At 23.7% G+C, this 57,671-nt stretch carries 24 protein-coding genes and 1 tRNA gene; 15 read left to right on the top strand and 10 right to left on the bottom strand.

All coding sequences use genetic code 11. The features are described from left to right. Positions 1-3,083 precede the first annotated feature (3,083 nt). Together lipB and lipA are read left to right on the top strand one after the other, a co-directional pair. On the top strand, positions 3,084-3,743 hold the full coding sequence (lipB, locus tag K0T98_RS00125; RefSeq protein ID WP_225639404.1) for a lipoyl(octanoyl) transferase LipB: 660 nt from the start codon (positions 3,084-3,086) through the stop codon (positions 3,741-3,743). An 8-nt stretch (positions 3,744-3,751) separates the two neighbouring features. Further along, positions 3,752-4,702 (top strand): lipoyl synthase, encoded by a 951-nt coding sequence (gene lipA / locus K0T98_RS00120; RefSeq protein WP_225639403.1) that lies wholly within the window; start codon positions 3,752-3,754, stop codon positions 4,700-4,702. A gap of 977 nt (positions 4,703-5,679) precedes the next feature. Here lipA and cycA read toward each other — a convergent pair. Both cycA and metG read right to left on the bottom strand, forming a co-directional pair. Further along, the gene (gene cycA, locus K0T98_RS00115; protein ID WP_225639402.1) at positions 5,680-7,068 is read right to left on the bottom strand and encodes a D-serine/D-alanine/glycine transporter; all 1,389 of its coding nucleotides are present in this window, start codon (positions 7,066-7,068) and stop codon (positions 5,680-5,682) included. Between the two features lie 846 nt (positions 7,069-7,914). Then, a complete protein-coding gene (gene metG / locus K0T98_RS00110; RefSeq protein WP_225639401.1) occupies positions 7,915-9,975 on the bottom strand; it encodes a methionine--tRNA ligase in 2,061 nt (686 codons plus the stop codon). A 3,726-nt stretch (positions 9,976-13,701) separates the two neighbouring features. Here metG and dinF point away from each other — a divergent pair. Then, the gene (dinF, locus tag K0T98_RS00105) at positions 13,702-15,042 is read left to right on the top strand and encodes an MATE family efflux transporter DinF (RefSeq protein ID WP_225639400.1); all 1,341 of its coding nucleotides are present in this window, start codon (positions 13,702-13,704) and stop codon (positions 15,040-15,042) included. 1,407 nt (positions 15,043-16,449) lie between these two features. On the opposite strand, the gene dnaB is transcribed toward dinF, so the two are convergent. Continuing rightward, complete coding sequence (dnaB, locus tag K0T98_RS00100; protein WP_225639399.1) at positions 16,450-17,862, bottom strand: replicative DNA helicase; 1,413 nt, start codon at positions 17,860-17,862, stop codon at positions 16,450-16,452. Positions 17,863-18,532: 670 nt separating this feature from the next. On the opposite strand from dnaB, the gene ung reads away from it, so the two are divergent. Then, complete coding sequence (gene ung / locus K0T98_RS00095; protein WP_225639398.1) at positions 18,533-19,216, top strand: uracil-DNA glycosylase; 684 nt, start codon at positions 18,533-18,535, stop codon at positions 19,214-19,216. A 47-nt stretch (positions 19,217-19,263) separates the two neighbouring features. Here the strand turns inward: ung and grpE are convergent, their stop codons facing one another. Next, complete coding sequence (gene grpE / locus K0T98_RS00090) at positions 19,264-19,881, bottom strand: nucleotide exchange factor GrpE (RefSeq protein ID WP_225639397.1); 618 nt, start codon at positions 19,879-19,881, stop codon at positions 19,264-19,266. A 125-nt stretch (positions 19,882-20,006) separates the two neighbouring features. Between grpE and nadK the strand changes: the two genes are divergently transcribed. The 4 genes from nadK to tldD all read left to right on the top strand — a co-directional run bounded on the left by nadK (position 20,007) and on the right by tldD (position 32,095). Further along, a complete protein-coding gene (gene nadK, locus K0T98_RS00085; protein WP_225639396.1) occupies positions 20,007-20,885 on the top strand; it encodes an NAD(+) kinase in 879 nt (292 codons plus the stop codon). Between the two features lie 2,627 nt (positions 20,886-23,512). Beyond that, a complete protein-coding gene (gene bamE / locus K0T98_RS00080; protein ID WP_225639395.1) occupies positions 23,513-23,833 on the top strand; it encodes an outer membrane protein assembly factor BamE in 321 nt (106 codons plus the stop codon). A gap of 2,481 nt (positions 23,834-26,314) precedes the next feature. Beyond that, on the top strand, positions 26,315-30,136 hold the full coding sequence (locus K0T98_RS00075; RefSeq protein ID WP_225639394.1) for a YhdP family protein: 3,822 nt from the start codon (positions 26,315-26,317) through the stop codon (positions 30,134-30,136). Positions 30,137-30,637: 501 nt separating this feature from the next. Next, positions 30,638-32,095 (top strand): metalloprotease TldD, encoded by a 1,458-nt coding sequence (gene tldD / locus K0T98_RS00070; protein ID WP_225639393.1) that lies wholly within the window; start codon positions 30,638-30,640, stop codon positions 32,093-32,095. A 167-nt stretch (positions 32,096-32,262) separates the two neighbouring features. On the opposite strand, the gene rplS is transcribed toward tldD, so the two are convergent. The 5 genes from rplS to ffh all read right to left on the bottom strand — a co-directional run bounded on the left by rplS (position 32,263) and on the right by ffh (position 35,800). Beyond that, complete coding sequence (gene rplS, locus K0T98_RS00065) at positions 32,263-32,628, bottom strand: 50S ribosomal protein L19 (protein ID WP_225639392.1); 366 nt, start codon at positions 32,626-32,628, stop codon at positions 32,263-32,265. Positions 32,629-32,718: 90 nt separating this feature from the next. Then, positions 32,719-33,462, bottom strand: coding sequence for a tRNA (guanosine(37)-N1)-methyltransferase TrmD (gene trmD, locus K0T98_RS00060; RefSeq protein WP_225639391.1), 744 nt, complete (start codon positions 33,460-33,462; stop codon positions 32,719-32,721). Between the two features lie 68 nt (positions 33,463-33,530). Beyond that, complete coding sequence (rimM, locus tag K0T98_RS00055; RefSeq protein WP_225639390.1) at positions 33,531-34,064, bottom strand: ribosome maturation factor RimM; 534 nt, start codon at positions 34,062-34,064, stop codon at positions 33,531-33,533. After that, a complete protein-coding gene (gene rpsP, locus K0T98_RS00050; RefSeq protein ID WP_225639389.1) occupies positions 34,057-34,323 on the bottom strand; it encodes a 30S ribosomal protein S16 in 267 nt (88 codons plus the stop codon). The genes rimM and rpsP overlap by 8 nt, the downstream gene beginning before the upstream one ends. Before the next feature lie 118 nt (positions 34,324-34,441). Next, positions 34,442-35,800: a signal recognition particle protein gene (gene ffh / locus K0T98_RS00045; protein ID WP_225639388.1), complete on the bottom strand. Its 1,359-nt coding sequence runs from the start codon at positions 35,798-35,800 to the stop codon at positions 34,442-34,444. Positions 35,801-40,444: 4,644 nt separating this feature from the next. Here ffh and K0T98_RS00040 point away from each other — a divergent pair. From K0T98_RS00040 to K0T98_RS00020, 5 genes are all read left to right on the top strand, one after another. Further along, on the top strand, positions 40,445-41,491 hold the full coding sequence (locus tag K0T98_RS00040) for a rod shape-determining protein (RefSeq protein ID WP_225639387.1): 1,047 nt from the start codon (positions 40,445-40,447) through the stop codon (positions 41,489-41,491). Between the two features lie 111 nt (positions 41,492-41,602). Continuing rightward, on the top strand, positions 41,603-42,499 hold the full coding sequence (mreC, locus tag K0T98_RS00035; protein ID WP_225639386.1) for a rod shape-determining protein MreC: 897 nt from the start codon (positions 41,603-41,605) through the stop codon (positions 42,497-42,499). Positions 42,500-42,655: 156 nt separating this feature from the next. Then, positions 42,656-43,141 carry a rod shape-determining protein MreD gene (mreD, locus tag K0T98_RS00030; protein WP_225639385.1) on the top strand — a complete coding sequence of 162 codons (486 nt, stop codon included), beginning with the start codon at positions 42,656-42,658 and terminating at the stop codon, positions 43,139-43,141. A gap of 1,678 nt (positions 43,142-44,819) precedes the next feature. Then, the gene (gene cadB, locus K0T98_RS00025) at positions 44,820-46,115 is read left to right on the top strand and encodes a cadaverine/lysine antiporter (RefSeq protein WP_225639384.1); all 1,296 of its coding nucleotides are present in this window, start codon (positions 44,820-44,822) and stop codon (positions 46,113-46,115) included. A gap of 1,219 nt (positions 46,116-47,334) precedes the next feature. Continuing rightward, positions 47,335-47,407, top strand: a tRNA-Ala gene (locus K0T98_RS00020). A gap of 760 nt (positions 47,408-48,167) precedes the next feature. On the opposite strand, the gene cysS is transcribed toward K0T98_RS00020, so the two are convergent. Beyond that, positions 48,168-49,556 (bottom strand): cysteine--tRNA ligase, encoded by a 1,389-nt coding sequence (cysS, locus tag K0T98_RS00015; protein ID WP_225639383.1) that lies wholly within the window; start codon positions 49,554-49,556, stop codon positions 48,168-48,170. Between the two features lie 4,953 nt (positions 49,557-54,509). On the opposite strand from cysS, the gene prfB reads away from it, so the two are divergent. Further along, a protein-coding gene (gene prfB, locus K0T98_RS00010) for a peptide chain release factor 2 (RefSeq protein ID WP_225639382.1) occupies positions 54,510-55,608 on the top strand; the annotation gives its coding sequence in 2 pieces (ribosomal slippage) (positions 54,510-54,575 and positions 54,577-55,608; 1,098 coding nt in all). A gap of 9 nt (positions 55,609-55,617) precedes the next feature. Next, positions 55,618-57,135, top strand: coding sequence for a lysine--tRNA ligase (gene lysS, locus K0T98_RS00005; protein ID WP_225639381.1), 1,518 nt, complete (start codon positions 55,618-55,620; stop codon positions 57,133-57,135). Positions 57,136-57,671: the final 536 nt, after the last annotated feature.

Raw genomic sequence — 57,671 nt, 5'->3', positions numbered from 1 at the left:
AAGATTATTTTTATGTGTATAAAATAAATAAAATAATTATTTATACTAACATTTTGATTAGTTTTATATATGAATCAATTATTAATTATAATATTATTAATATTTTTAATATTATTATAATTACTTATAGAATTTTTTAATTCTATATCAGACAACAAGATTTGTATATTTTATAATACTATAAATATTAATGATATTTGCAATAATAAAAATTAATTAAGTATGTGTACACTAATTTTTAATACATTCAATACTAGATATTAGGTAGTACATATAAAATATAAATAATTAAAAAACATGTAATATAAATCACTTGTTTTATTTATAGTATATTAAAATATATATTTATATGTATATATACCTACTAAGGAGTATTATTTAGTTTATTTATAAAATAGATTAAATATTATATAAGTAATGTATATCAGGTATTAAACCTAACTATTACTAATAGATAATCAGTATAAATTAATACTATTAATTTTTATGTAGTTATTAGATCTACTAAATTATATCTATTGCAATATTTTAATAAGTTTATTATATAATATGTATTATTAATTATATAATGACTAATTACAGGTTTATTACACTATTAGTCTATTATCTCGATATAATCCATAAGCTACTTTAAAATATTTACTATAGTTGCTTATTCTTATTACTATTATAACTATTTTGAATAAATATTCAAGTATAGGTATAATATGTAAGGTATATAATGTTTAATAAGTAATCTATTAATAATTAGATTTAATAATATTTAAAAAGTTTTCAGAATACTTTGTATTACTAATATACTTAGTATAGTATTAATAATTATAGAAGTGTATATGAAAGACATATAAAATATAATAAATATATTGTTTATAAAAGTATATAATTTTATTAAATCATTAATTAATTTAATAGAATTAAATATTCTTTAGTAATAACAGATGCATAAACTACTATAAAATTAATAGAATTCTATAAAATATCTTATAAGAGTATTACTATTTAAATAATATATCTACAGATTACATCTATGGTTTTTTTATATGAGGTTATTTGTGATAATTTCTAGAAAAAATTAGATAGCTTAATGCTTTTTAAAATATTTAGGATTTAATTGGGTTAATAATTTTAGCAAAATTAAGAGATATATTTTAATATAATACATTAATTAAGATAGGTATCTTATAAATAAAAAGACTTAAGATATAGATTATAAATCTATTATATTATAATATGCAATTTAAGTACTGTAATGGTATGTAACTATTTTGTTATATTTAATGATATTAACTAAATACTGAAAAATATAATTTAATGAGTATAGTACTTATAATGAAACTAATAAGATATATATAAAATATATACGTATGATTATAGTATAATCATACGTATTACAACAGTATTAATATTAGGGAAAATATACGGACTATACTTAATAAGTAATTGTTAAAATTTTCATGTTTTTTAACTTATTTAATATTAAGTTTCAGTTTAATATAAATTATTAAGTCAGGTATTGGAAGTATTTCAGAGAAATGTTCTAATATATTATTAACTAAAACATAAAACAGAGTATTCAGGGTATTTATTTTTTATAGCTATTACGTGATCTAGGCTACTAGTATTAAACAGGTAGAAACACTATACGAACAATGAAGCCGTAGTATATACATTGTTCGTATAGTGTTGTATTACAATGTAATAATACATTTAATCACACTTAAAAATCATGCAGATAGTAACTAGATCTATAATAATAAAGTTATTAGATTATTTATCTTGTTTTAGTTACTTAAAGATTAATTATAATTTAGTAATTCTAATTAAGTAAATTATTTATAGTGATATTAAAAACTTAAGTTATATAGCTACTTATTATTAAGTAATATATTTATATATATAGTATACCTCATAAATTTATATTTAATTTAATAAATTTTATTTTATTAGAAAATATAGCAAGAATTGATGTATAGCTTTAATTCTCAATTAACTTTTGATATACAAGAGATAGTTAAGAACTATATTTTTATATTTAACTAATTATAAATAGTTAGTATTAAGTGTACTTTTAAATAAGTATTAAACAATATATAAGTATATATCAGTAGAATTATCTTATAATTTTAATTATAAATTACTGTTAATCATAGTTATTATTAGTGTAAGTTTCTTATTAATTAAATAATTTAATAGTAGATGTAATTTTTAATTATGATATTAAAATAAATATAAAATATATTAATAAAAAAATAAATTGAACATTAATTACCTACTATATTTAAAAGGGTAAGCAATAAATAGATATTGTTTTATAAAATGGTAATATAATATTATATTACAGTAAAAATTTTTATTATATAAATAATATAATAGCATTAATAAATATTAATATACATAGATTAATCTTTATAATTAATAATTAACGGTTTAGTCTTAATAGAATTATACCGGCTCATTAAATATTATAATTTATTAAATATATTTTATATAGTAAATATTTTTGTATCTATATTAAGGAATAATAAATATGTTATATTTCTTACATATTATAGATACTTATATAATATTAGATATGTACAAATATATAAAATAATTGAGAAGTAATTAGTACATAATTTAATAATTATCTAAATTATAAATAGATTATTTATCTCTAAAATTTATCTATTGTTGATTTTTTATAAAAAATTGTAGTATAAAGAATTAAATAATATTAGAAATTACCTTAGTTTTATTAGGAGATATTAATATTGTTTATAAATAACTATTTTTAAATTAAATAGAAAGTTTAGTTACATTTTCATTACTATAAATTTCTATAATAATAGAAGATATACTATAGATTATTCACAATCATTTCAGTTAATATATAAGTTACTTTATATTTAGTTAATGTAATCCACATTTTAATACCATAACTAAAGATTAGTTTTAATATACTGACTATTGTATAGATAAGAGATCATATATAGAATCATACCTAAAATAAAATATTTATAATAATCATAAAATAAGTTTGTATTCCTATAAGAGTATTTATAATAATATTATATTCATTTGTATTAATTTATAAGGGGTATGTTTTGCAACAAGAAAAAATCTTATTGCGTCAATTATCATTACAAGAATATATTCCTGTCTCACAGGCAATGTATAAGTTTACGGATAGACGTACAGATAATACTCTTGATGAGATTTGGTTAGTTCAACATTACCCTATATTTACTCAGGGTTATTCAGGTAAACAGGAGAATATATTAGTCAAAGGAAATATACCCATTATACGTAGCGATCGTGGAGGCCAAATTACATACCATGGACCTGGACAGCAAATTATGTACGTGCTTATCGATTTAAAACGTCATAAGTTTAGCGCTCGTCAATTAATTTGTTATATAGAGCAAACTGTTATAAATACTCTTAGTAAATTTTTTATTAAAGGTTATACTAGATCTTACGCTCCTGGTGTTTATGTAGATGGACAAAAAATTTGTTCTTTAGGTCTACGTATTCATAAAGGTTGTGTATTCCATGGAATGGCGTTAAATATTTCCATGGATTTAAGTCCTTTTAGTTATATTAACCCTTGTGGTTATTCTGGTATTAAAATGACACAGATTAGTGCAATAAATCCAGATATTAAACCTGAAAAAGTACGGTCGGTACTAGTAGTGCAATTAATGAAGATATTAAAATATAAAGAATTAGAATTATGTAATTGGAATCCTCAGGATTATGAGTAAAATATTTTATGAAATACGATAAAAAATATTATTCTACAGATTTGATAGATCAAATACCTCTTAAAATTATAGATATAAAAAAAGAACAACTACTATCTAAACCTAAATGGATAAGAATTAAATTACCAAGAGATGATCGTTGTATTAAAGATATTAAGGCAGTAATGCGTAAGAATAATCTAAATTCTATTTGTGAACAAGCATCTTGTCCTAATTTAGTTAAATGTTTTAATCGGGGTACCGCTACTTTTATGATTTTAGGTACTATTTGTACTCGTAAATGTCCATTTTGTAATGTAGCACATGGTCGTCCGATTGCTCCAGCAGATATTAATGAACCAAGAAAACTAGCAAAAACAATTATTGATATGAAGCTGAATTATGTAGTTATTACTTCTGTTGATCGTGATGATCTACATGATGGTGGTGCTCAGCATTTTGCTAATTGCATTAGTGCAATACGTGCAAAAAAAACAAATATATGTATTGAAATTTTAGTACCAGATTTTCGAGGTTGTATAGAACATGCTCTAGATATTTTAACGAAAACACCACCAGATGTATTTAATCACAACCTCGAGAACGTTCCGCGTATGTATAGTAAAATCCGTCCGGGTTCTAATTATTACTTGTCATTAAAATTACTAAAAAAATTTAAAGATGCCAATCCAAATATTCCTACAAAATCTGGCTTGATGGTAGGTTTAGGTGAAACTAATGTAGAAATTATATCAGTGATTCGTGATCTACGAGATCATGGTGTTAGTATGTTAACGCTTGGACAATATTTACAACCAAGTAGTTATCATCTTCCAGTACAGCGTTATATGAGTCCTAATGAATTTAAAGAAATTAAGGCAGAAGCTATATCTATGGGCTTCCATTATGTTGCTGCTGGATCTTTTATCCGTTCTTCTTACCATGCTGATTTACAAGCCCAGGGAATTGAAGTAAAATAAGATTTATTTTGTTTTAAAACATTTTATTAAAGTTTAAGATTAAATAGTATTTAATAAATTAAAAAACTAAACTATAACTTTTTTAGTATTCTATATAAATATCGTATAATAAATATATGTAATATAATTAATATAAATATATTTGAATTTTATTTTTAATTATTGTTATTATTGGTAGAATTATAAAGTTTATTATCTATGTTATAGATATAGATATAGATATAGATATAGATATAGATATGCAGTTTTATAGGTTAACATCTTATATAAAAAATATCTTTCTATATGTACTATATTATAAATATTAAAATTCTTTATTACAGTTAATATATATTGTTAGTATTTTATCTATTCTTATTTACTTAAAATATTCTTACTTATATAATATTTAATTATTTAATCTTTAAGATATTACTTAATTATAATATATGTTATTAAACAGAATATGTAAGTAATATGATTAAAAGATAATTTATTTATCGTGATATGATAATAGGTATATTTTACTTTTTTATTAAAATATTGACTTTTGAAAGTATAATTTAGTTTGTAATGTCATTACAACTAATTCATAAGGGCAATATATAATATTGCATTATCCAACTTGTTAATAATACTAAAATAAGTATTTTTATTGAAATAAATTTTTTAGTATACATAATTAATAATTAAGTAAATATAATAAATGTTCATATAATATTATAATATTTAAAAGTAAGTAAAAATATAGACTATGTATTTTATCTAAATGATTGTTTTTTTATGTATATTACTTTTAATAAATATTTTATTATTTATGGAAATAAAATTCGTATTCTGATATTCTAATTAGATAGTTGTTACTAGTATATTTTATTTATAATAATTCTTAAAACTTTTTTATTATTAGTTATAATGTTTAATTTATATTAATAATATGATTAATAATAAGTAAATGAATTATTATAATGTATATATATTATAAGTTATGCACTTCTCTATTTATGGATCAATATCCAACCTAATCCTAAAATTATAAACCATATAGGTGTAAAAAATAGCGCTGTACAAGTATCTGTTTTTAGAGTTAGTAATATAAGTATAAAAACAAAAAAAGCTAAACATATTAAGCACATAGTTTGTCCAAATGGCATTTTGTAGATAGATATCTTATGTAAGTAAGGGCGCTGCTTGCGGTAAGCAATATAAGAACATAGAATCATAGACCAGATAAACATGAATAAAATTGCTGAAATTGTGGTAATTATAGTAAATACGGTTAATATATTAGGAATGATATAGATCATTACTGTGCCAGTGATAAGACAAATACAGGAAAAAGTTAAACCTGAAAATGGAATAGCACGTTTAGATAGTAATACAAAAATCTTTGGTGCTAACCTATTTTGAGCCAAACTATAAAGTATGCGACTAGTTGAAAATAATCCGCTGTTCGCTGATGATGCTGCAGAAGTAAGTACTACAAAATTAATAATACTTGCTGCTTCAGGTAATCCAGCTAGAGTAAATAATTCAACAAAAGGACTTTTATCTGGGGTTATAGTAACCCATGGTGTTACTGACATAATCATAATTAATGAGAAGACATAGAAAATAATTATTCTAATCTGCATTGAATTAATTGCTTTGGGTAGAGATTTTTTGGGATCTTTAGTTTCTGCAGTAGTAGCTCCTATTAATTCTATCCCTACAAAAGCAAATACTGCATTCTGAAAACCAGCAAAGAATCCACTAATACCTTTAGGAAACCAACCACCATAGTTCCATAAGTTACTAAATGAAGCTATATTACCGTTTGGTAATTCATAGTGTATAAATACCATACCTAAACCTATAAAAATTAATGTTAAAATAGCTACAACCTTAATCATAGAAAACCAAAATTCTATTTCACCAAATATCTTTACTGTTATAAGATTTAATCCTAGTAAAAATATAATTATAGTAAGAGATATAATCCATTTAGATACGCCAGGAAACCAAAATTGCGTATAGGATGTTATTGCAATAACATCAGCAATACCAGTAATTATCCAGCAAAACCAGTATGTCCAACTAGTCATATACCCTGCACACGGTCCTAGTAAGTCAGAAGCAAAATCACTAAATGATGTGTATTCTGTATTAGATAAAAACAATTCACCCATTGCACGCATAACAAAAAATAATATAAAACCAATAATTATATATACTAAAATAATAGACGGACCTGTTAAACTTATTGTTTTTCCTGATCCCATAAATAATCCCGTACCGACAGCACCTCCTATAGCAATAAACTGAATATGACGATTTGTAAGATTACGACGTAGATGCTCTTTATGTTTTATAGGGCTCAAAGATTCTATCTTTATCTTATCTATCATTAGTATCGATTCCTTATTATATAGTGCATTTATGTAATTTTAATGATATAATTATATGAAATCTTCAATGTATTTTATAATCAAAATAATCTCTAAATATAAAATAAAAAATCTAAATATTTTACAGAGAAATTTAAGTAATTTTGTAATATTAAATTACAGATATATACTTAAGGATCAATAAAATATAATTAAAAATTATTAAATGTATAATTTAACTAACAAAGTATTAATTAACACTTTTAATACAATAATAATGAATATTAATATTGTATTAAAAGTGAAGTTTCTTGTTTTTTTGAAGTAATTTTATTAATTAGACTCGTAGAAAGAGGTAAATATAATATAAAATTATAAGTGATATTAAAGTTTGATAAAAGTTTTTTAGTTGATAGTGATATTAAAGTAAAGGGATAAATAAATTAATAATTTGAGTGGTTATTCGCATAAACTTTAACGGTATCTAGATATCAATTTCTTTAGATATGATATGATGTGATCATAATATAATATTTTAATGTTGTTAAAAAATTTTATTTTGACGAACTTTTAATTTTTAATAAAACATTAAAAGATCTTATCTTAAGATAAATAATTATTTATATTGATAATATCATATACTAAATAAAACATAATTTATCAGTATATTAAGTATAATTTTAATAGTATAGGATGTACTTCCTTTATATAAAATACATCTATAAATTATACAATAATCAAAAATAACTTTTCTTATATATTCTATAAAAAATTATATTAATAAGGTTATTAATATAATTTTTTATAGAATATTACTTTCTAGGTAATATCTTATTTATCTGATAATATATTAAATATTTTAGCAAATTATTTTACCTGATTACCGCTTTGTGCACCATAATCAGGACTTAGTAAGAATATATCTTTTTCATTCAAACCCATTGCAGTGATCATCATACCTTCAGAAATACCAAATCTCATCTTACGCGGAGCTAAGTTTACTATTATTACAGTTAAACGACCAATTAATAAATTTGGTTCCGGATATGCAGAACGAATTCTTGAGAATATTTGACGAGTTTCATTACCTAAATCTACTGTTAATCTCAATAGATTATCAGAACCTTCTACAAACTCTACATTCTTTATTTCAGCGATGCGTATGTCGAGTTTAATAAAATCATCAAATATGATAGTATCTTTGATGGGAATATTTACTGTAGGATTAGTATCTAATTTTAAAGTAGGAGATTTAGTAATTTTAGTAAATGATTTACTATCTTCAATCATTTCTATGACTGTAGATAATTTAATACGATTAAATAATATTTCAAAATTGTTTATTTGCTTTCCCAGTAAATTATGAGAAATATTATTCCAAGTTAGCTTAGTATTTAAAAAGTATTCAGCACGTTTACTTAATAAAGGCATGACTGGTTTAAGATAAGTCATCAGTACGCGAAATAAATTAATTCCCATTGAGCAAATTGCTTGTAAATTATTATACCGGTCTTTATTTTTTACTAAAATCCATGGTGCTTGTTCATTAATGTATTTGTTTGCTAGATTTGCTAATGCCATAATTTCACGCATTGCTCTTCCAGATTCACGGGTTTCGTATGCATGAGCTATTTTATCCGAAGAATTAATAAATGTTTGATATAAGACGGGGTTAGCTAGATCCTTAGAAAGTGTATTATTAAAATATTTACTTATAAAACCGACAGTACGAGAAGCAATATTAACTACTTTATTTACGATATCAGAATTTACTCTATGCACAAAATCTTTGATATTAATATCAATATCGTCTATATTAGACGATAATTTAGCCGCATAATAGTAACGTAAACATTCTGGATCTAAATACTTTAAATAAGTACTAGCTTTTACAAATGTACCCTGAGATTTAGACATTTTCTTACCATTTATAGTTATATGTCCATGTACAAAGATGTTACTAGGTTTACGAAAATTACTACATTCTAGTATAGCTGGCCAAAATAAACTATGGAAATATGTAATATCTTTACCTATAAAATGATATAAACTTGTAGAAGAATTTTTTTTCCAGAATTCGTCAAAATTTAGATCTTTGCGTTTATTACATAAATTCTGAAAAGTACTCATATAACCAATAGGAGCATCCATCCATACATAAAAATATTTACCTGGAGTGTTAGGAATTTCGAAACCAAAATATGGTGCATCTCTTGTGATGTCCCACTCTTTTAAGCCAGATTTAAACCATTCTTGCATTTTATTTGCAACTTGTTTATTTAGTACACCAGAATAAGTCCAAGCTTGAAGCATTTCATTACATGAAGGTAGGTCAAAAAAGAAATGTTTTGATTTACGCATTACGGGTTTAGCTCCAGATAATACTGATTTAGGATTAAGTAATTCACTTGATTTATAGGTTGCACCACATAATTCACAGTTATCACCGTATTGAGCAGGTGATTTACATACTGGGCATATACCTATAATAAACCTATCTGGTAGAAATATATTTTTTTCTATATCGTAAGGCTGAGAAATAGTGTGTTGTTTTATGAAGAAATTCTTTTTGAGGCGGTTATAAATTAAATTAGATAGTATACGATTTTCCTCGCTATGTGTAGTGTAATAATTATCGTAACTAATATAAAATTTAGAGAAATCGTTTTTATGTTCCTGATTTATAGTTCTGATCATATCTTCAGGCTTAAGACCTAATTGTTGTGCTTTTAGCATAACCGGGGTGCCATGTGCATCATCTGCACAGATAAAGTATACCTCGTTTCCTAGCATGCGTTGAAAACGGACCCATATATCTGCCTGGATATGTTCAAGCATATGCCCAAGATGTATTGGCCCATTGGCATAAGGAAGTGCACATGTTACTAAAATTCTTTTTGCTATTTTTAATGATCTTACTGAAGACATATTGTATTTGTGATCTCTCAAAAAATATTTAAAATTATAATAATATATTTACCTGATTAGACTGGTTACCCTAAGATCTGTTTATAATTAACAATTATATATAATGATAGTTAGAATAATAAACTAAAAAAATATTTTTTATAGTTTACAAAAACCTATAAGTGATATTATAACGCTCTGTAAGCTACAATATATTTAATGATATTACATAAATATTTTTAGATAACTAATCCGTCGTTTCGTTTATAAAGTTCAGTTTTATTGTGGAATAAACGTATAGTACTTAACTATTAGTATTCAAAATGAATACTTAAAGTATTATACTTTTTGTTTTTCTAGTATGCAAGATTTGTATTAAATATACTTTTCAAAAACATCAAATATTATTATGTATATTCTATAGTTCAGGATATTAATTACTTAATGTAATTGTTAGTTTAATATTATATAATACAATTAAGTTCTAATACCTTAGAATAAGGTATTAATTAATTATAATTATCTATTTATGTATTAAGTGTTTATCCAATCACTGATTCTATCATATTTATTCACAATGAAATATTTCTATAGAAAGGTGATCAATAGTAATTTTTCTTAAAAAGAAATTGTTCTTTTAATGAAGATAATTAGCAATAGTTTTGTACTAATTCATATATTTTATATAATATTATGATATATAGAATTCTAATAAATACTTTTTAAGTTGTATTATTAAATATAATCATCCCAATATTTACAGAATTTAATAAAATTAATACTCTTTCTTTGTATAATAAAGATACCTGATTATATCTATAATGTTATTAAAAATAATTATATGATATTTTATCTCATTCTAATTTATTTATAAAATTTTAATAAAAGTCATATATTATTTAATAATTAATTTATTAGTAATGGTAGATGTATCCATAAAAATAATTATAAATTATTAGTATTAGAATACTGTAAATTTAGTTTTATTAAACAGACACTAAATTAAACATTGTTTATAATAAGTAAATAATATTTAATTAAATAGGATGTTTTTATTTCTAATTAAAGAGAATATAATTCATATCATGTTAATAATATAAATTTTTTTATAAATTCAGATTTTATAACTTTACTTTATCTACAATCTAATATATTCAGGTAGAATGTATTTTTTTTTGTAGAAAAAATAAGTACAAATAGTACAAATATAATATATTTTATAGATAACCTCTAAAAATAAAAATTATTGTTCAGCTAAATAATATATTATTTTATATAATTTTATTATACCTATTATATAACTAATTAAGGATGTTAAATATCTTAATGTTATTAATATACTTTTAAAATAAAAAGTATATTAATTTAGTAAATCAACAGAATATTTTTTACTATTCTTTTATAAAAAAGGGGTCATTGACTGATATAGTCAATATAATATCAAATTATTGAATATTTTATAGATACAAATTCTATATATTAGTTATTAAACTAATGGTATTGTAATCTAGTATATCAAATGGCACTTAATTGTTTTATATTTTTATAATAAAAAATATTTTTCAATACTATATCACTATTTATATGATGATTAATTTTTCGTAACTCTTAAAAGAGTATAATTATTAGGGGTATATATTAATATTATTAAAATTTTTTAGTATATATCTAAAGATAACATGTCTTTTTAGTGAAAAATATAAAAAATTTTATACTAATCAAAGTCACTATTTGCAGAAAAATATAATATATAATTAATTGCTTTAAGTATATATAAAAGTTAATAGTAATAATATTGATATTTATAAGTGTTCTAACTTATTATTATGATATAACTATAGAATAACCTTCTATACTTGATATGTTATTAGTCTATTTAGAGGTATAGCTTACTCTTATACTTTTATAAGGAGGTTATTGAATTAAAATATAAAATAAAAGTATTACTGCTAGAATATAAGATAGTTTTAAATAGTAAAGTAACATACTAACCTTGGTATGCATCATAACTTATTTTTTAATTAAATATTTAATATGAGATTATTAATCTTCTTTTAGTTTTTTTATATAAAAAAGAATAAATAACATTTGCAATCCTATAAAATTAAATATTTTATTAATTAATTATTAATATTATATTATTTCCTATAGTTATTTTATAATACACAGTAGCAACAATTTTATTTTTCTAAATTTATTATATTACTTATATTTTAAATTAATTTTTTTATTTGCATTAAGATCTAAAAAACTTTAAATAAATTGAAAATACAGTATCAATATTTTTCTAATGATTGAATAAAAATTTATTTACTTTAAATAAATACTGAATTTGATTGTAAATAATGTGTATATAATTCTTTATAAAGAATATTTTAGTCTTAAATATCTATTAGTTTATAAACTATATCTTGAACTATAATATTGTAATTATAGAGTAAATATTTTATACCTTATTACTATAATATCAATGTCTATTTAATTGAAGATTAGCTTTAAGATTAATTACCATAGCGTTATTTTTATGCATTTATTTTATCTTTTGTAGTTCATTAAGTTAATTAATTAATCTTTACTTATATTAAAATATAACTTTATTTTCCAGTTCTATATTAATCTTACATCCTAACTAATATTTAAGAAATAATTCTAAACATTTTTAGTATTCGTTATCCTTAAAATTCAATTAACGTAAGCACAATATATAATATTATATATTGATAAGATATAAAGTATCTAATTAATTGTATTTAATTTAGTTTGTGTATAAATCTAGTAATTAGTTATTTTAAATTAATTTTTAGGTAATCCACACAAGATTATATATTCATTATATAAGGGTAAATAAATATTACTAATATAAATAGTATTGCTTTCTCCTAGAGAAAGCAATACTATAATTTAAAGTGTTTTTACTTAGTAAGTGTATATTACTTTAAGTATTCCACTATATAGCTATAAGTATAGTAATTATTAAATAAAATATTATCTAGTTTTAAATAATTTTATACTAAATTAGTATTGTAGTAGTTAAGACTATTGGTCTTAGTAAGAATAAACTATATATCTTATTTATATTATATATTTATAAAGAATTATTGCTAGGGATAAACTAACTTCATTTAATATTAAACTTATATGTTATATAAAGATTAGTGATGTAATATATTATCAATAAATTCTTTCTTTTTAAATAAAACAATATATTTTAGGTAAATTTTATTAAACAAAATATTTTTTAGGTATCTAAAACTTATTTAAACTTTTACTTTATATGTATATAAACCTTAGAGATTACATGATTATTTAATTATTATGTACAATATTACATATATTTTACAAGAAATTTTATTTTATAATTGATAGTAAGATATAATAGCAATATTAGTTTAGCTGTAATTACTATATGAGATAGTATAATAATACTATTATTAAGTTATATTATTTATATATAGAATATTTTGGATAAGCAAAATTATAACATAACATTTGAATATGAAATATATATATTACATTATATACCACTACTATCGTATATAATGTAATATTAAATCATAAGATTTAAGAATCTTATAATTTAATATTTAAAGATCAAATTCTTGGAATTTATACTGCATTAATCAATAAATTTATAGCTAAAATATTTTATTGTTTATTGGCAATATTTATAGTGGAATTATTAGGTAATAAACTCCTGATTTAGTACTTAATAAGTTAGTAGTCAGTATATTAGAGACTAGATTAAATATGAAATTATTTAGACAGACTGATAAAGAAATATGGAGCTTAGCATTACCTATCATACTTTCTAATATTTCTGTTGTATTATTAGGTTTAGTTGATACAGCAGTTATTGGTCATCTAGACAGTAATATGTATTTAGGTGGTGTAGCTATAGGAACTATGGCTACTTCTTTTTTGTTTATGTCACTAATTTTTTTTCGCATGAGTACTACCGGATTAACTGTTAAAGCATTTGCAGTATTAGATAATAATGCTCTATCTCGTGCATTAGTACAACCTATGTTATTAGCTATAGCTACAGGTATAATAATAATTATTATGCGTGAACCACTTATAAAGTGTATACTAAGTATTATTGGTGAACATAATGATGTACTAGAACAAGCTTGTATATTTATGCGTATACGTTTACTTGGTACACCGGCAGCTTTAGCTAACCTAGTAATTTTAGGATGGTTACTTGGTGTTCAATATGTTCGTGCTCCCGTTATTTTACTAGTCTTCAGTAATATTATTAATATAATATTAAATTTATGGTTTGTAAGGGGATTATATTGGCAAGTGGTTGGTACTGCCAGTGCTACAACTATTGCTGATTATATAACTTTTTTTTTAGGAATAGGATTTTTATTTCATGCGATAAAAGTTCGTGGTCTATACTGGAGATTTTTCCATAATGCATGGTACGGTAATTGGTATAGATTACTATCTTTTAATCGTGATATCATGTTACGTTCTGTATTGCTACAACTATGTCCTTTATCTTTAACCATTCTAGGTGCACGCATGGGTCATACAGTAGTAGCAGTTAATGCAGTACTTATGAATTTATTATCCTGTACTTCTTATGTTTTAGATGGTTTGGCATACTCAGTAGAGGTATTTTCAGGGCAGGCTTGTAGTGTACGCGATATCCTAAGAATACAAAATATATGGTATGCAGCATGTAGACAGGCTGGAATTATAGCTATTTTTTTTTCTCTATTTTATGCTATATGTGGTAGATATATAATTACAATACTAACTTCTCTTTCGGATATACAAGAGTTAGCTAATTATTATCTACCATGGCAGATTATCTTGCCGTTTTTAGGAGTATGGTGCTATTTATTAGACGGTATGTTTATTGGTGCTACACGTGGAGGAGATATGCGTAATAGTATGGCTATATCGGTCACTGGTTATGGTCTTACACTCCTTACCTTACCGTGGCTAGGTAATAATGGTTTATGGTTAGCATTAGCAGTATTTTTATCATTACGAGGGTTATCTCTTTGGATATTTTGGCAATATCATTGGTTTCATGGTACATGGTTTAAGAAAAGTGATAATCATATATATTAATATGATTAAGTATCATGTTTATATTTTAGTAAAATAATTAAAATTTAAATATACCCGTTATTGATAAAAACATAATAATTTTCTTAAAATGCCTTAATGAATCTTATAAAAAAGATCTTAGTAAAATTATATTATATAATAATTCTAATTTTAAATTTAAATCAAGCTTAATAATTTAAAATTATAAAATATCTAGTTTAAATCTAATAATTTAAGAAATAATATTAATTAACTTTAATATATAATTAATTCATTATATATTGGCTACTCTTAAATATTTAAATTATATATATCTATAAATTATTTTTATGTTATAGATAATAATACCCCCCTAAAGTTAGTAGATAGTTAATATTACTTTATATGCATTTAGATTATTTATTAGTTAATATAGCGAATAAATAACGTATAAGAAATAGCAATATTTGTTATAATAGCCCTTTAGATAAATACATTAAAAATGTAATTAGTTTAAAAAAAATAATATTTTTCACTACAAATATAGTACATAGATATAACTTTTTATATTTTAATAAATTATTATCAATACATATAATTATCCCTATTATCTATTAGTATAAATGCTTATATTATATAAATATCACTTATATCTAGATATAATATCTAAACCTCTATTAAAATAATAATAGTTTATTTTTATTAGAAATGTATACGATCAATCTATAATTAACAAAATATAATTAGTACGGTAGTTAGGAAAAACTAAACGAGAATAATATATTTTAATAGACAAAGAAGAAAATAATATGAGTAGATAGGTATCTTATTACCTATATTAAAATAAAACTACAATTAGTTTTAGTAAAAAACTAATGTAATATAAATATTGCATAATTGAAAAAAATAATTATTTTGTAATATCTTAATTCTAAGACAACTACTGAAGTTTATTTTAACAAAAAACATACTAAAAGATAAAATAAATTATATTACATGTATTTATATATTTAATAGCATCTCCACAATAAATAACTATTTTATTTATAATACTGACTAGTAATTAATTATTTTATCAATAAATAAAACTTAACTTTTATAGAAGGGTATAATTTTTTTAAATATAACTAAAGAATAGTCTTATTCTAGTAAAATAGAATAAGTTTATTAAAATAATCATATATTTCAGTAATACTTATATAATTTAATTTAGGTATCTCCTTCAAATTTTTAAAAGATTTATAACATATATGGATAACAAATTAGAATTATTAGTCATATTGCTTAATTTTTCTAAAATATTAATATAATTATCATGATTAATGCATCTTATTAATATTAATTTTATCTTCTTATGAAGAAATATACCCTCCCTCCTCTTCTTAAAACTTTATTTAGATTACTAAGGGGATCCAAGTTATCCAGATTAGATAATCTGGATAACTTGGATTATTTTTTATGATTATACCTAGGTCCCGTATAGTTATCAAAACGTGAAAACTGACTGTTAAAAGTCAGTAATATTGTGCCTATAGGTCCATTACGTTGCTTTCCTAAAATAATTTCCGCCATACCTTTCATATCACTATTTTCATGGTAAATTTCATCACGATAGATAAATATAATTAAGTCAGCGTCTTGTTCTATAGAACCAGATTCACGCAAATCAGAGTTTACTGGACGTTTATCAGCACGTTGCTCTAGAGATCTGTTAAGTTGTGATAACGCCACAACTGAAACTTGAAGATCTTTTGCTAATGCCTTAAGAGAACGTGATATTTCTGCTATCTCTAATGTACGATTATTTAATAAAGAGGGTACACGCATTAATTGTAGATAATCAATCATTATAAGGCTCAGTCCATTATGATCGCTAAAAATACGGCGTGCACGAGAACGTATCTCCGTAGGAGTTAGTCCTGGTGAATCATCAATATATATATTGCGTTTTTCTAGAAGAATACCCATAGTACTTGAAATACGCGCCCAATCCTCATCATCTAGCTGACCTGTACGAATTTTAGTTTGATCCACCCGTGCTAATGAAGATAACATACGCATCATAATTTGTTCGGCTGGCATCTCTAAACTAAAAATAAGCACTGGTTTGACTTGAGTCATAGCAGCATTCTCGCATATATTCATAGCGAATGTTGTTTTTCCCATTGATGGTCTGGCTGCTATAATAATAAGGTCTGATTTCTGTAGGCCAGCGGTTTTCTTGTTGAGTTCTTGATAGCCAGTATCAATACCGGTTACACCGCAGTATGGTGTTTGATAAAGCTGCTCAATACGCGCAACAGTTTGTTCTAAAATACGATCTATACTTTTGGGTCCTTCATCTTTATTAGCGCGGTTTTCTGCAATTTGAAATACTCTTGATTCTGCAAAATCTAATAGATCTTCGCTACTACGTCCTTGAGGTTTATAACCGGCGTCAGCTATTTCATTAGCAACTAATATCATTTCACGTACCACTGCACGTTCACGTACAATATCTGCATAGGCATCAATATTAGATGCACTAGGTGTATTTTTTGAAAGTTCTGCTAGATAGGCAAATCCACCAACAGATTCTAAGTCATCACACTGCTCTAATGATTCAGCTAGTGTGATCAAATCTATTGGTCTATTCATTTCTAATAGACGCTTCATTTCATTAAATATTCTACGATGTGGATGACTATAAAAATCTTTAGCAACTATATAATTAGCTACATTATCCCAACGTGTATTATCTAACATCAATCCACCTAATACAGATTGTTCTGCTTCTATTGCATGTGGTGGTATTTTTAGTCTATCCATTTGCATATCATATGTTATTTTATTATTTTTACTAGTGGCTTTATTTTTTAACATATAAGAATATTTAACCTGTAATATAAAATACTTAGTATTATTAAAATGATATAATTTTATTAGAAAAATAATATTGAGATATATTAGGACGTATAATAAAAATTATATAATTTAATATTCCTATTAAAATTATTATTTGATCTATAATTGTAAAATACCTTATTTATTCTATAAATTATTACCTATACTAATTTCGTAGTATTATCTTAAATAAGCGGTTTTTTATATATTTTATAATTATTATTACTTTAATTATGTGAGTATTAATATTTTATTATTAAATATATTCTTCATATTATACATGTATATACCTACTATATCTTAGTATATTTTTATAATGTTTATAAACCGTACAAGTTATTTTATTAAGTATCATTGCAATGATACTATATATTTTAGGTATATTATAAATTAATCAATTACATAGAAGTTGGAGTAATATTAATAATTCAAATATAAGTGCATAGATATTTATTAATTTTAATATTAATCTTACATTATCATGCTAATGTAAGATTATTACAATAATCTTACTTATATTTAATTAAAACTACTATGTATTAATAGTTTAATGACTTATAGTAGTTGAAATTAACCCTACTACTATACTTATTAAGTATACTGTAATTACCTACATATTAATAATTTTAAAATTAAAAAGGTATTAATCATGACTTTACCATTAAACTGGCACGATGTTATTGGTATTGAGAAAAAACAGTATTATTTTAATAAAATTTTGAATTTCGTTACTCTTGAGCGTCAATCTGGTAAAATTATTTATCCATTGCAGAAAGATATATTTAATGCTTTTCGATTTACCGCTTTTCATGATGTTAAAGTAGTCATTCTAGGGCAGGACCCTTACCATGGGCTAAATCAAGCCCATGGATTATCCTTTTCTGTGCTTCCAGGTACTCCTGTACCTGCTTCTCTCATAAATATATATAAAGAACTTTATAATGATATTGAAGGATTTAAAATACCTAAGCATGGTTATCTTAAAAGTTGGGCTGATCAAGGTGTATTACTTCTTAATACCATATTAACCGTTGAGTGCGGTAAACCGTATTCACATGCTAAATTAGGATGGGAGACTTTTACTAATAAGGTGTTATTGTCTCTGAATGAATACCGTTCAGGGATTATATTTCTTCTTTGGGGTGTACAGGCCCAAAAAAAAAGTAATATTATTAATAGTCATCTTCATCAAATTTTACAAACGTCCCATCCATCTCCAATGTCAGCATATCGCGGTTTTTTAGGTTGTCATCATTTTTCACAGACTAATCATTTTCTATTAGAACAAAATAAAAAACCTATTAATTGGCAACCCTTTTTACCGGAAAAATAGTATTAAGAGACTATTTTAAATTAAACATTATTAAGTTAATAATTTTTTTATTGTTTTGGTTCCTCATCAGATTTAACTTTAGATACTGTAACCATAGCTGGACGTATTAAACGACCATTAAGAGTGTATCCTTTCTGCATAACCATCATAACATGATTTGGTTCATGTTGATCTGATTCAATTAGAGTCATAGCCTGATGTATTTCTGGATTAAACGGAACGTTTACTGTATTAATTTGTTCTACACCAAATTTACGTATAGCTTCTAGCATAGATTTTAGGGTTAATTCAAGACCCTCGATCATGGTTACTATATTAAGGTTAGAACTTCCAGTTAGTTCAACTGACCGTTCTAAATTATCGATAACTGGTAAGAGTTCATTAGTAAATTTTTCTAAGGCAAATTTATGTACTTTTTCAAGATCTTGCGCGGTACGACGGCGAATATTATCTATTTCTGCGCGAGAACGAAGAAAATAGTCACGTTCACGTTGAGATGATTCTTGTAACTTTTTTTCTAATTCAGTAATAAGTTTATTATGCTCGTCTAATGCTGATACTGTGTTTACAGCATTAGGTTGAGATATTACTTGTTGTTGACCCTGTCCGTTTTCTATTTTTTGTGAGTCTTGTATATGCGATATATTATGTTCTTTATTGCTCATAAAATTCTCCACGGTTTAGTATTTATCTCTATACTTAATTTATTATTATGGGGATAAAATTTTACGATGCAAGAGAAGTATGTATTAGTAGAATTATTAAATTATATTTAGTAAGGATATATTATATGAATAAAAAAATTAAATGTATAGGTTTGATTGGTTATCCTCGACATCCATCAGCGATGGATGTGCACGAGATGCTATTTTACTGGCTTATAGGTCAGGGTTATTCTGTTATTTTAGAAGAACAAATTATACATCATCTTAAATTAGTAAATGTAGTTACAGGTAGTTTAGCAGATATTGGTAAACAGGCCGATCTTGCTATTGTGGTCGGTGGTGATGGTAATATGTTAGGTGCTGCAAGAATTTTAGCGGGATACGATATTAAAGTTATTGGTGTAAATAAAGGTAACTTGGGATTTCTCACTGATCTTAACCCCGATAATGTTAAAAAACAGCTGTTAGATGTTCTGAGAGGGGAATATATTAGTGAACATCGTTTTTTGCTTGAAGTACAATTGCGTAGAGAAAATATATCAAAATATACTTGTACTGCAATAAATGAAGTAGTTTTACATCCTGGAAGAGTAGCTCATATGATTGAATTTGAGGTATATATTAATGAAAATTTTGCTTTTTCACAGCGATCAGATGGTTTGATTATCTCGACGCCAACTGGATCTACAGCATATTCTTTATCTGCCGATGGACCAATATTAACTCCTATGCTAAATGCTATAGCTTTAGTACCAATGTTTCCGCATACACTTTCATCAAGACCTTTAGTAATAGATGGTAATAGCCAAATAAATCTACGTTTTAATAATTTTAGTAACGATCTTGCAATTAATTGCGATGGTCAAATTTTTTTATCGATCAAGCCAGGTGAAGATGTATTAATTCAGCGTAGTGAGTTTTACTTGGAGCTAATACATCCTAAAGACTATAACTATTTTAATATATTAAGTACTAAATTGGGGTGGTCTAAAAAACTTTTCTAATAAAAATAAAATTCCCATAACTAGTAATTATTTATAAAAAATATTTATTTTATTTATTAAAAATAAGACTACTATATCACCACTTAGTGTTTCAATAGAATTGATATTATAATTAGAATCTTTTATATTCTATATATTTAGATATCTTAATGCTATCATAAAATAATTAAAGGGTGATTGTTATTATTTAAGATTTATAAAGTATATTTATATATCTTAACTATATGGATAGTTTATATAATAATATAACTATATTAATTATAATCAAAGATTAGTATGTTATTGTGATAACAACTTAACTGTTTTCATAAATAAATATTTTTAAATTAATCATTAGAAATATTATTTATATTTATTTTGTTTAGAACATATATAATATTGGGTGTGGCATAGTTATTACAATATTAGTTTATATGTATTATTTTTAATGATTTTATATTATTATGTATCTATATTTTGTATTATTTATCTAAATAAATGTTTTATGTAGTTTTTATAACTTTATTTATTACATATTAAATATTAAAATTTATATAAAACAAAGTATTTTAACTGTTTATGTATTTATTTTAATAAAAATTACCTTAAAACACTATAAATCACAATATTATAAATCCAATAAATAAGCATTTTTTATGATATATTGATTATTACAATAATATATACTTATTAGTATTATTTAATAATCTAAGTAGCCTTTATTATTATCTTATGTAATTATTATAAGTAAACCTAATAATATAAAATATTCTTTTAATTAGTATCTTTTTAATTACTCATAACGTTTTCTTAATATTTTTTATATAAAAATTTTATACAAGCTTTAGTCTACTATATTATAAAACTTTGTTTTAAGTCTAATTATTTCTTTTATATATTAAAGACTATTTAATTTAATTAAATTATCATAAAATACTACCACACTCAAGTATATATCCTTTTTATGAAATTTAATGTGACATAATTTATAAAATTAAATTATTATATATTGTCAATTTTGCCTACTTTTATACTAAAGAAAATGAATAATAATAATATTATTATTAAATAACTATAGATGATCTATCTTATATATAAAAATATATGTAGTACTTGTATTCTAATTGTAACATTTGGTAGTTTTAAATAAAACTTACATATATATTTATATTAAAATAATAAGATACAACTATTTATTGTATCATTCAGCAAAATTATATATTTTATATACTTCACGTGTACTAAATAATTTAATATTTATGATGCTCGTGATTATCATAGTATAAATACTTTAAGTAAGAGTGTTATTGCATATGATTATATTATAAAATCTAGTTTGGTACTATTAGTTAACTAACTAATGAATATAAAAATTTTTTAAAAAACTTGAATTTTAAAAGATAATTACTATACTACTAGTATAGTTGTGAATATTATTAAAAGCAAAATTATTCTATATAATTTTAATATAAAATTATATAGAATAATTTATATTAAAATCTAAATATATTATATTTTATAATATTAAAAATTTGATAATATAATTTATATTTGCATATATTATTTATATTTAACATATTAACTATATATGTAGTATTGATATTTATCAATAAGCAATATTTAGGTTATTACATTGCAAGATGTGTAGTAATTTAACTATGATATTAATCATCACAACAAATAAGATGCATCGCAAGATTCTATAGATAGTTTATTATTCTATATTTAGGTTTATTGCAGTTTATATAGAAACATATTTCTATATTGTCTATAAATTTTATTAGTACTAATATACTATTTACTTATAGATTTAAAAATATATTACTGATTTTTTGTTTACATTAAATGGATATTATAAATAGCTACAATATAAATATACTATTAATATAAAAAAGATATTTATTATGAATGTATAATTAATTTGATATATTAAATCATTACTGTGCTTAGAAAAAATAAATAACTCCACATATATATCCGATCTTATTATTACTAAAATTAATATATTTTTAAGTATAAATATATGATAAATATCATTATTATCTTAATGAATGATATTGAAGATTATTTTTTAAAAATTTTATATGTCTATAGTTACTATCTTAAAATATTTACTACTATTCTAAGTATATAACTACTCAAAAATTGTGTTTTATTAAATAAAGTATTTGTATACACTAATATCTTAATTTTATTCATAAAAAGAAATTTAATTAATATTACCCTTAGACTTGTAATAATTATACATACCAGTGAAATTAAATATTATTGATTGAATACCTTATATGCCTTTTATTTTCTCTAGTTATGTAAGATTGATGATAATATTATTAATATCTATTAAAATAAGTATGTATATAAATATTTGAATAATTGTCACACTATAGTAATTAATTCTAACTAGCAAAAAATTACTGTTATTAATAATAAGATCTATAATTTTCATTAGCTTTAGCATTATAGAAAAAAGATATAAGTATATATTTATTGTTACTATAAAATTGGCAAGTTTTTATTAAGTAATAATATATTTTTATTTTAATTAAAAGAATAAACTAAAATGTATTAGTAAGCAATATTAGGTGCTTTATATATTTATAATATAAACCACAGTGATTCACTAAATATTATAAAGGTATTAAATTACCATGTATTTAAAAATACTTATATCAACTACCATAATAATACTTATTATAGGATGTTCAACTTTTAAACAGTTAGTATATTATTCTAATATCAACCAAGGAAACTATATTACTAAGACTGACATGGACAAAATTTACATAGGAATGACACAGGAACAAGTTATATATACTTTAGGTACCCCTATAATACAAGATCCATTTGGTAGTAGTACATGGTTTTATGTATTTCGTCAGCAGTTAGGTCATGCAGTTATGTCTCAACGCATATTAACTATAACTTTTGATAATAAAGGTTTTTTAGTTAAAATAAAAAAAGATTATTAAGATTCATAAATTTAGTACAAATAATTTACTATTTAGTTTTTCTGAGACTACTCTTGCCAGAGTAATACTTTACTTTATTACAATTTTATGTTTTTACAATAATATTAGGGATAAAATTCTTAATTTAATATGTTAAAATTATATTATAGATATAATCTATAGTATTTAACTTATACTACAGTAGTGATATTTACTTTAATATTCATTAATAAATTAAACTTATATCAGGTAATTTCAATAGATTATCCTACCTTATTATTTTCTTGGGTTTATAGAAGTTTTTTAAAATACAAAAAGATCATAAATAATTATTATATTTACTACGTATAATGAATTAGGTATAAAAAGAGCAAGGTTATTGAGTGATTTAACTGATATAGTAACGTACTAAATATTATTCTAGTTAAATACTATTTTATATAAGTTTAGTTAAATAAAAGTTACTTAATAATCAAAAAATTATACTGTTTATAATTAATTAAGGTATTAAATATCGTTAATAAATCATCTTTCTTTTTAAGGACGTATTTTATTTACTTGTGTTTATAATATATTATATGATATACTTAAGTCGACGCATAAGTTATATAATTTTTTTATAAATTTATATTTAAAATACAATTACTATGTAAAAGTATATTGATATATTTTTTATAGTACATTGATATTTTGTTTTTAAAATTTATAAAAAAGATATTTAAAGGTATTAATTAAAGAAACAGGCTCAACTTAAAATATACGATTTTACGAAAGCATAAAAACATTATTATCTTGTATTAGTGTTTATAAATTATAGTATTCTTGAATTATACAAATTATTATTTACGATATATAAAATCAAATTAGATAACAAAAAATTATATATTTGATATTAGTAAAATACTAATTTAAATGATTTAGAACTTTTGTAGTTAATAAGAATTATAAATAATAACATGTTAACTTTATTAATATTCATATTATAACATCTCTACGCATAATATATTTATAAATATCATTGGTGTAATAAAAAACATCATATCAACTTAATTGTGAATTCAATTGAGATAATTTTTAATTATTCTTAATATAAATGATTTTCAAATCATATATTTATTACTATATTAAATTTAATATTATTGTAAAATATTCAAAAAATTTCTTAGTTGAAATTACTAAAAATTAAAATAACTCTATAAATATTTAATAATATAAAATAAATTCAAAAAAAAATAATAAGATCTTATCATCACCGTATATTTAGTATCATTATTGTAACTTTAAAATATTTTATAAAATTATAGAATAAGTTATTTAGATATAAAATAATTGTATTATTTAAGTAATTAAAGTTATTAAAAAGTAAAAAAATATCTTATGATAATATAAGGAAGTAATTACTTTCAATGGCATTGATAAAATCTATCCAATGTTTACGAAAAAGTTATTGGTTATATTATTACATCAAAGTTAAGCATATGTTAAAATATATTTTCTAAATACTAGAATTAGTAATAAAATTGTATACGGATCAGAATACTGAATTGTTAATAATTTAACATTAACTTAAAGTACTATAATTTAAAATTATATAGTCAAAATCTTATATAAAATTTATAATAAAGTCAAATTTAATCTTTCTAAGGATATTAATACTAGGAATATCTTAAATTATATTATTTAAGTAATATTAGATCGTATTTTATATACATCATGGTGATGTAATATAGTTTATTAAATTTTTCTATGAAGATATTCTAGTTATACTATTAAAGACTTTTATTATAGTTTGAATAAGTATTTTCTTTTACATGGAGTACTATTATTTATTATTGATCTTAATTGATTATAAAATATAATTTCACCTTTCCTTTTTTATCATTAATTAAATAGAAATGCTTATATTAAATAGTAGATTATTTATTTCATATTGTAATTGGGATGATATAATTTATGGATGAGTTTTAAAAATTTTAGGATACTAATAAATGATTGTTAATATTCTAAATAAGAAATAGTATAATTATTATTAATATTACTAATATAAGTATTTAGATATTTTTCAAAATATACTATATATAATACATCAAAAACATATTTAAAAGCAAAGATTAAAATATATATATAAGTTTTTCAATTTTAGATAAATTAATATGTATTAAAAAATAATTAGTTAAAAGATTATAAAATATATGCCGTATAGATATTTAAATTTACGATGATAGTAAAATACCTAAAAATATCGAAACCTTTTACTATAAAAATTATTTAAAATACTACTATTTGATTATGATGATCGCAGTGAGTGCTATTTAGCACATGTATTATGTTTTTATTAGTTAGACATAAAAATGATAAAATATAATGTAACTGTTATTTTAGATTTATTCGTAAATGAATCAAAAGTACAGAGTAATCTAATTTTAACGTTAATAGTTAATTTTACTGGGCAATAATATAATATTACGCTCAACTTATTATAATGAGTTTAAGGAGAAGAGCGTGAAGCGAATATCTATATACTTTTTGCTAACATTCGTTATATTAACTGCATGTATATTTATTGCTTTACAATTATCTTTACTCTATGTTAATTATTTTCGTCCACAAATAATTGAAAAGATCGAATGTTATTCTGGTATACCAATAAAAATTGGGGACTTAGATATTAGTTGGCAATTCTCTGGACCTGTATTAGAAGTACATGATATTTCTTTAGTTCAACCTATTATAGGTAATGTTAGTGTTAATAGCATGACTATAGCATTAGATATATGGCAATCTTTGTTACACTGGTGTTGGCATATACATTATTTAAATTGTGATCATTTAGAGGCTAAGAGTTATAACACTTTTAATCTTTCCTTATTATGTTCTAAGCAACTAAAGAATTATACGTTAGTTAAGATGTTTCAATATAATATTGATAATATTATTATTCATGATAGCAAAATAGTATTCTTTAGCCCATTTAGTAGAAGCATGCAGATATATATTCCTAATTTTATATATTTAAAAACTGTCAAAAGTATTCGTGCTGAAGGGCAAGTTATGTGTTCTACTTATAAAAATAATAATGGCAATATACAGATTCATATTGATCTTCATGATAAAAAAGGGAAATTAACTGATGGTCAGGTTTACTTACAAGCAGATAAACTTGAGCTGCATCCTTGGGTAAAATACTGGATACAATCTAATACTAGTCTATGCAGTGAAACTGTCAGTTTTGACTCGTGGATAAAAATTATTAACGGTGATATTCAAGGTAGTTATATAGTAATTAAAAAAGGTACTATTAACTTAAGTACAGCGGGTAAGCACCATGATCTAACAATAAATAATATGTATGTACAGTTAGATCGAGTTACTAATGGATGGAATGTTCATATCCCCCAAATAAAACTAGCTACTGATAATATTCAATGGCCAAAAGGATCATTAAGTGTAATGTTTAGTCCTAAAAATACTAAATTTATTAGGGAAAAAAGATCAACAGAGTTAAGTTTACGAGCAACAAATTTACAATTAGAATTAATTATACCTGTTTTAACTGTTATATCTTTTTTCACTCCTAATCTCATTACATTTTGGAATAAAGTAAATCTAAAGGGATATATTAATTACATAGGTCTTGATATACCTTTACGGTATCCTAAAAGTTCGAGATTTACCGCTGCATGGAAAGATTTAAGTTGGAAGCCATATAATTTTTTTCCTGGTATAAACCACTTTAATGGTAGTATATCGGGTAGTATAATGAATACAGGATTAATATTTTCCTTAAAAAATAGCGTTTTATGTTATAGTAAAGAGCTATATCAATTACCTGTAAAAATTATTCATGCTAGTGGTTTTGTCTCTTTTGGTAAAAATAATAGAGTATTGTTTCTTACAGGTGATCATCTTAGTGTAAAGACAGATGCCTTATGGGCTACTGGAGATTTTAAATATCAAAAACCTAAATATGGGAATCCTTGGCTAAGTATTTTATCTGGTATTCGCTTATATAACGCCTCGCAGGCTTTTCATTATTTTCCTAAAATTCTTATAGGAACATGGTTATCAAACTATCTAACTAACTCTGTGAGTGGAGGTCAGGTAGATAATGCTACTTTAGTATATGTAGGTAATCCGCATGATTTTTTACATGTACATAATATAGATAAATTTCAGATTTTTTTACCATTACATAATATAAGTTTTCGATTCCACCCTAACTGGATATCACTAGATAATTTAGATGTGGATTTACATTTTTTACATGATGGATTAAGAGTATACATTCCTTATATAAAGTTAAGTAACTTTATTGGTACTAATATTTTAGCAACAATCCCATCTTATTATAATAAAAGGTTATTTATTAATGCTGATATTTTAAGTTCACCTCATGATATTTATGAATATTTAAAAAAATCCCCATTATCTAATTTAGTTTATTCTATTTTAAATGAAATAAAAATTGGTGGTGATAATATCAGTGGTTGCTTACATTTAGATATTCCATTAACGAATAATAGAATTCACATAACTGGCAAGGTTATGTTTAAAAATAACTCCCTTTTTATTAAAGCACTAGATAGTAATTTAACTAAATTAAATGGATTATTATATTTTAATACTAATAATTTAATTAGTAGTTTTATGAGCGCATATTGGTTAGATAAGCCAGTAAATTTTACTATATCAACTATTAAATCTAAAGAAAATTTCAATATTAATATACAATTACAAGGAAACTGGCAAACCGCTAAATCACTATGTATACCACCTGTATTAGCTAAATACATTAGTGGTAGCGCTTCTTGGAATACTAAAATTATACTAAAATTACAGCATAAAAAGAATTTATCATATAATATTAAAGTGAATGCAGATCTTAGAAATATAAAAAGTCAATTACCAGCTCCTTTTAATAGTAAGTTGCAGAAAAATCAATTACCACTTATACTACATGCTAAAGGAGATTTAAATAGTTTAATTCTTTCAGGGAAAATAGGAACCCATTATACTTTTATTAGTCAGTTTATTTTACAAAAACAGAAATTAAAACTTGTGCGAGCTGTATTAAGTGATCAAACTTTTAAAGTTCTAAAATTACCGGATAGTAAATCTCTTATATTAACTGTTCCTATATTGAATATTACAAAGTGGCTAACTATAATAAACTCTATTCAAAATAATAATTTTTCTAAACATTTAGGATATTATTTTAGTTATCCAAAAAATATTCGCATTAGTACTCAACAGTTAATAATAGCAGATCAAATATGGCATAATGTAAAGATTTTAGTTTCAAAACTAAAGAGTGGTATTCATATAAGCGCTAAGGGGCGTGAAATTAATGGTTCAGCTATTCTAGATAATGATAATGTACTGAGTATATATGTAATGTATTTATATTATAACCCCCAGTATAGCACTACATTTTTGATAAATAATCAAGGACCATCAATATATTCTAATATATATAATATTACTTTAAGTCAATTACCTATAAATATTATAATGCGCTGTAAGGATTGTTGGGTTATGGATCATCATCTACATAAATTTAATTTTGATTTATATCCTAAAATAGATCAATTAAGATTAAATAATGGTTTGATAGATACAGGGAATACTCAGCTTACATTTTCTGGTATATGGAATCATATAGGAGTAAATAATCATACCTTTTTGAAAGGTCAGTTTAAAGGAGACAATATAACTAATAGTAGTCACTATTTTGGTTTTACTATGCTACCTAAAAATTCATCTTTTAATGTTAACGTTGACTTAAATTGGGTTGGGATACCATGGTATCCACAAATTAATTCGCTAAATGGTACTATAAACTGTAAATTAGGTAAAGGTAACATTGATAATACTGGTAGAGGACGTACTATTCAAATACTTCGTTTAATTAGTTTTGACGCATTATTGCGTAAGCTAAAATTAGATTTTAGAGATACATTTAGTCAAGATTTTTATTATAACAATATTAGTAGTAATGGCACACTGAATAATGGTGTTTTAGTAACCAATGACTTACTAATAGATGGTTTATCTGCTGATGTTGAAATGAAAGGATTAGTAAATTTTGTTACGCGCCATATCAATATGCGCGCGGTTATTTCTCCAGATATTTCAGGTACCATAGGAGTAGCTACTGCATTAATTATTAATCCAATTATGGGTGCTATTGTATTTACTGTATCTAAAGTTTTAGCACCTCTATGGCACAAAATATCTCTAGTGTGTTATACTATTACAGGAAGTTTAGAGCGCCCTGTTATTAATAAGGTATTATGTCAAACAAAGACTATTAAAATAAATTAGTAATCATTTTAATAGTCTTTGTTTTGGAGTTAATGTATTATTGTTATATTAAATAGAAGTATATATTAGCAATCTTAGAGAATGTATTAATATTGAGCTTATAATGGATACCACCTAACTTGGTAAAGTTATAGTAGTTAAGAGTATAAGTACAATCATATTTACTCTTACATTATATAATAATAAATATGATTACATTTAACTTTCTTGCATATAATATAAAGATCTTATCTTTTAAAGATTATATTCTTATTTTAAAAAGATAACTTTTATACAGACTAATAATAAATGTTTATATAATTATTCAGTAATAATATTAGAAATATATTGATTTGAATTTTTATAAACTAATACTATTGTATAATGTAAATTAGTATTAATAAATATTAATTATAAAATAAAAATCTTTTATCATACAACATAATTTAATAACATTAAATTAAGTGAAGGTTAAAGTGCACTAAGATGGTTAATTATTTAGATGTAAAAGAGCAAAATAATATGAATCTAACATTAGTCAGCGAGCAGTTATTAACTGTTAATAAACTTAGTTATAAGGATATTTTTGCAGTATTGGAGAAATTATATGAACGTCAACTTGACTATGCAGATCTCTACTTTCAGTCTAGCTATTATGAGGCTTGGGTCATTGAAGATCGCATAATTAAAGAGGGATCCTATAATATTGACCAGGGTGTTGGTGTCCGAGCTATTAGAGGTGAGAAAACTGGTTTTGCTTATACAGACCAAATAACCTTGAATGCTCTTAATCAAATTGCGCAAGCTGCTCGTAGCATTGTACCTGAGAAAGGTAATGGTACTATAGCCTCATATTGTATTTCTAATAATATGAAATATAATTTATTGTACCCAGCTATTAATCCACTTGAAAGTTTATCGCGTGAAGATAAAATTGCTTTATTGTATCGTTTAGATAATACCGCACGATCAGAAGATTCACGAGTACAGCAAGTATTTGCTAGTCTTACTGGTATGTATGAGCTAATATTGGTAGCTGCTACTGATGGTACATTAGCAGCAGATGTTCGTCCTCTTGTACGTCTTGCAGTGAACGTCTTAGTAGAAGAAAAAAATGGACGCCGCGAACGCGGATCAAGTGGTGGTGGAAGTCGTTCTGGTTATAATTATTTCTTCGAATTAGTTGACAATGACATACGAGCTGATTGGTTCGCTAAAGAAGCAGTGCGTATAGCTTTAGTGAATTTATCGGCTGTTGCAGCCCCTGCCTGTGAAATGTCAGTAGTATTAGGTCCTGGATGGCCAGGTATATTACTGCATGAAGCTGTAGGTCATGGTTTAGAAGGAGACTTTAATCGTAGAGGTACTTCTGTATTTAGTGGTCAGATTGGACAATTAGTTGCTTCAGAGTTATGTACCGTAGTTGATGATGGTAGTATTAGGGGTTATCGTGGTTCCATTGCTATAGATGATGAAGGTGTACAGGGTCAGTATAATATACTCATAGAGAAAGGTATACTTAAGGGTTTTATGCAAGATAAAATAAATGCTCGTCTAATGGGACTAGCACCTACTGGAAATGGCCGGCGTGAATCATATGCTCATTTACCAATGCCACGAATGACAAATACCTATATGCTAGGAGGAAAATCTATACCACAAGATATTATTTCTAGTGTAGAGTATGGTTTATATGCACCAAATTTTGCTGGGGGGCAGGTAGATATTACTTCTGGAAAATTTGTCTTTTCTACTGCAGAAGCTTATCTTATAGAACAAGGGAAAATAACCAAGCCAGTTAAAGGTGCTATGCTAATTGGCTCTGGTATTGAGGTAATGCAGCAAATATCAATGGTAGGTAACGACTTAGCTTTTGATAAGGGTATGGGGTTATGTGGTAAAGAAGGGCAAAATATACCAGTGGGTGTTGGGCAACCAACACTAAAAATAGATTTAATAACAGTAGGGGGGACTGCATAAGATATTATCTTTTTATTTTCAATTTTATTTTTATAAAATTTATTAATTTTTTTACCTTTATTTTTTATTTATAAAAAATAATGCTGTCTCTCTCTAGGATAGAGAGAGACTTGTTTGTGTTATTTTTTATTAATTTTAGTATACAAATAACACCAAATATTAAAATACTACTTGGTATCTATCCGTCCAAGACGCTCTTTTATACGAGTAGATTTACCAGTACGTTCACGTAAATAGTACAATTTTGCTTTGCGAACAGCACCACTTCGTTTTATAGAAACACTTTCTATTAGAGGTGAGTGAGCCTGAAAAACACGTTCAACACCTTCTCCGTTAGAAATCTTACGAACAGTAAATGCAAAGTGTAAGTTACAGCGATTACGTATTGCAATAACCACTCCTTCAAATGCTTGTAGACGTTTTTTTAAACCTTCAACAACCCATACTTTTACTTCTAATGAATCTCCTACACGAAATGTAGGTATACCTTGTTTCATTTGCTCTTGTTCAATCTCTTTTATAATATTACTCATAACTATCTCTTACTTTAGGGTGTATTAATTTAATATATTTAAATAAAGTTTAGTTTTATAAAAATCCTAATATTTACATATATATTATTGCTATTGTAATTTATCTTCTTTAAGAAATTCAGATAATATCTGGGTCTGCTCTTTATTAAGATCTAGGTTATTTAGAAGTTTAGGTCGTCTTAACCATGTACGTACTAGTGACTGTTTTAAACGCCAGAGACGAATACTTTCATGATTTCCAGATAGTAGAACAGATGGTACTTCCATATCATATAGTTTTACAGGACGAGTAAAGTGTGGATAATCTAGTAAACCTTTAATAAATGAATCTCCTTTAGCCGAATCTGGATGACCTAGAACTCCCGGAATAAATCGTGATACTGCATCTATAAGTGTCATCGCAGGTAATTCACCACCACTCAATACATAATCGCCAACTGACCACTCTTCGTCTATTTCGGTTTGAATAATACGTTCATCAATACCTTCATACCTACCGCACACTAAGATTAATATCTTATTTTTTGCTAAGTTACAAACATCTTGTTGTTTAAGTTTTTGTCCTTGTGGCGAAAGATATATAATTTTAGCTCCTACTCCTGCTTCTATTTTAGCGGCATGAATAGCTTTCGTTAAAGGTTCTACCATCATAACCATTCCTGGACCCCCACCATAAGGTCGATCATCAACAGTGCGATGTTTATGGTACGTAAAATCTCGAGGGTTCCAAAGTCGTATAACGATAAGGCCTTTTTTTATAGCCCGTTTGGTAATTCCGTAATCAGTGATTGCACGGAACATTTCAGGGAATAAACTAATCACTCCAATCCACATAATTTCATCCATATCATATCAGTATAGAAATATATTCTATAAAATCTAAGATAATTACAAATTATACATTAAAAATTAGGATCCCAATCTACTTCAATAATATGCGTAATCAGATCTATTTTTTTAATTACTTGTCCAGTAATAAATGGGATTAAGTGTTTTTTAATACCTACTTTATCTTTTAAATTTTTTTTAATAACCATAACGTCATTAGAGCCAGTTTCTATTATACCAATAATATTACCTAATTTATATCCTTTGGTAGTAACTATTTGGCAGTTTATAAGATCCTTCCAGTAATAATTTCCATCTTCCAGTTTTGGAAATCTTAAAGACTCCACTATAACATTACAATTATTTAAAATCTGTGCTTTATTTCTATCATTAAATCCTTTAAATTTAATAATTAAACTATACTTGCTATTTTTCCAATTTTCTATCTCAACATATTGTAATTTCATAGAAATTTGGATAAACCACGGTTGATATTTAAAAATATTTTCTATTTTTTCAGTAAAAGAGAATAATCTAACCCAACCTAATATACCAAATGGAGCACCTATTACTCCTATTATTATAGGGTTAGTAAATTGTTTATTCATTGCATATAGATGTATTATTTTTATTAGTATTTTTAATTAGTTTATTAACACGATCAGACATTTTAGCGCCTAAGTTAATCCAATGGTGTACGCGTTTTAAATCAAAATACATATACTCTGCATGACCTACTGCTAGCGGGTTAAAAAATCCTACTCGATCTATGAAACCTCCATCACGTGCATTACGGCTATCGGTTACTATGATTTGATAGAATGGACGCTTCTTCGACCCCCCCCGAGCTAAACGAATTTTTACCATGAGTTCCTCAGCTAATATAAAAATTAAAATTTTTACTTCTTTTATTATAAAGATTATTCAAAGATAATCTGACGTTTATTTACAATTATTAATTTTAATTAAATAAACTATAATTTACTTAAAAAAAACCTGGCGGAATTATATCTTTTATACTATGCATATTTTTTTTTAAAAAACCGTTTTTTTTCATTTGCTGCATCATACGTTGCATTTTATCAAACTGTTGAAGTAAGCGATTAATATCTTGAACTTGCATACCAGAACCATTTGCAATACGACGTTTGCGAGAGCCTTTGATAATATCTGGATTAGAGCGTTCTTTGAACGTCATCGAATTAATCATTGCTTCCATATGTAATAAAAATTTATCATCTAACTGATCTTTCATATTTTCTGGTAATTGTCCTATACCTGGTATTTTTGCTAAAATATAGGAAATACCACCCATATTACGTATTTGTTTGAGTTGCTTTATAAAATCGGTCAAATCAAAAGGGTTACCTTGTTTTATTTTTTTTGCCCATTTAGCAGTTTGAGTACGATCAAATTTATTTTCAATATCTTCGATAAGTGATAATATATCTCCCATACCTAAAATACGAGAAGCTATACGATCGGGATAAAATGGTTCTAAGTCTTGGGTTGTCTCACCAACTCCTAAAAATTTAATTGGCTTTCCGGTGATATGACGTATAGATAAAGCCGCACCCCCACGAGCATCACCGTCTACTTTTGTTAATATTATTCCAGTTAACGGTAATATTTCATTGAAGTATTTTGCAATTTTTGCTGCGTCTTGACCTGTCATAGCATCTACAACAAACAGTGTTTCAACAGGACAAACAGCGGTATGGATCTGTTTAATTTCATTCATCATTGCCTCGTTGATATGTAAACGACCGGCTGTATCAACGATCAAAATATCATAGAATTTCTGTTTGGCATATTGTAATGCTTTACTAACAATTGTAATTGGTTTTTCTTGAGTTGTAGAAGAAAAAAAATCAATTTGTACGCATTTAGCTAAAGTTTCCAACTGTGTAATTGCTGCAGGACGGTAAATATCTGCAGAAACTACTAAAACTTTCTTTTTATACTTTTCTTTTAAGAACTTACCAAGTTTACCAATACTAGTTGTTTTCCCTACACCTTGCAATCCTGCCATTAAAATTACGGCTGGAGGTTGGGTGTTTAAATTGAGTGAATTATTAGTTTGCCCCATAGCTTTTGCCATTTCTTTTTTTACTATTTTAATTAATTCTTGACCGGGGGTAAGACTTTTATTTACTACTTTTCCTAAAGCATATTTTTGTACATTTGCAATAAAATCATGCACTACCGGTAGAGCAACATCTGCGTCTAATAAGGCTATGCGTACTTCACATAAAGTATCTTTAATATTTTTTTCGGTGAGTCTGCCTTGACCGCTGATATTACGTAATGAACTCGATAATCTATCACTTAAATATTTAAACATAGTGTTTCTACTTAGAGTTAAAATGGTGCGTGAAAGTAACAACCTAGATATAGGTTAGTCAAAACTAGCATATAATATTTTCCTAATTTTTAGTTTATTACTAATAAAATATATAGTATATTAAAATTTATTAATTTATTTTATAACAAATTTTTAATTTTTGTAAATAAGATATAATTCTATATCTGTATAATGAATAATATATTTTTAATTAAAAAATTACATAAAATATTGACAATAATTTATAAGTTATCTTTATATTACTTAATACTTTTATTCTTAATAATATGATCATTATTCAAAAATAACTATTATCATATTATTATTTATTTTAAGAAAATTATATCTTTAATAAAAGTAAAATAATATGTTTAATATTACCATATATATTAGGTAGTCTTTTATTTTAAAAATAAAAAATTAATTATTTTTTAAATATCTTATAACAATAGCAGTAATTATTAAAATTAATTAATTTAAGTTTTGATACTACAGTTAATAAAATGTTATACTTACTACATGATAAAGTATAATCTCTAGAGTATTCAAAAATATATAAGAAATTATTTACATTAATAATAAAAAAGAAAACTAGTAATTATGTATTACCTGTACTACCAATATTATTGGTAGTACAGGTAATGTTTCACTATTATTTGTGAAATACATCAAAGATATAACTTATTTTAAAAATTTATTGTACTTATAAGATAAAATTTTTTATTACATTATAAAGAAAACTACTTTTCTATATATTTAATATTATATTTCAACATTTAGCATAATACCTATAGTTTTATATTGAATATAGTATAATTATTTAGTACAATATATAATATAAACATTTTTTTATTTGTTAGTAACTGATTAAATCATGCATTCTTATTGTTGTAATATTACTATGATATATATTTAGCTATTATTTTTTCGATATAAATAATATTTAATGATCTTATTCATGATAACTACATTATAAAAGTAAATTATATAAGTGTTTTGAGGATTATATTCATACAGAATACTCTAGTACTGTCTGATAGTAAGAGTATTACTAGTATATTAAAAGTATTATTACATAGACTATATTGAATAATAATTACTATATTACCCTATTCATGGTTATATTTAATGAGGGTACTATTTAGTAAAATTTAAGTATGATATTAATTTTATATATTTTAAAGCAATTCATGAGTTATGATAAGCTTCATTTTAGATAAGAGTGGTCATTTAAGAGATATTACTATTTAGTATAATGACTATTTATAATAAAAGTATATAACTATTAAAGATAATATCTTTAGTGACTGTATTTTATTTATGTTATGGAAAAGTAAATATTAATTTTGCTTAGTTATATAGGTATTAATATAACTAATATTATCACCATAATTCATAATTATTTCTATCATTTAAAACAAAAATATTAAATATTTTTTGTGATTTTTATTTAAATAACTGAATATCTTATTATTAACCTTGTGCCTTAGTAAGAAAATAAATATCTCAATTTAGATAATAAATATTATTGAAATGATTATTTCAGTTATAATTAAATTGAAATAAATCAAATTTAAGGATTATAGAATTATAAGTTATTATAGCAATATTACTAAGCTATTAAGAGCTATATATTTATATTTAGTTAGATATATTATCTAGAGTTTTTTAAACTATTACTGATTTTTTTAGTAATAGCATTTTTAACATATATTCTCTAATTTTTACTTATTACCTATTAATTACTTCTAATGCTTATTAAGCAAGTTGTTAATATTTAATATTACATGGTTTAATGTATATTACATTTTTGTTCTTAATAATTATTTTATTTGTATATTATTACTATTTGAAAAATAATATTTTACGTAATGAATATATATTCAGTTTTATTGTGGTTATAAATAAATAAAGAATATAGATATTCTTTATTATGATACTCATCGATAATTTTGATTGTATTATTTTTAGTTAATTAGACTTATACTTTTATAAGTATAATGTATTAATAGACTTATTTTAAGATATTTTAGATTTGTTTAGGGTATTATTCAGTTTTTATAATTAAATAATAATTTTAACATTAATATATTACTTCTCAGTTTTTAGAACACTATTTTATAGTGCAACTAGTAACTACTAACTGTAATATATTTAACTTAATCTTATGAATTTATTTAAATAAATCCCAAAAATATAAAAGATGAATTGTTATATTATATAGTTTTTTATAAAAATAGCTATACATGATATTTGGTAGCTATTTATTTAGATAAATGCCACTATAAACTATTAATTAGTTAATATAAGTTATTCTATTTATAGAATATTACACTATTCTTATACCATATAAAATGTAGTAAAATATGATTTATTACTATGGTTAATCATTTATATATTTGTATTTTCTCTAATTGTACCTACATTATTAAATTATTTAAAAATTTTGCGATAAAATATAGAAGGCTAATTTATGTTGCATTAGTTTTTATCTCTAACAACATGGTTATTAATATAAAAATATTAATACTTGCTTATATAGCAAGCATATATCTAATGATATAAATAACTATTTATTAATACTGATATCATAAATACTGTAATAGATTATCTATCTTATTACTATTAAGAATAAAATTTAATAAAGTTGATTAGAATATTTATTAGAAATATGATTAGTATCATTAATTTTATACTACAACAATATAGCTATATCAATTATAAGAAATTAATATTTTGCATAAATATTATTACTTTAGGTTTATAATAAGTAGATATATACTATAAAATTATTTTTATATTTTTGTTAAAATAAAGATTTATAAATAAATTGTATTACAATTTTTAATATTAAAGTATTATGTATTGTACAAGTAAATGTTTTTAATACTTCTAACTATATTGTACTATATAAAATATAGTATATTTTATACTATCACCATACTGTATAAAGCATCATAGTACCATACACTTAAAGGTAAATCTAGTTAATTAATCTTCACTTTAGATGATTGCTAGTCACTAGTATTGATATTCAAGATTAGTATTATTATGAATTAATTAGAAATATTTAATAGTTAGTTTGTAACTACTAAGTTTAAGTTAATATAATTTTATTATAACATATAATATTATTAATAGTCTTTATGAAATACATTTTATTTAAATGGTAAATTTTATTGGGTTTTAAAGTACTATATTTCAGATGAAATGTTTTATTTTATTACTTCAGGTCTTGATTTAGCTAATTAATAAAATAACTAATAATTAGTTTAAATAGTATATTTTAGGATGTTATGAGATTATATACTGTAATATAGATACGATTTTAGAGGCAAAACTTCTAATAATTTAATTTACTATTTTTATTAATTATTTCATGGATAGTATAGAGATAATGATAGTAATCATATATTGCTATTTAATATTAATTTTAGTAAAATTATACATTATATTTTTTAGAATTTTAGTTTTTAAATAAGATAAAACATTATTAGTACTATGTTTAGTATTATGTTTTTATATTATAGTGTTAATTTTTATATTAATAGCAATAATTATTATTAATGCGTATAGGGTTTCATCTGATAATTAATTAAAATTTATATAATTGCTTATAAACAATACTAGTTTCATAGAGCCATATAAAAACTAAGTTAGTCATATTTTTTTTACTAGATGTTACTGTATTTACTTGTATTTTTTAGTTCTAAATCTAATAAAAATTATTATCAGTAAAATACTTATATCATATATATATTATATGTTAAATATTTTATATTTCTTATTAATAATTTATCTTCTTTCTATGAATAAAGTTATAATAGTCTTTATTTATATCTTACTAATGCTAAAAATATTTAACTATTATTTTTAATTACTTAATATATCAGTATTATAATAAATTAAATAAGATGATATAAAATATCATATATTGTACTTCTTCTTAATATATATTAGATGGTATTAAATTATAAGTGATTAATAAATGATTTTTAGTAAACCCATTCTATCTGAACTTGTGATCATAGCTCTTATAAAATATATTATTTAGATAAAAAGTAATCGCTAGTTATAACTAATAGTTAGAGTAATGTATTACTTAATATGTTATTATTTCGATGAATAATAAAAAAATATATAGACCATTTTATTTAAACAGGTCAGTTTATTAAAAATAAACTTGGCCATTAAATCTTTTATATAATCTAACTATAAATAATAAAATTAATATTTATTAGAGTGCAATTTATGTAAAATACTAGGAATAAAGTTATATATTTTATTTAATTCTACTTGTATGTAAAAATAGACTATTTTATATAAAGTATACTGTTACACAGTAACAATACTATTGACGTTAATTAAATGTTTAATAAAATATTCTCTTAAATTTAGTTTTAATAGTTATTTATACTGTAATTATTAATGAAAATACTACCTTAGTAGTTTTTTTTGAATAATTATTAATATTAAGATAATATTTTTATTAAACTTGTGATATAGACCTTAAAAGTAATATAAATGCAATTATATTGAAATTTTACGGTAATGATAAAATATTTCCGATCTAATTACTACTCGATATTTTAGGTATAGTAGATAAATTTATTTCTTTCTAGTTTTCAGGATTATCCTTTAGTTATGTTTAAAAAATTTCGTGGTATTTTTTCAAATGATTTATCTATTGATTTGGGTACAGCTAATACCCTTATTTATGTAAAAGGACAGGGTATTGTATTAAATGAACCATCTGTAGTAGCTATTCGCCAGGATCGCATGGGATCCTCTCAGAAGAGTGTTGCTGCAGTAGGGTATGAAGCTAAGCAAATGTTGGGTCGTACTCCGGGTAATATTGCTGCAATACGTCCTATGAAAGATGGAGTAATAGCTGATTTCTTTGTAACTGAAAAAATGCTTCAGTATTTTATCAAACAGGTACACAGTAATAGTTTTATGCGCCCCAGCCCACGTGTTCTAGTATGCGTCCCAGTGGGTGCAACTCAGGTTGAGCGTCGTGCTATTCGTGAATCTGCTCAAGGAGCTGGTGCACGTGAAGTTTTTCTTATTGAGGAACCAATGGCCGCAGCTATTGGTGCGGGGCTACCAGTGTCTGAAGCAACAGGCTCTATGGTTGTTGATATAGGTGGCGGTACAACCGAAGTTGCAGTTATTTCTTTGAATGGTGTTGTTTACTCCTCTTCTGTTCGTATTGGAGGGGATCGCTTTGATGAATATATTATTAATTATGTTCGTCGTAACTATGGTTCACTGATTGGTGAGGCAACTGCTGAGCGAATAAAACACGGTATAGGTTATGCCTATCCAGGGAATAAAGTTCAGGAGATTGAAGTTCGTGGTCGCAATCTAGCTGAGGGTGTACCACGTGGTTTTACATTGAATTCTAACGAAATACTAGATGCTATGCAAGAACCTCTCACTGGTATTTTAAGTGCGGTAATGGTTGCTTTAGAACAGTGTCCACCAGAGTTAGCTTCTGATATTTCAGAACGTGGTATGGTTTTAACTGGCGGTGGTGCACTATTGCGTAATTTTGAATATCTATTAATGGAAAGAACTGGTATTCCAGTTATAGTTGCTGAAGACCCATTGACTTGTGTAGCTCGTGGTGGTGGAAAAGCATTAGAAATGATTGATATGCATGGTGGTGATTTATTTAGTGAAGAATAATTATTAGTTAGTAGTAACTATATAATTTTCTTACTCTATTTATCATCAAAACTGCTTATATAGTTTAAGTAAAAATGCTTATTTCTTAATCTCTAGGAGAGAAGAAATTTTATGAAGCAAATTTTTACTAGAGATCCTTCTGCACAATCACGTCTTTTAATAGCCGTAATTGCTGCAATAGGATTAGTGATTACAGATACTCATTTGAGTTCTTTTATGTATATCCATAATTACCTTGATACACTTGTAAGTCCATTATATTTTTTTTCAAATGGACCTATTAATATTATAGAAAGAGTGTCTCATACATTAGCTACCCGTAAAGAATTAAAATCAGAAAATCAAACATTACGTCAAGAACTATTATTAAAAAATAGTGATATTCTATTACTTAATCATTTTAAACAGGAGAATACGCGCTTAAGAGAATTATTAGGTTCATCCTTGCGTCATGATGAGCATAAAATGATAACTCAAGTTCTATTAACATTACCTGATCCTTATAGTGCTCAAGTAGTAATAGATAAAGGTAGTAGTAGTGGGGTATATTTAGGTCAACCAATTATTAGCGATAAAGGCGTAGTTGGTCAAGTAGTAGCTGTTGGTAAAATTACTAGCCGTGTTCTACTTATTTGTAATATATCACATTCCTTACCTATTCAAGTATTACGTAATGATATACGTGTACTAGCTATAGGAAACGGGTATAATTATGATCTAACACTTGCACATGTACCTATTAATACAGACATTAGGGTTGGAGATATGCTGGTTACTTCTGGTTTAGGTGGACGCTTTCCAGAGGGATATCCAGTTGCTATTGTTTCTTCAGTAAAGGCTGACAATCAACATGCATATACTGTTATAAAAGCACATCCAACTGCGGGTCTACAGCGTTTACGTTATCTATTACTATTATGGGGGGTAGATCATAATCATATTATGCCAGCAGATGAAGTGCATCGTATAGCTAGTGAACGCTTAATGCAGATGGTACTATGTAGCTAAGGGTAAGATCTAATATGGTGATTATCTATGGATACTATATCTTAAGTTTACCCTATTAAATATTAAACTTTTTGTGGATGTTAATATATAGTAAAATAACCTACTAATGTTATATGAATAACTTTTTATGCGGTATTAGCATTAAAGGAGGTTTTAGTGTTAGGGTATCAAAGGCAGAGATATTGGATAATTTGGTTATTTTTTTTATTAGCTTTTATTCTACAAATTATACCGTGGCCCCATGCACTAATGATATTACGTCCTAATTGGTTGGCTTTATTTTTAATTTACTGGGTAATAGAATACCCACAATATGTTAATATTGGGACGGGTTTTATGGTCGGTTTAATATGGGATTTGATTTTGGGATCAATACTAGGTATACATGCATTAGCGTTTAGCTTACTAGCTTACTTAGTTGCATTTAAGTTTCAAATATTCCGTAATATACCATTATGGCAGCATTCTCTACTAGTAGTATTTTTAACTGCTGCTGTAGATGTAATAATTTTTTGGGGAGAATTTAGTATTCTACATGTATCTTTTCATCCAGAGTTATTTTTAAATAGTATAGTAAATGGTGTACTTTGGCCGTGGTTATCCTGGCTAATGCGGAAGCTTGATTATAGTTTTAAACTATAGTAATTTTATGTATTATATTATATTAACTAAGTAAGTTTAAAGCAATATAATTTAAATGATTAAACAATAATATGTAATAAAGTTATATTCTTAATTTTAATAATTATTAAGAATAATACATCTCTTGCTAGAAATAAATTAAGATCATTATAAAATTAAGTACTTACAATAAATTATTGAGTGATATTTATTTTTATTTCATTGGGTCTATATTAAATTATTCATTATTATTGTTAAATTTTTATAATAAAACAATAGTTATTCTAAAATTTTATTAAATGATCTATATTATAAATATAGGTTATAACTTATTACCTTATAAGTTATAAATATTCAGATAAATTTATATAAATTTAATAATATAAGGTGATATTATTATAATTTAATTAGTTTTATAAGACATTACTAGTAGTTGTATTTTTTTAAATAGTACTTGACTAAATAAATTAATTTTATTATTTATATAATATAAATATATAACAGAATATAATTTTTATATATTTTTATTTATATAAATAAATAGTTATATATTATTTTTGATACTAAATAAAGCGTTTAGATTCTAAGGAATTATTTGTTCTATTATAAATATATAAACTATTATTATAGGAAGAATTTACTAAGTATAAAAATGGATGTAGTATATTAAATACAATATAAAGAATGATTATAGTGTTAATAACGAATAATACACTGAAAATTAATCAAATATAGTACAGCCATTATATATTAAATATATTAAAAAATGTCTTATATATCTAAAATATACTACCTTAAAAACTCTGAGATTAGTTGATTAAATAAACTAAAATGAGCATAAAATATTATATTAAGTAGTTAACTAAATGAATGATTTATAATAAATACTAACATAATCACTTTGAAGTATAACTACAGACAGTACAAATATTATATGGAAGAGGATATCGTCTTAAATTTTATGTTTTATAAAAACAATATTTTCTTATCATCAAATGATTGTAACTTATATTGAAATATAGCAATGTTTTTTTATCTAAAAAAAGACATGATTTATGTTAAAAGTATTACTATTTTTAATAAAAACATCTACTTACTTTATTATGCAATGTTATATTTTATTAATACAATTATTTAAATATAATTAATTTATTAAGATAATTAAGTATGTAATTGTAAATAATTTTTTTCTAAAATCTATTAGATATTTGATTAATTAATAATAGTCATTACCAGGATTTAATTCATATTAAAACACAGGCTTTATTTTTGGGATTTTCAAGACAGAAAATAATCTTAAATATAGCAATTTTTTCTAATAGAAAGATTTTATCAAATAATAATTAAGAATTATACTGGATATTTTTACGTAGAAATATCATAAAATTATATTAATTAAGAGTAATATTTAAATAAATATTTTTCTAAATTTAGTTACTGATTTTATAGTTCTAAGTTTAATAAAAGATGATATAATAGGTTTATTAATGAAATCCTGTAGTATGATACTACTGGTATTAATAATTGATTATATCAATATTTCTATTTTTACGAGAATATTATAGTACAATAAATATGATCAAAAATCATATTTATTGTACTATAATATTCTCGTAAAAATATATATTACTCCTAATTTAAAATAAATATTTTTATCTCTACCAATCTAATTTAATCATTATTAAGGGATAGAAATTTTATGGTATATGCAAAAAAAATTGGACTAATTTCTTGTACTAGCATTGTTGCTGGTAATATTATGGGAAGTGGAATAGCATTATTACCAGCTAATCTTGCTCAACTAGGTTCTATCTCTATTATTGGTTGGATAGTTGCTCTGATCGGAGCAATGGCAATAGCATATGTGTATGCTAGACTTACAATAAAAACCCCTTATAATGGTAGTTGTCTTATTTCTAGCTCAGGTATAGCTTCTGCTTGTTCTTTTCAAGCAGGAGTATTATATTACCATGCAAACTGGATAGGTAATCTTGCCATTTGTATAACAGCTGTATCATATCTTTCAACTTTTTTTTTAATTTTAAATCATCCAATACCTGCAGGTATTACTTGTATATTGATTATTTGGATTCTTACTTTTGTAAATATGCTTGGTGGAGTGTGGGTGGGTAGGTTAACTATCGTGGGTTTATTAATGGTACTAATTCCAGTTCTTGGTACTAGTATTTATGGGTGGTATTGGTTTAGTCCTATTATTTATCAAGCAAATTGGAATACTTCTGGTAGTACAAATTATTATGCCATTGTTCATAGTATTTTATTGTGTATATGGTCTTTTATTGGAGTGGAATCTGCTGTAGTTAATATTAATATTGTGAAAAATCCTAAACGCAACATTCCTATTGCGACTATACTAGGAACACTACTTGCTGGTATAATATATATATCTGCTACACAAGTTATTTTTGGTATATACCCAGCTTCTATGATCGCATCATCTGGAGCGCCATTTGCAATGATTAGTTCTAGAATAGTTGGAAATTGGGCAAGTATACTAGTTTCAATATTTATATTTTTTTCTTGTTTAAGTTCACTTGGTTCTTGGATTATGTTGGTGGGTCAAGCAGGTGTTCGCGCTGCACATAATGGGAATTTTCCAAAAGTATATGGTGAAATTGATCGATATGGTATTCCACGCAAAGGTCTGTTTTTATCAGCAATAAAAATGAGTTTGTTAATGATAATTATTACTATTTTAGATACTAAAGGTGGTAGAATATCGGATTTGTTTGGTGAACTAACAGGGATGACTGCACTATTAACGATTATACCGTACTTTTATTCCTGTGTTAACTTAATATATTTAGATAATTTTAAGATAAAAAATATACTTGATTTGATAATGTCTTTATTAGGCTGTATTTTTTGCGTTATTGCCCTAATAGGGGCTAACTTGTTTAAGTTAATAGGAACCTTTATTATTAGCTTAATTATTCTAATTTTCTATTCATTTAAGATAAACAAGATAAAGTAAATAAACAGATAAACAGCGTTAATTTTTATATATATTAAAATTCCTCACGTAACAAAAAATATTAAAGTTTATAATTTAAGTTTTATAAGAGTATTTTATAGATATTTTGAATACTATATTATTTAATATAATAATATAATTATACACTGTGTATTATTTTAATTTATTTATTTGAATATAGAGATAAGTATCTAACTCTATTAATCCTAAATACTATAATTATTTACTAAAATTTATTCAATAAATTTATTGTTTCTTAATTTTGTACGAATTACGATACAAAATCGTAATTATTTTAATATTTTAATGTTTTTAAAGTAAGTAAGTCATATGTTGATTATTAATTATATATTAACTATAAGGATTTTTATATACATAATTAATGTAAATTATTAAAAGATAGAATCTCTTATGTTATACAACAAATTAAGTAGATATTTTTATAAAATATTATTATTAAACTAATTGTAAGATATAAAACTCAATATATAGAGGATTATTAAGAGAGTATGTTTGGTATTGTTATTCTTAAATAATTTATTACACTATATTTATTTACTAGTTTATAGAAGTTTATAGTTTTAATTTAAAATATATTTTTATGCATTAAAGTCCATGTATTTAATAGTTATTAGTATTTATTTATTTATTTTTTATTAGTAAATATTTATTGAGTTTTTATACAAGTATTATTCTAAGTATAGATACGGTCTTAATCTAAAATGAAATATAGATAATAATTAGTAATATATTCTTTATGATATTGAGTTACTAAGACTGTATAAATACTACTTTTATAAAGTAAATATACTTAAATAGTTAAATATAAAAATACATTAGTATCTTGTTTAATTCTTTATAATTACTCTTTTTATGTTATGTAACATATGTTACTATAGTCTACATAAATATATTAAATACTATATAATTCTTATTATTTATTTATTGTTGATATAATAACTTCTTATAATAAAGAAGATAATTTTAAATATATTTTTTACATAAAGCAATTATTTATTTGAATATATAAGCTTATTTATCTATGGTAGTAATCGTAGATATTTTTAAATAAATAATACTTTAGTTATAGATGATATCGCTCTTTATAGAAGAGTATTTTAACACACTTTATTAATAAAAACGTAATGCTTTTTTAATAAAGTGTGTTATAGCGCAGTAGATTGTTCTTATTTAATTTTTGGAATACTAATATTTTTCTGGGGTTATAGCTCAGATGGAAGAGCGCTTGCATGGCATGTAAGAGGTCAGCGGTTCGATCCCGCTTAACTCCAAAAAATTTAAAAATTAATGATAATATTACGTTATGTATTGATATAAAATATAGATTTAATTAAGTTATTATAATAATAATATATATCTCTTAAATAATTAATAAAGATTAAAAGAGATTATTAATTTTATTTTTTAGATATATTATCCTTAGTATTATCGTAATAATAATATCGTTAATTCAAGTATTAACTATATTATTTTATAAAATATTTTTTTAAAATATTGAAATTCTCTAAATATATGTAATTATACTAGTATTATCATCATATCGAGTAAGGTACATTATATTAAAAATATTAATAGATTACCATATATCTATATATAGATATATAGTAATCTTCCCTTAGAAATATAAAAAGTAATCTTATACTACTAATGATTATATTAAACAATTAATAATATAATTCTAGTATTTTGTACTAATACTGATTATAATTAATTAAATAAGTATTTTGCAGAAAATATAGCTATAGTTTATATAACCTATATCTTCCATTAAAAAGACTTTTAATTATTAAAATAAATTGATTATAAATAGTAATAAATTTTTTTTATTAATTACATCAGTAATTTACTAAATGATAGTAAAATATACAAAATAATATAAATTTTTTTAAAAAATAACAATCTATCCATATAGTTTCACTACTAAAATAATCTTTAATAAAATATAAAAACAGATATAGCTTAATTAATGGGTATTTATATAATTATTTTATAATTTTGTTAGCTAATATTTAATTTATTTTAAAATACAAATTATTTACCCCGCCAAGTAGTATTTTTGAAATTATCTTCAAGGATGATTCCTAAATCATTTAATTTATCTCGTATTGAATCTGCTGTTTCCCATTTTTTTGCTATACGTGCATCCTGGCGTTGTTTAATCATTTTTTCGATTAAAGCAAACTGATTATCATAGGTATATATAATTTTTTTGAGAAAAATTTCTGGATCTTGTTTTAACAACCCCAAGATAGTTGCTAACTTACGTAATTCAGCTGCCATTGCATTTGCACGAGTCATATCATATGATTTTAAGCGGTTTACTGCTCTTGCTAAATCAAATAGTATTGAAAAAGCTTTAGGTGTATTAAAATCATCATCCATAGCTTCGCGGAATTGTTTTTCAAAACATCCACCATCTTTTTCTGGTTTAACATTAGGATCTGTGCCTTGTAGTGCAGTATATAGACGTTCTAGAGCTAATCGGGCATGCTTAAGATTATATGGACTATAGTTTAGTTGACTACGATAATGACTAGACAGTAGAAAGTATCTCAACTCCTCACCATCGTGATTTTTTAAAATTTCGCGGATAGTAAAGTGATTACCTAATGATTTAGACATTTTTTCTCGATCGATAATTACCATACCAGAATGAATCCAGTAGTTTACATGAGGACCATCATGGGCACAACTAGACTGGGCAATTTCGTTATCATGATGGGGAAACATTAAGTCTGCACCACCCCCATGTATGTCAAAATGGGATCCTAGTTGTTTATAAGTCATAGCTGAACATTCAATATGCCATCCTGGACGTCCTGCCCCCCATGGAGATTCCCAATGAGGTTCATTTAATTCTGATATTTTCCAAAGTACGAAATCTAAGGGGTTATGTTTTATATCAATAATCTTTACACGTTTACCTATTTGTAATTTTTTAAGATTTTGACGAGATAGTAAACCATAATTAGGATAGCTATTTACAGAAAACATTATGTCGCCATTACTAGCAATGTATGCATGTTTACGTAAAATAAGTTTTTCTATAATCTTAATTATTTCAGGAATATGATCAGTTGCCTTTGGTTCAATATCTATACGTATAATGTTTAACTCATCAAAGTCTTTATGCATTTCAATGAGCATGCGTTGTGTTAGTTGATTGCAAGTCTCGTTACTTTCTATTGCACGTTTAATAATTTTATCATCTATATCAGTTACATTACGCACATATTTGAGATTATAGCCTAAATAACATAAGTAACGTGCAATAATATCAAAAGAGACAAAAGTACGTCCGTGACCTATATGACAGAGATCATAAATTGTGACTCCGCAAACATACATACTTACTTGATTAGTATCAATGGGCTTAAATTCTTCTTTTTTACCAGTGAGTGTATTAAAGATCTTTAACATCTAGTATATCCATATTTTAAAATATTAAATGAAGTATATTTCACTATATGTAAAAAGTTTAAAATAAAAACTTCTAGTCCTTATATTTTTTCAAGCATCTAATAAGTAAAATAAAATTTAATATATTGTAGCTAATTTTATGTTTACTTATATAGGATATATTATTACAATAATAATTGTAATGATGTTGTTTTTACTCTATCAAAAGCAAATAAAAATTAAATAATATATTTTAATCTTTATAGATTATTTATATAAAAATGATTATAATCAAAAAATTATAATGTAGCGGTATTAAGCTATGGTATTTATTATATATAATATAGATATTAGTATTATAAGTTGTACAATAATTTAATCATAATAAAATTGTTAGTTTATTTAATCAATCATGGAATATTATTTAAATTTTTTGCTACATCATTATAAGTATCTTATTTGAGTTAGTATTATCAAACTATATAGTGTATATTGTTTTTAATGTTAGATTAAATATTTAGTAACTTATATAAAAAAATAATTATAAGAATGACTTTTTATATAATATTTAATTACATGAAGATCCATTTATTATATTATCCCCTAAATTAAATATTAGTGCGGTAGTTATAAAGAAAATAATATATTTTATTAATTATGTTAACGGCAGGTTAGTTATTTTATAATCTTTTAATTACAAATTAGTATAATACAAGATGAATTATATTTCATCTGTTAATAAATAGATTATAGTTAGCTAATAATTTTCAATAAATTATTAATTATATTTAAATAATAATTTTATTAATTAATTTGTTAATAAAATATATATAAGAATAAAATATAGTGATTAATATTAATTTGAATATTTTTACTTAAAATGAATAAATAATATATATAAATATATTTAAAATTATAAAATAATATAAATAGAGCATACCTGCTTATTTATACATTAACTAATATGAATATATATTTATGATATTTTATTAATATAAGTCATGTATGATCTTGGAAATATCTCAGTAAGATTAAAGATGTACAATACTGTAATATTTTAAATTATTTTTATAAACAGTTTAACTATAAAGAGAAGATTTCTGGTATAGAAAAATGTTATACATCGTACAATGTATAAGATAAAATATTACTATTAGTAAATATTTCTAGTATAGTTATATAACTATGAATAAATATCTAGTAAACTAAATATATTATATTATTAAAATGTAGTATTACTAGTTTGTATTTATATTAGAATTGTTCTTACTCGTTATCTTTAAATAAATATAAATATACTTAATAATAAGAGATTACTCTATAATAATTCATTATTTAGAGTAGATAATATCTAGTTTATATTTTTTAGTGTAAGAGTATTTTTTATAAAAGTCACTACCTAAAAATATTTAAAAATATTTAATATATTCATGTTTTATAATTATCATTATATTTTGCCTATATTATAGAGTGTAATACCTCACGTATCTAAATATTTAGATAAATACCGCTTTAATGACTCATGATCATTACTAATATGGTGAGATAATAACATATATAAAATATTATATAAAAATAAAAAGTAATTTTGTATTATGTCTTTAAGAATTGAACTACCTTAATATTAAATATATAAGAATAAATAAATTTATTAAAAACTAAGGTCATTTTATCTTAAGATAAAATCTTTTAATATTAATTAATCATTAATGAAATAATTACTGGTTAACTAATTTTTAAATTATATTCAGAATTTTTTCACTTATAATGTACAATAAGATTACGCACTATTAATTTACAGACATTATTCTACAATAGATAGATTTTTATACTAGTTATATCAGTATAGTAATACTAATATATTAAGAATTATAAGAGTGAAAATTTTTATTGATGTTTATTTTTATTTCATGCGGTTTTTAAAGAAATATTTTTTTTGATAATGTAACTACATTATAGTGTTTTATTAAAAAAATATAATTTAAATCTTATATAAAAATAATTTTGTATATATACAATATAGATATAAATTTTTTTTATTAATTCATAATTAAACCTATTATTATATTAAGTTATTATATCAATACGGTTATTCTTATATTTAATACTATATTTAATTTATAATATTAGATATAATAACTTTTATTAATTATAAAATATGTTATATCTTAAAAATAAGATTTTGTTCTATTAGATAGAATCTAAAATAGATTATTTTATTTTATTAATGATTATTATTTTTAAATTATTTTTAATAAAATAAAGACTACATAAGTCATTTTAAAAAATATTATAACTGAAAATAAGATTTTAAAAATATAGAGCCAAGAACCTATCATCACATTATTGAATTTTATTTATTGATTATATTTGTAGTTTTATTTATATAGAATATTATTTTGAATAATATTCAAAAACTAAATTTTACAGGATATGTTTTTATCTTTATAAAAAAATTTAATTTTTAAAAATATATATTTTTTATGGTATTTTACTAGTATGATGTTTCTTAGTTCGGTATATATAATATATTTTATGCTAAAAGCATATACGCCAATTTATTAAAGAAGTTATCATAATTTTATAGAAAATTAATACTAAGTTTCTTGATATTAATACACCAGGATTTAATAAAGGTTATATTATTGGAAAAGATACAATCTTACTATCATAATATTAGGTATTTTATTTATTCAAGTAAATTTAATCTAGGATTATAACAATCCTATTTTAAAGTTGTTTATTATTAATTGAAATATTACTTAATAACAAATAGGATTTTAATATGTTGTGATATATATTATTTCAGTAATGCATTACAAACAAAAGTAATACAGATTGATCATACTATTAAGTATACATGGGGGGGTTATTATAGTGAATGTTATTGTATTTTTATATAAAACATTATATATAAAAAGAAATACTAAAGCTATAATAATATTTATGTGTAGTAAAAGTGGTATAGATAGTTTCTAAAAAAAGTTACTAATATATTATTGAAATGTAAAAATAGATTTAATATTATACTTATACGTTTTATTGTGAGTATCTTACATATAAGATAATATCTTAGTTATACTAATTTTGAGAAAACGTTGCTCAGTTAAAATTTTATTTAGATTAATAAGTTAAACGAATGAACTACGAAGCATTTTTAGGAAAAAATTTTTAATATCTTATAGGATATTTAAAATAATATAATATATTAGATATATGTATAATATTATATTAATTATTAAAATATTTTTTTTACTAACTACATTACTTATCTTAATTTTTAAATTATTAAAATAGTCCAATTAGATAAATATCTATATTATTTTTAATTTAGTATTAACAATATATAAATAAATATATATAAACTTTATAAAATGTATTTTTTTCAGTATACCCAAATATGGTACAATTTAAATTATCATCTATATTTACTATATATTTTGTTCCTACAAACATTATATATATACAATGTTTGTTTTTAATGCACTACACTTTAAAAATAATTTATTGATTAATAAATACTTATAGTTTGTAAGGACTATAAAGTTGTAAAAAATATTTAATAGCAGAATAAATAAAATTATTTTTATTTTACTAAATATAAAATTTTAATTTATTAGTGTTATATTATAAGATATTTTATCAAAAATAAGATCCAATAGTATTGTTAAACTTCATGTGTTTTATATAGTTTCAGTAATATATTAATAAATATTATATCATATATTACTCAAATAATCATATAGTTTAATAACTAATATACTAATATGAAATTTAATTAAGATACTAATCTTAAAATATCTAATTTTTAACATTATCATTAATTTTTATATATTTTATATAAAAATTAATGATATTATTCTATAATAGTTTTTAAAGGAATATTTCCTTAATATAATTAAAATTATATCATTAAACTTTTATTTAAAAGTTAAGAACTTATTTCTCAAATAAGGTATTTTAAAATTAAATAATAATATTGAAAATCATATCCAAATAAATTTAGCAAGAATAATTATTCTCACTACTTAATTAAAACTTGATTTATTAAATTTAAATACATGCATATCTTATTAAGAGGTAATGCATGTAATATTAATTAAATTTAATTTAGGGTGTAGTATTGTTTAGCTAAATAAGCTAAAATAGTGATATTTTCATAATAGCTATTAAATAGTATTTAATTATTCATTAAAAGTAATTATCTATCAATTTTTATACAAAAAGACGTACTGAAGAATTTATCGTATACAGTAAATATTCTATAAAAATACCTACATGTAATAGATTATTTTTTATATCATTTAATTATTAAAAAATACTGAAAATTTTAGATAAAGAAAAGAAAAAATTACGAAAAAATATTATTTATTATATAATATAAGATTCATATATCTAATACTAGATGTTAGTACTAAAAAATATTTATATTACTTCATAATTTAAGAGTTAAAGATAATGTATATATACCTAAGAGGTAAAAGTAAAATTTATTACTTTAAATGTAATTATCTAATTTATAAAAATTTATAATTTATTCTCTTGAATATTTTTTTAATTAATGATAAAATTATATTTTTAATCATAAGTTTAAAACTTCACAGTAGTAAATTAGTATTTTAATTTTTAGCTGTCTTATATAAAATATTTATATATTTATTATATAAAAAATTAAAATAAAAAAATTAGGTTATATATAATATTTATTAAACTAAGTTATTAAAAAATGTTATAGTATTTAAATACTATATTTATAGTAATAATCATAGTAATAGGTCTATTATAATAGACAATATACATTTGTATATGTATCACCTTCTCTCTGAATAAGTAAGATACTTGAAATAAAATATTGATATTATTTTATATTAGATATAGTTAATAATTTTTATGTACTACTTTTTTGTTTTAACGATCCCTACTACTATTATAGGTAATAGTACTTTCTTTATACACTTAATGAATGTATAAAATATGTTTGAAATAAATTCAATAAGAAGTCGTATTCAGGATTTGTCTAAACGGACAGAAGTCCTTAGAAGGTGTTTTTGATTATCATGTAAAGAAAGAACGTCTAGAAGAATTAAAAACTGAGCTTGAACAGCTATATATTTGGAATCAACCAAAGAGAGTAAAAGATCTTACTAAAGAGTCTGCTTTTTTAGAATATATTGTGCATACTTTAAGTCAAATAACTCAGGATCTGTATGATATTTCAGCTTTGTTAGAGTTAGCTGTCGAAGATGATAACAAAGATGTATTTCATGACGTTACAGTTAACCTAAAGCAGTTAGAATATAAATTACTACAGTTAGAATTTAATCGTATGTTTTCCGGTAAGTATGATAGTTATGATTGTTATATAGATATTCAAGCGGGGTCAGGTGGAATAGAAGCCCAGGATTGGGCAGCAATGCTGTTGCGTATGTTTTTGCGTTGGGCAGATACTAAAAATTTTAAAACTAAAATTCTTGAAGAGTCATATGGTGAAGTTACTGGCCTAAAGTCTGCTACTGTAAAGGTATCCGGTAACTATTCATATGGTTGGTTTCGTACTGAAACTGGAGTACACCGTTTAGTTCGTAAGAGTCCCTTTGATTCCTCTCGTCGCCGTCATACTTCGTTTAGCTCTGCTTTTGTCTACCCAGTAGTAACTGATAATAATAATATTGAGCTCAATGCAGCAGATTTGCGTATTGATGTATATAGAGCCTCTGGTGCAGGGGGACAGCATGTTAATCGTACAGAATCCGCAGTACGTATTATTCATATCCCTACAAATATTATGACACAGTGTCAGAATAATCGCTCTCAACATAAAAATAAAGAGCAAGCAATGCGTCAGCTTAAAGCTAAATTATATGAGTGTGAAAGACAAAGAAAAAATATTGAGAAACAAGTGATAGAAAATAATAAAGCTAATATAGGCTGGGGGAGTCAGATCCGTTCTTATATATTGGATGATGCTCGTATAAAAGATTTACGTACTGGTGTGGAAACACGAAATATACAGAGTGTATTAGATGGTAATTTAGATATCTTTATTGAGTCAAGTTTAAAAGCCGGGTTATGAGAAAATAATATGTCTAAACAAGAATTACAAGGTGCTAAGAAGGTACTTGATTTTAAAAATGAGATACAGTTACGTCGTAAAAAACTATTAATATTACGTCAAGAAGGAATAGCTTACCCTAATGATTTTCGTCGTGATTCTCTCTCGGATAAATTACATACTTTATATGATAAAAAAAATTCAACAGAACTTAAAGATCTTAATATTGAAGTATCTGTTGCTGGTCGTATTATGACTAGACGTATTATGGGGAAAGCTTCTTTCGTAACTCTACAAGATATGGGGGGGTATATACAACTATATATTGCATGTGATAATCTCAAAGAAGGTCTATATAATCACCAGTTTAAAAAATGGGATTTAGGAGATATTATTGGCGCGCGTGGAATAGTTTTTCGTACTAAAACTGGTGAGTTATCGATTCATTGTACTTGTATTCGTTTGTTAACTAAGGCCTTACGACCTCTTCCAAATAAGTTTCACGGATTAGTAGACCAGGAAATTCGTTGCCGCCAACGTTATCTAGATCTGATCGCTAACAAAGATTCTCGTAAAAACTTTTTAATTAGATCTAAAACATTAGCAGCTATTCGTAGTTTTATGATGAAAAAAGATTTTATAGAGGTGGAAACACCTATGATGCAAGTAATCCCTGGAGGAGCTTCTGCACGTCCTTTCGTTACTCATCATAATACATTAGATATGGATATGTATTTACGTATAGCGCCAGAGTTATATTTAAAACGTTTAGTTGTAGGTGGTTTTGAACGTATATTTGAAATTAATCGTAATTTCCGTAATGAAGGAATATCTTCTCGACATAATCCAGAATTTACTATGATGGAAATGTATATAGCTTACGCTGATTATAAGGACTTAATAGTCTTAACTGAAAATATGTTTCGTACTGTAACTCAAGAAGTTCTAGGTAGTAGTATTGTTAAATATGGTAATCAGTTTTTAAATTTTAATAATCCTTTTACAAAAATGACAATAAAAGAGGCTATTAATCTCTATTGTCCAGATATTACTATAGAGGATTTAGAGAATTTAGATAAAGTTACTAAATTTGCTAAATATCTCAATATTAAAATTGAGGATAATTGGGGATTAGGTCGTATTCAGTGTGAAATATTTAACGAAACTACAGAAAAAAAATTAATTCAGCCAACTTTTATAACTGAATATCCATTAGAAGTTTCCCCCCTTGCACGTCGTAATGATAAAAATCCATGCATTACTGACCGTTTTGAATTATTTATTGGCGGTCGTGAAATTGGTAATGGATTCTCTGAGCTAAACGATGCAGAAGATCAAGCTGAACGATTCCAAGAACAGGTTTATGCAAAAAAACAAGGTGATGATGAGGCAATGTTATATGATGAAGATTATATAATTGCTCTAGAATATGGTTTACCACCAACAGCTGGTTTAGGTATTGGTATTGACCGTATGATTATGTTATTTACTAACAGTAATACTATCCGAGATGTAATTTTATTTCCTGCTATGAATCCTATTAAATAAAATTAATTTTATATATTATATAATTCTAATTGTATATTTTATCTAATTTTTTCTTTAATTAATTTTAGAAATTCTCTATTTAAAAAATATTGTTATTTATTATAATATCTATTAAATTTTAAATTTAATTTAATATTATATTTTTATTTTTAACTTAAAATACTATTTTAATAGTATTCAACTTTAAAATTAATAATACATTATAGTTTTATTATTAAATATTGAGATTATATTAATTTTTAATTTAGTGTAGAACATATATTGTAGAGTATTACAATGTTTTATTAAATTATATAATAGTGAAGTACTAAATATTTGAGTATTTAACTATTATATAAGAATTACTATTCATAGCTCTATTATATAATTTTAAATTAACTATATTTTAGTACTCCTAATCTAAAATTAGTAATATATAATCCATTCAAAATCAATTAAAATTAAAAGTGTATATTGTATCAATGTTGTATTATACTGCTTTATAATTACCTTATTTTTTGCATAAACCTGTTCTTGGAATCGTTCAGCTTGATCTT

The sequence above is a fragment of the Candidatus Profftia sp. (ex Adelges kitamiensis) genome (assembly GCF_020342455.1).
GTDB lineage: Bacteria > Pseudomonadota > Gammaproteobacteria > Enterobacterales > Enterobacteriaceae > Profftia.
The sequence above is the reverse complement of the archived record's forward strand: the minus strand, read 5'-3'. Positions and strand labels throughout refer to the sequence as shown.

Excerpts from the sequence above, each read along its gene's own strand:
- rpsP (WP_225639389.1), bottom strand. The coding sequence starts at position 34,323 with ATGGTAAAAATTCGTTTAGCTCGGGGGGGGTCGAAGAAGCGTCCATTC.
- lipA (WP_225639403.1), top strand. The coding sequence starts at position 3,752 with ATGAAATACGATAAAAAATATTATTCTACAGATTTGATAGATCAAATA.
- ffh (WP_225639388.1), bottom strand. The coding sequence starts at position 35,800 with ATGTTTAAATATTTAAGTGATAGATTATCGAGTTCATTACGTAATATC.
- cysS (WP_225639383.1), bottom strand. The coding sequence starts at position 49,556 with ATGTTAAAGATCTTTAATACACTCACTGGTAAAAAAGAAGAATTTAAG.
- rimM (WP_225639390.1), bottom strand. The coding sequence starts at position 34,064 with ATGAATAAACAATTTACTAACCCTATAATAATAGGAGTAATAGGTGCT.
- tldD (WP_225639393.1), top strand. The coding sequence starts at position 30,638 with ATGAATCTAACATTAGTCAGCGAGCAGTTATTAACTGTTAATAAACTT.
- cycA (WP_225639402.1), bottom strand. The coding sequence starts at position 7,068 with ATGATAGATAAGATAAAGATAGAATCTTTGAGCCCTATAAAACATAAA.
- dinF (WP_225639400.1), top strand. The coding sequence starts at position 13,702 with ATGAAATTATTTAGACAGACTGATAAAGAAATATGGAGCTTAGCATTA.
- K0T98_RS00040 (WP_225639387.1), top strand. The coding sequence starts at position 40,445 with ATGTTTAAAAAATTTCGTGGTATTTTTTCAAATGATTTATCTATTGAT.
- ung (WP_225639398.1), top strand. The coding sequence starts at position 18,533 with ATGACTTTACCATTAAACTGGCACGATGTTATTGGTATTGAGAAAAAA.
- metG (WP_225639401.1), bottom strand. The coding sequence starts at position 9,975 with ATGTCTTCAGTAAGATCATTAAAAATAGCAAAAAGAATTTTAGTAACA.
- nadK (WP_225639396.1), top strand. The coding sequence starts at position 20,007 with ATGAATAAAAAAATTAAATGTATAGGTTTGATTGGTTATCCTCGACAT.
- bamE (WP_225639395.1), top strand. The coding sequence starts at position 23,513 with ATGTATTTAAAAATACTTATATCAACTACCATAATAATACTTATTATA.
- grpE (WP_225639397.1), bottom strand. The coding sequence starts at position 19,881 with ATGAGCAATAAAGAACATAATATATCGCATATACAAGACTCACAAAAA.
- trmD (WP_225639391.1), bottom strand. The coding sequence starts at position 33,462 with ATGTGGATTGGAGTGATTAGTTTATTCCCTGAAATGTTCCGTGCAATC.
- mreC (WP_225639386.1), top strand. The coding sequence starts at position 41,603 with ATGAAGCAAATTTTTACTAGAGATCCTTCTGCACAATCACGTCTTTTA.
- cadB (WP_225639384.1), top strand. The coding sequence starts at position 44,820 with ATGGTATATGCAAAAAAAATTGGACTAATTTCTTGTACTAGCATTGTT.
- lysS (WP_225639381.1), top strand. The coding sequence starts at position 55,618 with ATGTCTAAACAAGAATTACAAGGTGCTAAGAAGGTACTTGATTTTAAA.
- dnaB (WP_225639399.1), bottom strand. The coding sequence starts at position 17,862 with ATGTTAAAAAATAAAGCCACTAGTAAAAATAATAAAATAACATATGAT.
- rplS (WP_225639392.1), bottom strand. The coding sequence starts at position 32,628 with ATGAGTAATATTATAAAAGAGATTGAACAAGAGCAAATGAAACAAGGT.